Origin of the sequence: Herbaspirillum sp. GCM10030257, assembly GCF_042666555.1 — a bacterium.
GTDB lineage: Bacteria > Pseudomonadota > Gammaproteobacteria > Burkholderiales > Burkholderiaceae_D > Noviherbaspirillum.
In genome coordinates, this window is sequence record NZ_JBHTDH010000022.1 from 1 (window position 1) to 56,191 (window position 56,191).

Annotated in this window: 57 protein-coding genes (1 of these 57 cut by a window edge); 39 read left to right on the top strand and 18 right to left on the bottom strand. The window is 54.5% G+C overall.

Translation table 11 applies throughout. The features are described 5' to 3' along the window. The 4 genes from ACFQUU_RS22935 to ACFQUU_RS22950 all read right to left on the bottom strand — a co-directional run. Positions 1 to 250: acyl-CoA dehydrogenase family protein (locus ACFQUU_RS22935; protein WP_382250439.1), on the bottom strand; the 250-nt coding region annotated here is incomplete at its 3' end. A gap of 25 nt (positions 251 to 275) precedes the next feature. Further along, positions 276 to 1,397 (bottom strand): CaiB/BaiF CoA transferase family protein, encoded by a 1,122-nt coding sequence (locus ACFQUU_RS22940; RefSeq protein ID WP_382250440.1) that lies wholly within the window; start codon positions 1,395 to 1,397, stop codon positions 276 to 278. Between the two features lie 6 nt (positions 1,398 to 1,403). Continuing rightward, a complete protein-coding gene (locus ACFQUU_RS22945; RefSeq protein WP_382250441.1) occupies positions 1,404 to 2,378 on the bottom strand; it encodes a Bug family tripartite tricarboxylate transporter substrate binding protein in 975 nt (324 codons plus the stop codon). 35 nt (positions 2,379 to 2,413) lie between these two features. After that, on the bottom strand, positions 2,414 to 4,135 hold the full coding sequence (locus ACFQUU_RS22950; RefSeq protein WP_382250442.1) for an acyl-CoA dehydrogenase family protein: 1,722 nt from the start codon (positions 4,133 to 4,135) through the stop codon (positions 2,414 to 2,416). Positions 4,136 to 4,240: 105 nt separating this feature from the next. Here ACFQUU_RS22950 and ACFQUU_RS22955 point away from each other — a divergent pair, with 105 nt between their 5' ends. Together ACFQUU_RS22955 and ACFQUU_RS22960 are read left to right on the top strand one after the other, a co-directional pair. After that, entirely contained in the window at positions 4,241 to 5,116 is an 876-nt protein-coding gene (locus tag ACFQUU_RS22955; protein WP_382250443.1) for a LysR family transcriptional regulator, read from the top strand. 344 nt (positions 5,117 to 5,460) lie between these two features. Beyond that, on the top strand, positions 5,461 to 6,756 hold the full coding sequence (locus ACFQUU_RS22960; RefSeq protein ID WP_382250444.1) for an MFS transporter: 1,296 nt from the start codon (positions 5,461 to 5,463) through the stop codon (positions 6,754 to 6,756). A gap of 59 nt (positions 6,757 to 6,815) precedes the next feature. On the opposite strand, the gene ACFQUU_RS22965 is transcribed toward ACFQUU_RS22960, so the two are convergent. Both ACFQUU_RS22965 and ACFQUU_RS22970 read right to left on the bottom strand, forming a co-directional pair. Further along, positions 6,816 to 7,979, bottom strand: coding sequence for a M20 aminoacylase family protein (locus ACFQUU_RS22965; RefSeq protein ID WP_382250445.1), 1,164 nt, complete (start codon positions 7,977 to 7,979; stop codon positions 6,816 to 6,818). A gap of 22 nt (positions 7,980 to 8,001) precedes the next feature. After that, a complete protein-coding gene (locus ACFQUU_RS22970; protein ID WP_382250446.1) occupies positions 8,002 to 9,231 on the bottom strand; it encodes a diaminopropionate ammonia-lyase in 1,230 nt (409 codons plus the stop codon). Positions 9,232 to 9,381: 150 nt separating this feature from the next. On the opposite strand from ACFQUU_RS22970, the gene ACFQUU_RS22975 reads away from it, so the two are divergent. Next, positions 9,382 to 9,849 (top strand): Lrp/AsnC family transcriptional regulator, encoded by a 468-nt coding sequence (locus ACFQUU_RS22975; protein ID WP_382250447.1) that lies wholly within the window; start codon positions 9,382 to 9,384, stop codon positions 9,847 to 9,849. Positions 9,850 to 10,008: 159 nt separating this feature from the next. Here ACFQUU_RS22975 and ACFQUU_RS22980 read toward each other — a convergent pair whose 3' ends face one another. Next, on the bottom strand, positions 10,009 to 11,352 hold the full coding sequence (locus ACFQUU_RS22980) for a type II toxin-antitoxin system HipA family toxin (protein WP_382250448.1): 1,344 nt from the start codon (positions 11,350 to 11,352) through the stop codon (positions 10,009 to 10,011). Further along, entirely contained in the window at positions 11,349 to 11,609 is a 261-nt protein-coding gene (locus tag ACFQUU_RS22985; RefSeq protein WP_382250449.1) for a helix-turn-helix domain-containing protein, read from the bottom strand. Before ACFQUU_RS22985 ends, ACFQUU_RS22980 begins: the two co-directional genes overlap by 4 nt. 307 nt (positions 11,610 to 11,916) lie before the next feature. Here ACFQUU_RS22985 and ACFQUU_RS22990 point away from each other — a divergent pair, with 307 nt between their 5' ends. The 11 genes from ACFQUU_RS22990 to ACFQUU_RS23040 all read left to right on the top strand — a co-directional run bounded on the left by ACFQUU_RS22990 (position 11,917) and on the right by ACFQUU_RS23040 (position 26,209). Continuing rightward, on the top strand, positions 11,917 to 12,300 hold the full coding sequence (locus ACFQUU_RS22990; protein ID WP_382250450.1) for a DUF6394 family protein: 384 nt from the start codon (positions 11,917 to 11,919) through the stop codon (positions 12,298 to 12,300). A gap of 2 nt (positions 12,301 to 12,302) precedes the next feature. Next, positions 12,303 to 13,994, top strand: a complete 1,692-nt coding sequence (locus ACFQUU_RS22995) for a potassium channel family protein (protein WP_382250451.1) — start codon at positions 12,303 to 12,305, stop codon at positions 13,992 to 13,994. A gap of 382 nt (positions 13,995 to 14,376) precedes the next feature. After that, positions 14,377 to 15,336, top strand: a complete 960-nt coding sequence (locus ACFQUU_RS23000; protein WP_382250452.1) for a LysR family transcriptional regulator — start codon at positions 14,377 to 14,379, stop codon at positions 15,334 to 15,336. Between the two features lie 94 nt (positions 15,337 to 15,430). Further along, a complete protein-coding gene (locus tag ACFQUU_RS23005) occupies positions 15,431 to 16,078 on the top strand; it encodes a hypothetical protein (RefSeq protein WP_382250453.1) in 648 nt (215 codons plus the stop codon). 20 nt (positions 16,079 to 16,098) lie between these two features. Next, on the top strand, positions 16,099 to 17,076 hold the full coding sequence (locus ACFQUU_RS23010) for a TRAP transporter substrate-binding protein (protein WP_382250454.1): 978 nt from the start codon (positions 16,099 to 16,101) through the stop codon (positions 17,074 to 17,076). Positions 17,077 to 17,079: 3 nt separating this feature from the next. Then, positions 17,080 to 17,583: a TRAP transporter small permease gene (locus tag ACFQUU_RS23015; RefSeq protein ID WP_382250455.1), complete on the top strand. Its 504-nt coding sequence runs from the start codon at positions 17,080 to 17,082 to the stop codon at positions 17,581 to 17,583. Then, positions 17,583 to 18,887, top strand: coding sequence for a TRAP transporter large permease (locus ACFQUU_RS23020; protein WP_382250456.1), 1,305 nt, complete (start codon positions 17,583 to 17,585; stop codon positions 18,885 to 18,887). Before ACFQUU_RS23015 ends, ACFQUU_RS23020 begins: the two co-directional genes overlap by 1 nt. Before the next feature lie 21 nt (positions 18,888 to 18,908). Next, a complete protein-coding gene (locus tag ACFQUU_RS23025) occupies positions 18,909 to 20,261 on the top strand; it encodes an amidase (RefSeq protein WP_382250457.1) in 1,353 nt (450 codons plus the stop codon). Between the two features lie 70 nt (positions 20,262 to 20,331). Then, positions 20,332 to 21,381 (top strand): SDR family oxidoreductase, encoded by a 1,050-nt coding sequence (locus ACFQUU_RS23030; protein ID WP_382250458.1) that lies wholly within the window; start codon positions 20,332 to 20,334, stop codon positions 21,379 to 21,381. 116 nt (positions 21,382 to 21,497) lie between these two features. Further along, complete coding sequence (locus ACFQUU_RS23035) at positions 21,498 to 25,169, top strand: hydantoinase B/oxoprolinase family protein (protein ID WP_382250459.1); 3,672 nt, start codon at positions 21,498 to 21,500, stop codon at positions 25,167 to 25,169. Between the two features lie 164 nt (positions 25,170 to 25,333). Next, positions 25,334 to 26,209, top strand: a complete 876-nt coding sequence (locus ACFQUU_RS23040; RefSeq protein WP_382250460.1) for a DMT family transporter — start codon at positions 25,334 to 25,336, stop codon at positions 26,207 to 26,209. Between the two features lie 92 nt (positions 26,210 to 26,301). On the opposite strand, the gene gdhA is transcribed toward ACFQUU_RS23040, so the two are convergent. After that, the gene (gene gdhA / locus ACFQUU_RS23045) at positions 26,302 to 27,645 is read right to left on the bottom strand and encodes an NADP-specific glutamate dehydrogenase (protein ID WP_382250461.1); all 1,344 of its coding nucleotides are present in this window, start codon (positions 27,643 to 27,645) and stop codon (positions 26,302 to 26,304) included. Between the two features lie 328 nt (positions 27,646 to 27,973). Between gdhA and ACFQUU_RS23050 the strand changes: the two genes are divergently transcribed. Then, complete coding sequence (locus tag ACFQUU_RS23050) at positions 27,974 to 28,249, top strand: SWIB/MDM2 domain-containing protein (RefSeq protein WP_382250462.1); 276 nt, start codon at positions 27,974 to 27,976, stop codon at positions 28,247 to 28,249. A gap of 139 nt (positions 28,250 to 28,388) precedes the next feature. Next, entirely contained in the window at positions 28,389 to 28,898 is a 510-nt protein-coding gene (locus ACFQUU_RS23055) for a DUF1993 family protein (protein ID WP_382250463.1), read from the top strand. 131 nt (positions 28,899 to 29,029) lie between these two features. On the opposite strand, the gene ACFQUU_RS23060 is transcribed toward ACFQUU_RS23055, so the two are convergent. Next, positions 29,030 to 29,281, bottom strand: coding sequence for a hypothetical protein (locus tag ACFQUU_RS23060; RefSeq protein ID WP_382250464.1), 252 nt, complete (start codon positions 29,279 to 29,281; stop codon positions 29,030 to 29,032). A gap of 30 nt (positions 29,282 to 29,311) precedes the next feature. Continuing rightward, positions 29,312 to 29,518: a YcaO-like family protein gene (locus ACFQUU_RS23065; RefSeq protein WP_382250502.1), complete on the bottom strand. Its 207-nt coding sequence runs from the start codon at positions 29,516 to 29,518 to the stop codon at positions 29,312 to 29,314. A 646-nt stretch (positions 29,519 to 30,164) separates the two neighbouring features. On the opposite strand from ACFQUU_RS23065, the gene ACFQUU_RS23070 reads away from it, so the two are divergent. Continuing rightward, positions 30,165 to 30,335, top strand: a complete 171-nt coding sequence (locus ACFQUU_RS23070) for a hypothetical protein (RefSeq protein WP_382250465.1) — start codon at positions 30,165 to 30,167, stop codon at positions 30,333 to 30,335. 125 nt (positions 30,336 to 30,460) lie between these two features. Here the strand turns inward: ACFQUU_RS23070 and ACFQUU_RS23075 are convergent, their stop codons facing one another. Continuing rightward, positions 30,461 to 30,778: a DUF1330 domain-containing protein gene (locus tag ACFQUU_RS23075; RefSeq protein ID WP_382250466.1), complete on the bottom strand. Its 318-nt coding sequence runs from the start codon at positions 30,776 to 30,778 to the stop codon at positions 30,461 to 30,463. A 102-nt stretch (positions 30,779 to 30,880) separates the two neighbouring features. Here ACFQUU_RS23075 and ACFQUU_RS23080 point away from each other — a divergent pair, with 102 nt between their 5' ends. Beyond that, positions 30,881 to 31,306 carry a MarR family winged helix-turn-helix transcriptional regulator gene (locus ACFQUU_RS23080; protein WP_382250467.1) on the top strand — a complete coding sequence of 142 codons (426 nt, stop codon included), beginning with the start codon at positions 30,881 to 30,883 and terminating at the stop codon, positions 31,304 to 31,306. Between the two features lie 33 nt (positions 31,307 to 31,339). Here ACFQUU_RS23080 and ACFQUU_RS23085 read toward each other — a convergent pair whose 3' ends face one another. Together ACFQUU_RS23085 and ACFQUU_RS23090 are read right to left on the bottom strand one after the other, a co-directional pair. Beyond that, a complete protein-coding gene (locus ACFQUU_RS23085) occupies positions 31,340 to 31,837 on the bottom strand; it encodes a C40 family peptidase (protein WP_382250468.1) in 498 nt (165 codons plus the stop codon). Between the two features lie 162 nt (positions 31,838 to 31,999). Beyond that, a complete protein-coding gene (locus tag ACFQUU_RS23090) occupies positions 32,000 to 32,461 on the bottom strand; it encodes a cache domain-containing protein (protein WP_382250469.1) in 462 nt (153 codons plus the stop codon). A 500-nt stretch (positions 32,462 to 32,961) separates the two neighbouring features. Between ACFQUU_RS23090 and ACFQUU_RS23095 the strand changes: the two genes are divergently transcribed. From ACFQUU_RS23095 to ACFQUU_RS23125, 7 genes are read left to right on the top strand one after another with little or no spacing between them, the layout of a single operon-like run. Further along, a complete protein-coding gene (locus tag ACFQUU_RS23095) occupies positions 32,962 to 33,819 on the top strand; it encodes an ABC transporter ATP-binding protein (protein ID WP_382250470.1) in 858 nt (285 codons plus the stop codon). After that, the gene (locus ACFQUU_RS23100) at positions 33,819 to 34,700 is read left to right on the top strand and encodes a branched-chain amino acid ABC transporter permease (protein WP_382250471.1); all 882 of its coding nucleotides are present in this window, start codon (positions 33,819 to 33,821) and stop codon (positions 34,698 to 34,700) included. The genes ACFQUU_RS23095 and ACFQUU_RS23100 overlap by 1 nt, the downstream gene beginning before the upstream one ends. After that, a complete protein-coding gene (locus ACFQUU_RS23105; protein ID WP_382250472.1) occupies positions 34,700 to 35,740 on the top strand; it encodes a branched-chain amino acid ABC transporter permease in 1,041 nt (346 codons plus the stop codon). The genes ACFQUU_RS23100 and ACFQUU_RS23105 overlap by 1 nt, the downstream gene beginning before the upstream one ends. A 23-nt stretch (positions 35,741 to 35,763) precedes the next feature. After that, complete coding sequence (locus ACFQUU_RS23110; RefSeq protein WP_382250473.1) at positions 35,764 to 36,951, top strand: ABC transporter substrate-binding protein; 1,188 nt, start codon at positions 35,764 to 35,766, stop codon at positions 36,949 to 36,951. A gap of 33 nt (positions 36,952 to 36,984) precedes the next feature. Next, the gene (locus ACFQUU_RS23115; RefSeq protein ID WP_382250503.1) at positions 36,985 to 37,776 is read left to right on the top strand and encodes an ABC transporter ATP-binding protein; all 792 of its coding nucleotides are present in this window, start codon (positions 36,985 to 36,987) and stop codon (positions 37,774 to 37,776) included. A gap of 2 nt (positions 37,777 to 37,778) precedes the next feature. Then, positions 37,779 to 39,590 (top strand): AMP-dependent synthetase/ligase, encoded by a 1,812-nt coding sequence (locus ACFQUU_RS23120; protein ID WP_382250474.1) that lies wholly within the window; start codon positions 37,779 to 37,781, stop codon positions 39,588 to 39,590. Positions 39,591 to 39,615: 25 nt separating this feature from the next. Then, the gene (locus tag ACFQUU_RS23125) at positions 39,616 to 40,368 is read left to right on the top strand and encodes a TetR/AcrR family transcriptional regulator (RefSeq protein WP_382250475.1); all 753 of its coding nucleotides are present in this window, start codon (positions 39,616 to 39,618) and stop codon (positions 40,366 to 40,368) included. Positions 40,369 to 40,470: 102 nt separating this feature from the next. On the opposite strand, the gene ACFQUU_RS23130 is transcribed toward ACFQUU_RS23125, so the two are convergent. Continuing rightward, the gene (locus ACFQUU_RS23130) at positions 40,471 to 42,123 is read right to left on the bottom strand and encodes a diguanylate cyclase domain-containing protein (protein ID WP_382250476.1); all 1,653 of its coding nucleotides are present in this window, start codon (positions 42,121 to 42,123) and stop codon (positions 40,471 to 40,473) included. 993 nt (positions 42,124 to 43,116) lie between these two features. Between ACFQUU_RS23130 and ACFQUU_RS23135 the strand changes: the two genes are divergently transcribed. From ACFQUU_RS23135 to ACFQUU_RS23195, 13 genes are all read left to right on the top strand, one after another. Beyond that, positions 43,117 to 43,731: a prepilin peptidase gene (locus ACFQUU_RS23135; RefSeq protein WP_382250477.1), complete on the top strand. Its 615-nt coding sequence runs from the start codon at positions 43,117 to 43,119 to the stop codon at positions 43,729 to 43,731. 30 nt (positions 43,732 to 43,761) lie between these two features. Beyond that, a complete protein-coding gene (cpaB, locus tag ACFQUU_RS23140; RefSeq protein WP_382250478.1) occupies positions 43,762 to 44,607 on the top strand; it encodes a Flp pilus assembly protein CpaB in 846 nt (281 codons plus the stop codon). A 20-nt stretch (positions 44,608 to 44,627) separates the two neighbouring features. Beyond that, positions 44,628 to 46,154, top strand: a complete 1,527-nt coding sequence (locus tag ACFQUU_RS23145) for a type II and III secretion system protein family protein (RefSeq protein ID WP_382250479.1) — start codon at positions 44,628 to 44,630, stop codon at positions 46,152 to 46,154. Positions 46,155 to 46,166: 12 nt separating this feature from the next. Continuing rightward, a complete protein-coding gene (locus tag ACFQUU_RS23150; RefSeq protein WP_382250480.1) occupies positions 46,167 to 46,436 on the top strand; it encodes a hypothetical protein in 270 nt (89 codons plus the stop codon). A 165-nt stretch (positions 46,437 to 46,601) separates the two neighbouring features. Then, entirely contained in the window at positions 46,602 to 46,814 is a 213-nt protein-coding gene (locus ACFQUU_RS23155) for a Flp family type IVb pilin (protein WP_382250481.1), read from the top strand. A gap of 180 nt (positions 46,815 to 46,994) precedes the next feature. After that, positions 46,995 to 47,204, top strand: a complete 210-nt coding sequence (locus tag ACFQUU_RS23160) for a Flp family type IVb pilin (RefSeq protein WP_382250482.1) — start codon at positions 46,995 to 46,997, stop codon at positions 47,202 to 47,204. Between the two features lie 376 nt (positions 47,205 to 47,580). Beyond that, on the top strand, positions 47,581 to 48,846 hold the full coding sequence (locus ACFQUU_RS23165) for a pilus assembly protein TadG-related protein (RefSeq protein ID WP_382250483.1): 1,266 nt from the start codon (positions 47,581 to 47,583) through the stop codon (positions 48,844 to 48,846). An 8-nt stretch (positions 48,847 to 48,854) separates the two neighbouring features. Continuing rightward, on the top strand, positions 48,855 to 49,283 hold the full coding sequence (locus tag ACFQUU_RS23170; protein ID WP_382250484.1) for a TadE/TadG family type IV pilus assembly protein: 429 nt from the start codon (positions 48,855 to 48,857) through the stop codon (positions 49,281 to 49,283). Further along, positions 49,280 to 49,711 carry a TadE/TadG family type IV pilus assembly protein gene (locus ACFQUU_RS23175; protein ID WP_382250485.1) on the top strand — a complete coding sequence of 144 codons (432 nt, stop codon included), beginning with the start codon at positions 49,280 to 49,282 and terminating at the stop codon, positions 49,709 to 49,711. The genes ACFQUU_RS23170 and ACFQUU_RS23175 overlap by 4 nt, the downstream gene beginning before the upstream one ends. 16 nt (positions 49,712 to 49,727) lie before the next feature. After that, complete coding sequence (locus ACFQUU_RS23180; protein ID WP_382250486.1) at positions 49,728 to 50,879, top strand: CpaE family protein; 1,152 nt, start codon at positions 49,728 to 49,730, stop codon at positions 50,877 to 50,879. A 69-nt stretch (positions 50,880 to 50,948) separates the two neighbouring features. Further along, complete coding sequence (locus ACFQUU_RS23185; RefSeq protein ID WP_382250487.1) at positions 50,949 to 52,295, top strand: CpaF family protein; 1,347 nt, start codon at positions 50,949 to 50,951, stop codon at positions 52,293 to 52,295. An 8-nt stretch (positions 52,296 to 52,303) separates the two neighbouring features. Further along, positions 52,304 to 53,296 carry a type II secretion system F family protein gene (locus ACFQUU_RS23190; RefSeq protein WP_382250488.1) on the top strand — a complete coding sequence of 331 codons (993 nt, stop codon included), beginning with the start codon at positions 52,304 to 52,306 and terminating at the stop codon, positions 53,294 to 53,296. A gap of 15 nt (positions 53,297 to 53,311) precedes the next feature. Further along, the gene (locus ACFQUU_RS23195) at positions 53,312 to 54,223 is read left to right on the top strand and encodes a type II secretion system F family protein (RefSeq protein WP_382250489.1); all 912 of its coding nucleotides are present in this window, start codon (positions 53,312 to 53,314) and stop codon (positions 54,221 to 54,223) included. Between the two features lie 18 nt (positions 54,224 to 54,241). Here ACFQUU_RS23195 and ACFQUU_RS23200 read toward each other — a convergent pair whose 3' ends face one another. Further along, positions 54,242 to 54,457 carry a transposase gene (locus tag ACFQUU_RS23200; protein ID WP_382250490.1) on the bottom strand — a complete coding sequence of 72 codons (216 nt, stop codon included), beginning with the start codon at positions 54,455 to 54,457 and terminating at the stop codon, positions 54,242 to 54,244. A 414-nt stretch (positions 54,458 to 54,871) separates the two neighbouring features. On the opposite strand from ACFQUU_RS23200, the gene ACFQUU_RS23205 reads away from it, so the two are divergent. Continuing rightward, a complete protein-coding gene (locus tag ACFQUU_RS23205; RefSeq protein ID WP_382250491.1) occupies positions 54,872 to 55,183 on the top strand; it encodes a hypothetical protein in 312 nt (103 codons plus the stop codon). A 96-nt stretch (positions 55,184 to 55,279) separates the two neighbouring features. On the opposite strand, the gene ACFQUU_RS23210 is transcribed toward ACFQUU_RS23205, so the two are convergent. Beyond that, positions 55,280 to 55,855 carry a hypothetical protein gene (locus ACFQUU_RS23210; protein ID WP_382250492.1) on the bottom strand — a complete coding sequence of 192 codons (576 nt, stop codon included), beginning with the start codon at positions 55,853 to 55,855 and terminating at the stop codon, positions 55,280 to 55,282. 31 nt (positions 55,856 to 55,886) lie between these two features. Continuing rightward, positions 55,887 to 56,191, bottom strand: the 3' portion of a protein-coding gene (locus tag ACFQUU_RS23215) for a DUF899 domain-containing protein (RefSeq protein WP_382250493.1). Its footprint extends 484 nt past the window's final position; 305 of the gene's 789 nt are visible here — the last part of the coding sequence; its start codon lies beyond the right edge, outside the window — the gene reads right to left on this strand; its stop codon occupies positions 55,887 to 55,889.

Below are 56,191 nucleotides of genomic sequence, written 5' to 3' on the forward strand. Positions count from 1 at the left end.
CATAGTTGAGGCCGGGGCCGCCGTATTGCTCGGGGATGGTGGGGCCGAGCAGGCCGAGTTCGCCCATTTCGCGGAAGATCGCCGGATCGGTTTTTTCATGGCGGAAGGCTTCCAGCACGCGGGGTTGTAGCTTGTCCTGGCAATACGCATTGGCGGCGTCGCGCACCATGCGTTCGTCGTTGGTCAGCTGCTGGTCCAGCAGCAGCGGATCGTCCCAGTGAAATTGCACTTTCTGGTCGAGAGGCCTCAAGTTAGCTCCTTGTTCGGTTGAAGTATCAGATTTCTAATTCGCCACTATCATCCGGTGGCGGTAGTCGATAGGTTGCTGGCGTACGGCTTAACTTGATGGGCGAGCCTATGCCTCTATAGCCATTCGGCATACTGACTAGCATTTCGCGGTGCGCAGTGTGCGGGTGCTCAAGTGCGCTCTTGACATCAAGGATTGGAGCGCAGGGAACACCTTCTTTCATCAGCCGCTCGGTCAGCGTCTCGCCCTCGAATTCTTGCAGTAGTGCAGTTAGTTGGTCTCGCAACAGGCTGCGATTGGCCGAACGGGAACCGGCGTCATGGAATTCTTTCTCATAGGCGAGGGTAGGCGCGCCCAACACTTTGCAAAGAATCTGAAACTGGCGATCGTTCCCGACTGCCAGGTAGATCGGAGAGGTGCGAGTCGGAAAGCTGTCGTAGGGATAGATGTTGGGGTGCGCATTCCCGGTGCGCACTGGGGTCTTGTCATTCAAGAACCAGTTTGCTGCATGCGGATGGAGCAGTGAGAGTCCGCTATCGTAAAGAGCCGCCTCGACGAACTGTCCCTTTCCGCTGCGCTCGCGTTCGTTGACGGCCAGTAGTATTCCGATCACCGCGTTCAGCCCTGTGACCATATCAACGACCGGCAAGCCGACGCGTAGAGGCTCGCTACCCGCTTCGCCATTGACGCTCATGATGCCACTCATCGCCTGAATTGCGGCGTCGTAACCAGGCAAACCGCCGAGCGGCCCGTCGGCGCCGAATCCACTTACTCGACAGTGGATCAGGCGGGGAAAACGCTCGGACAAAGTCTCGTAGCCTATCCCCCACTTTTCCAGTGTGCCGGTCTTGAAGTTTTCAAGCAGAACGTCCGCATCCGACAAAAGCTCAAGCAAGGTTGCACGACCGGCAGGCTCGCTTAAATCGAGTCGCATGCCGCGCTTGTTGCGATTCAGGCCGAGATAATAAGAAGCGACTCCGTTAAGAAACGGTGGCCCCCATGTGCGGGTATCGTCGCCCTGGGGCGGTTCAATTTTGAGCACGTCCGCGCCATGGTCGCCGAGAATTTGACCGCAATAGGGTCCACCGAGGATACGCGAAACATCGATTACTTTGAGCCCCTGAAGGGCTCCTGTCGCTGTGGTTGTCATAGTTCTTTAGTCCAGTTGTGCACCCGAGCTTTTAACGACATCCTTCCAGCGCGTGACTTCGCTCGCCATAAACGTACGAAGACTTTCGGGATCGGTGCTAGGAGCCATTTCCAGCCCTTGCTTCTCCAGCGACTTTGCCAGCTCCGGCCGTTTCAACGCCGTAGCGAATGCCCGGTTCAAGTTGGCAACAACATCCGGAGGTGTGCCGGCCGGGGCGACGATGCCGAAGAAGACGCTGACGTCGAAGCCTTTGACTCCCTGTTCAGCGACGGTCGGTACGTCAGGCAGGGCGCGTGAAGGACCGCTTGTCGTTACGCCAAGCACGTGCAGCTTTCCGGTTTTGATATACGGCAGTGCGGTAAGCACATCCGTAAAAGCCATGGAAACATGTCCGGCGATGAGATCATTCAGCGCGGGCCCTGTGCCCTTGTAGGGAACGTGCATAAAGTCGGTCCCTGCGAGCTTGTTGAACATAACGCCGGCAAGATGGGACGATGCGCCATTCCCTGACGAGGCATAACTTAGTTTGCCGGGATTCGCCTTGCCGTAGCTTATCAATTCCTTGACATTCTTCGCCGGAATGCCGGGATGTACTACCAGAACGTTCGGCAGGTAACCCAGATTGATAATAGGCGTGAAGCTGCGCAACGGGTCGTAGCTGATTTTCTTGTAAAGGCTTGCATTGATGGCGAGCGGGCCAGACGTGCCAAACAGGATGGTTTGTCCATTCGCCGGCGCCCTGGCAACAAAATCGGCACCGATGTTACCGCCAGCACCGGCGCGGTTGTCGACGATGACCGTTTGTCCAAGAATGTCCTTGAGCTCGTGGGCAATGGCACGTGCCATTGCATCCGTCGGGCCGCCCGGTGCAAACGGAACCACCAGCGTAATTGGCTTGCCCGATGCTGCGTCCTGCGCCAGGATGGCGGGACTGTTAACGATGCCAAGTAAGCCTGCAAGAACGATGGATGCGATTTTCACTGTTGTCTCCTTTATTGCCCTGAGTAGGCGTCGTTTTACTGCTCAAGTAGGTTTAGTGTTGCCGGATCCGCATTTGCATCATCATCAAAGAGCAGCTGTGCTCCTGCGTCACTGTCGGGTTTGAACGGATCCCGCGGCGAGAGGCGGTGCAGAACAACCAGCTGTGCCAACGCCATGCGTTTTAGCGAACCGGTCTTGCTTGCTTCCCATGCCATCGCAATAGCAGAGCTTAGGTGATACAGCGCTGATGCAGCCTGGCGCGCATGGCGGTCGCCTCCCGTTGCGGCGGCCACTTCGGCAAAGCTGGAGGCTTGGGCAACCAGTGCTGAAAACCGCGCACGTACGGCAGGGTGCATGGTCGTCTGTTCCACCAGAGCCGATAGATGGTCCTGAAGTACTGTCAGAGAGCCTTCGCGATTAATTGCCCGAATCACATCCTGCGCGACGATATTGCTTGTGCCTTCCCAGATTGACCCAAGATGGGAATCCCGGAGCAGTCGCGGATCGCTCCACTCTTCAATGTATCCGCAGCCGCCACGTACCTCCATCGCATCGCCCGTCACGCGACGCGCATCGCGACAGGCACGGAATTTCAGCATGGGAGTAAGAATGCGTACTAATGCATATGCATTGCTGTCGCCACCGTCGGCGCGTCGCAGGGCATCCGCAGCCTGGAACATCATGGTACGGGCTTGTTCACCGGGCAGCATTATTTTGGCAAGCTGGCGCTGCATCAGCGGCATGTCAATCAAACGTTTGCCAAACGCCTTGCGGTGGCGCGCAATGTATTGCGCTTCAGCCGCCGCCCGGCGCATCATGCCGGCGGCACGCACACCATTTGAAAGGCGAGAGTTATTCACCATGTCTGCCATCTGCACAAATCCTCGCCCGAGTTCGCCGACAAGGTAGGCAGTAGCGCCTTCAAGACGGATTTCTCCGCTTGCCATAGAGCGGGTTCCGAGCTTGTCCTTGAGCCGGATGATGCGGTAGGCATTGGGAGAGCCGTCTTCAAGTCGGCGTGGTAGCAGGAACAGAGATACACCCCGCATGCCTTCAGGAGCACCTTCCACCCGGGCCAGCACCATCGCAAGCGCGGCGTCCGGATTGGAACAGAACCACTTGTCGCCGCTTAGTTTCCAGATTGCCCCGTCACGCTTTGCCACGGTCGCGGTTGCGGCAATGTCGGACCCTGCACCTTGTTCGGTCATAAACATGGCGCCCTGTGCAAGCGCGTCCAGATCCTGCGATGTCAGCGCCGGGAGATAACGCTCCACCAGCGCGGGATCGCCAAACTTGCGTAAGGTCCTGGTCAGCGAATCGGTCATGGACACCGGACAGCAAAGCCCGAATTCAGCTTGCACGAACAGGAATGTCAGCGCGTATTTGACAGCAGCGGGCATTGGCTCGGACCAGTCGAGCACACCGCCGCGATGTGACATGGCGGCCAGGCCAAACTCGGAATAGGCGATTCTTTCCATTTCCACGTAGGCCGGATGCTTGACGATGCGCTGCAAGTCCTTTCCGGTACGGGTGCGATGTTCCAACGTTGGCGGATTGCGATCGGAGGTCTGGGCCAGGGCGTCGAGGACGCCGCCGGCGAGTTCGCCAAGACGGTGAAGATGGGGCTTGAGATGATCGACGAGCTGTTCAGGGAGATAGAGCCGTAATAGCGATTCCAGCTCGCGGTCTTCGACAAAAGAATTGGTACCAAAGCGGTCCGGAATGGCTTCTTCATGCATAGCGTCGCGGGCAGTCATCGATCGTCTCCGATTACAAAGGTTGTGATTCATTGTGCGATCGGGTTCGATATGCGTCAAATATTGAATTAGAATGATTCAATATTAATTTTTAATCGATGATCGATGGAATTCCGACACCTTAAGTACTTCGTTGTGCTGGCTGACGAGTTGCATTTCGGCAGGGCGGCAAAGCGCCTTGCAATTTCCCAGCCGCCTCTCAGCCTTAACATCCAGCAACTGGAAGCATCGCTCGGTGCGACGCTTTTCGAGCGTAACAGCAAGTCGGTGAAACTGACTCCGGCGGGTGTAGCGTTTCGTGAAATTGCATTCCGGTTGCTAGCCGAAGCAGAGGAGGGCAAGGAAAGGGTGCGGCAAATTGCGAAGGGTGCCGGCAGCCGTGTACGCATCGGCATTGTCGGATCGATGCTGTTTCGCGGCTTGCCTGAGCGGCTGTCCGCCTTCCAAAAAGCACATCCTCGGGTGGATATCGTTCTCTCTGAGGGCAATTCCAGCGAGCAGGTGGATTCCCTGATCCGCGGCCAAATCGATCTTGGCTTTGTCCACACCGCACGAATCCCGCGAGAACTTAGCAGGACGCTTTATGCGTCCGAGCCATTTGTATGCTGTTTGCCGAGCTACCATCCTGCGGCGGAAGGAGAAGCGGTCGATCTAAGCATGCTTTCGGCCGAACCGCTCATCATGTTTTCTCGTGGCGCTTCACCGGATTACTACCAGCGTATTTTGGCGTTATGCGAAGAACAAGGCTTGCAGCCGACTGTCCGGCATGAGGTTCGCCATTGGCTAAGTGTGGTTTCGCTTGTTTCCAAAGGAATGGGCATTGCATTGGTGCCCAGCGCACTTGCCGATGCGGGAATTGGGGGCGTACGGTTTCTTTCAATCGGAGCGTCCAGATACCGGTCCGAGGTCTACGCGGTATGGGACGAGCGACAAATGCCGGCTGTCTTGCCGACATTGATTGAGGCACTCAAGAAAGACTGAAGTACTGCGGATAAGCGCCAGACTTTTCTGCGCTGTGAATGCGGAAGGTGGCAGTGGATGGCGATATTTTTCTGTATATCCTGTCATGTGCACTGATCATTGCCAAGCAGCATGAAACATCTTTCATTGCGTCCTGAGTGATGTCGAAGAATGCCAAAACCGGGTTTTCAACTGCATTTCACACTACTTTCCCACTTCCGTTAAAGTGTTGTCTGATGTGTGAAGGTAAATGCGACATCGGAGCGTGATGAAGTTCCACACCCTGCGTTTGCTTTTATCCCGGCGATGCTGCGAAAGCCTGCTTGCGCCCGGATTTCAAATAATCCCGACCGTGGACAAGGAATATGGATAAGAACGGCAAGGTGCGATCCGAACAGCAGCCGCCAACTGCGAAGCGCGAAGAAGTGTGGTACTTCGGATGGAATATTGTTGGGGCGGCGACTTTACTGACCTTGCTGACCGTGGGTATGCGCCTCGGAATTGGCCCATTCTTCCTTCCAATGTCCCAAGACCTTGGCTTTAGTCGGAGTCTGCTTTCCGGGATCATTGCGATTGGCATGCTTTTTTATGGCTTGGCCATGCCTTTGGCCGGCTATATGGTAGGACGTTACGGAACCAGGTTGGTATTGTTGCTGGGCACAGGGATTGTTACTGCATCTGTCATCTGGTCGGTATCAGCGCGTTCGCCGGTTACCTTTCTTTTAGCGTTTGGTGTACTGCTGTCTGTTGGTCTCGCCTTTACCAGTCCGGTGGCACTTACGCCTGTCATCAGTCGATGGTTCACACGTCAGCGCGGGATGGCGCTGTTTTTCCTGTCAACGGGCTCCATGGCAGGCATGGCTGTCATGACGCCCTTGCTGACATTCGCGATTGAAGCATTTGGCTGGCGAACCACGCTTCTGGGTTTTGCCGCCGTCTTTATTGCAGTCACAGTTCCTACAGCGCTATTTATCATCCGAGACAGTGCTCCGCTCAATACGGATCTTCTGCCAGATCAGATTCCCGTTCAAAATGCGCCGCAACCTGAAGCAGTAGCTGCTTTGAAATTTAGTGAAGCGGTCCGGACGTCTCCATTCTGGAAAATATTTTTAGGTTTGTTTGCCTGTGGTTTCAGCATGAATCTACTAGGTACCCATGGCATGCCGATGCTGATGGACCATGGTTTTGATGCGATGACCAGCTCCATGGGTATCGGGGTGATTGGTTTTGTCGCCATTTTTGGCACGTTGATCCTTGGGCGTTTGTCCGATCGCCTGCCACGCCGGAATATTCTGGCCGCTATCTATTTCATCCGTGGTATCGGGTTCTTTGCATTGCTTCTCGTAGGCACACACTGGGAGCTATATATCGCAGCGACCATAGGCGGTCTTGTATGGGCCGGCAGTATCGCCACCTCGTCAGCGATCCTGGCCGACGTCTATGGAGTCCGTCTGGTCGGTGTCATGTATGGCTGGGCATACCTGGGCCATCAGATCGGTGCGATGATAAGTTCATGGTTGGGCGGATGGGGTTTCGAGGCGTTCGGTACGCACTGGATTGCTTTCGGTACCGCTGGACTTTTGCTCCTGATTGCCGCCACGGTTTCTATGCAATTGCCTGACAAGAGTAAACCCCTAACGGCACGCGGACTCGCAATGTAGTTCCGCGTTCCATATTGTCTCTCGTAGAATCGGGGCGGGCTGGAGCAGAGCTGTTCGGCTTAGGCGAGCGGCAGGGCGAGCCGGGTTAGTTCGGAAAAATACCTCGCGCCTGTCTCAAGTATGCGGTCGTTGAAATCGTAAGTAGCGTTATGCAATGGGATACCGCCGTTCTCGCCGGTAGCGCCATTCCCGATAAATATAAAGTTGCCGGGAACGACACGCAGGAATGCACCGAAATCCTCGGAGATCATCATGGGTTTGACGTTGGCGTCGACGCGCGATGTGCCAACGATGCGCGCCGCCGCGTCGACCGCCAGCTGAACATATTCAGGTGAATTGATCGTTGGCGCGAATTCATGGGTGTACTCAAAATCACAATCAACGCCATGGGCCTGGCAAACGCCCATGCAAATCTCCCGCATACGTCGTTCCAGCAGGGCTTGGACTTCTACGTCGTAGCTGCGGGTGTCTCCCTTGATGACCACATTGGAGGGAATCACATTTCGGATGCCGTCAGTGACGAACTCGGTGCATGAGACCACGGCCTGCAGGCCGGGATCCACGTTGCGTGAAACCACCGTTTGCAGTGCCAGTACGATTTGTGCGCCGGCGACGATGGGGTCTGCTCCCATATGAGGTCTGGCTGCGTGGGTGCCGCGTCCCCTGATCCTGATCACGAAGTTGTCCTCGCTAGCCATGATGCCTTCGGGGCGAGTCGCGAAATCACCTGCAGGAATGCCGGGCATGTTGTGGGTGCCGAATATTGCGTCGACGGGAAACCGCTCGAACAACCCATCACTGATCATTGCCTTCGCTCCGCGGCCATGCTCTTCCGCCGGTTGGAAGATGAAGCGCACAGTCCCGTTGAAGTTTCGCGTTTCCGCAAGAATCCTCGCTGCTCCGAGAACCATTGCCATATGCCCATCGTGGCCGCAGGCGTGCATTTTCCCCGTATGGCATGAGGCATAAGGACGCTTGGCCGCGTTTTCGGAAATGTTGAGGGCGTCCATGTCCGCGCGCAGACCGATCACCCGGTCGCTCGTGCCGACTTTTAGGTTGGCCACCAGCCCTGTGCCGCCAATACCGCGGTGGACTTCCATTCCCAAACCGCTGAGCACAGCTGCAACATAGTCGGAAGTCTGGAATTCCTCAAAGCCGGTTTCCGGGTGCTGATGAAGATGGTGGCGCCATGTGATGAGCTCGTCTTGCAATGCATGTTCCATGGTTGTTCCTCTTGGGTGCGGGTTAGGCAACTGGGTATGATAGATAGTCCGCCTGGCGCTTCAGGACCTGGGCGGCTGAAACGCCTGTCAAATCGGCATAAACCGACGGTGCGGTCGCTCCTTCCGTGTTGATGAGAAGAATCCGAGCGTCGCTGTTCAAGCCGATCATTTCCGCACTCTTCTTATCCTTGAGAAGGGCAACAAGTCCGGCCAAGCCCGCTGCTCCTGATTCGCCCGCGACTATCGGAACATCGCCGTCGCATCCCGACGCCAGCCACTGCATTGCATTCACGGCGTCACTATCCTGAATGGTCTGGAAGGCATCGATGCGCGGCTGAAGAATTTTCCAGGCTAGCGGGGAAGCCTCGCCGCAGGCTAACCCGGCCATTACAGAATCCACCGTTCCGGTGGCCTTCGAGGCGGCATTCCGGATCGCGCTCTGCATCAGGCAATCTGCCTGCTCCGGTTCCACGACCACGAACCTGGGACAGTGCTCGCCGTGATACTCCCAGAAATAGCTGGCCAGCCCGGCTGCCAGGCCGCCGACTCCGCCTTGCAGGAACACATGGGTGAACGCCGGATCTGCCCGGCCGCCAGTGGTTTGCTCGATCACCTCTGCCACGATGGTTCCATACCCTTGCATGACATCGCGCGGGATGTCCTCGTAGCCGTCATACGACGTGTCCGAAACAACGAACCACTTATTTTTCGCAGCAAGCCGCGCGGCCTTATTGACGGATTCGTCATAGTTGCCCGAGATGCGAATGATCCTGGCGCCATATGCCGCGATGGCTTGCTCCCGCTCCGCGCTGACGTGGGCGTGCAGCACGATGACGCATCGGCAGCCGAGAGAGCGTGCCGCTGCCGCGAGTGCCCGACCGTGATTGCCGTCGGTTGCACTGATGACGGTCAAGTCTTGCAGAAGCGCGTGATGCTGCCCCCGAAAGAGGTCGGCTGCCCTCAGATTTTCGGCCGGCCACAGGCGGCGGACCAGCCTGATCAGTGCAATCGGTGCACCCAGTGCCTTGAAGCTGCCCAGCGTTGACCGGACGGATTCGTCCTTGACAGCGACTTCCGCGACGCCGAGTCGCTTTGCTGCAGAACGAAGTGACCAGAGGGGCGTCTCGCCTTGCCGTAACTGATCCCACTGCCGAAGCCATGCGCGGCTCTCCTCTGCTGCCTCAACGTTCAGGATTCTCGCCAATTCAGGCGGGTAGGTTTCGCGAGTGACGTTTTGATTCAATACCAACATAAGCTTATTCCCCACTTTTTCATAACGGCCACCTCGTCGTAAGGCCAAGGGTAGGGTGAAATTTTATTTACATTGAGGTGTAAAACAGACTTAATATTGGACATCACAGCGCAATTTCATTGCAACTTTGCACGTTACGACGGAAGAATTATGCTCACCGAACTTGATGCCTACGACAGGAAGATTCTTGCTGAAATGCAAAAGGACGCGACCCTACCGCAAAACGAGTTGGGTGCCCGCGTCAACCTCTCGGCTGCTGCGGTAAATCGCAGGCTTCGGCGGCTTATGGAAACAGGTGCGATCACTCAATGCACGGCGATGGTCGCACCCGGTGCGGTCGGATACGGGCTATCAATCATTGCGACCGTAGAGGTTGAGAGCGAGCAGATCGATCTGCTCGACGACATGAAACGCACCTTCGCTAAATGCCCGCAGGTCCAGCAGTGTTATTACGTGGCAGGGGAGTGGGATTTTGTGTTAGTGCTTGCCGTGAAGGACATGGATCAGTACAACAACCTCACGCGCAGCCTGTTTTTCGGTAACAACAACGTCAGACGCTTTAAGACGCTCGTGGCGATGGATCGCGTGAAAGTTGGGCTGACGGTGCCTATCGACTAGGCAAAGCTTAGTTCAAGCAAATAAGATAAAAGATACTGCACGGCCTTTGGCAGGACTGATACGCCGTATATCGTGCCTGGACATCGTTGGCAATTCCGGTGTAAGTCGTACCATCAACGCATTCAATCTTTTAACTAAACCAGTTCAGGTAAACGGCCTTTACTGCTCATCTTCATCTTCATCTTCTCGGTCAGGTTCAACGGCGTTTCCGTTACCCACTGGCGCGATCCTGCTTCGCATTTTTCGGACAAGGCTGCCGATCTTTTGCTGCAATCGCTCTGCCATTGCCTTTTCTGCTGGGCCGAGGAGGGGCTCTATTTCCCTTACCGCCATTGGGATCGCAGTTTCGACTTGTACCGCCATCTCGCGTGCGATTTTTTCAACATACTTAGGTCCCACACGGACCGACTCGGCCAACGCACGGATCTGTGGCGGGCCAATCTTGCCAGGCTCTGTCTCCCCGCCGACGGTGAATGCAAAGTTCTGTCCAAGTCCTGGATATACGCGAGTGCTCATGAGGTCGTAGAAAGGAGCGAGGCGTAATCCTTCGTCCGTGGCGATCATCGACAAGTTCTTGGCATGCGAGTCATTGTTGCCCACATAGAGATTGAAGAACAGCCATCTCAGCAAATTGCGTTGATCGACGGCCGGACGTGCGGAGTCCTTGACGATCTCAAAACAGTCCCGGAACGATGGACCGCCGTCTGCCTCGTATTTCACGTCAGAGGGTTTTCCGGCAATTTGGCAAAAGTCAGCCTGCCAAAGCCGCCTTAACAATCCGTCTTCCCGTAGCACCCGATCATACCGCTCAACCAGGCATGCTTTAACAACGGGTTGGTACGTGACCTTCGCCGTTGGTAGTTCGCAGAGCTGTGCTGCGCGCATGACGATCGTCTCGTTGACAGCAGAAGCGAAAATTTTGATATCTGGCCGCACCATGTCAGGCTTCAGGATATGCGTCGACGGCGCCGAGCCCATTGGTCGCAAGGGGTGTCCGTCTTCAGTGAGGGATACCGGCATTTTGAACTGCGCGCCTGAGATCGAGATGCGTGGTTTTGGTAGATCTGCAGCTGCTTTCTCGACAGCGGCGCGCTCTCCGGCGAGCTCTCCATCAGCGTGGATCAATGCGTTGACCTGTTCCCAGGTTAGACGTTGATAGATCGGGTGCTGTGGCGCCTGCCCTTCGGGAAGGAGCACAACTGAGCCGGCGGTATCTCCGCCAACCATCGACAGCATCCCAAAAACGCTGGAGACGTGATGGCGCAGGCTAATGATTTTCCGCTGGTCGCCTTCCGGGAGCAAGTTTTCGAAAAATGCATAGACCTGCGCAGAATCATTTGAACCCGGCACGAGCGGCAATGTTGCATGTAATGCCGTAGCCCCGGCCCGTTCGAGCCAGCTGTTTGCGTAGCTAAAGCTCAGAGGGTCCGTACGATGCAACGTACCGACCAGTTCATCCTCCATGTAGACCGAAAGAGCAGTTGGCACGGCTTTATCGCTCATGACTTACCTTTTTTTCTGATCACAATTTCAAGGCCTAGAAGAGCAAGAATATCCATCGCTTTTTGCATTTGAACCGTCTTTTTCCCTTTCTCAAGGTCCACAATAAAGCGGTTACCCACACCACCAAGCCCAGCAATGTCCAATTGCGTCATGCCTTGGCTTTTACGCACTTGTTGGACGACGAACCCTATATCCTCCATCCTTGAAACAGTAATGGGAAAGTCGGCCTCATTCCCGATCGGTAATTTCTCTTCCATTTTATGCCCTATTCTTGGTTTAAAATGACCGCTCGGTAATTTTAATGCTGGTGAGCTGTTCTTTCAATTTAAAAATGACTGATCGGTAATTTTGATGGCTAACAGCCTCTTGTGGTTCCATATCGTTACCGATCGGTCATTTTTAGGGGCGTGCCCATGATGAACCAGCCGTTGGCTGGAACCACAATGGAAGCACATTTGGCACAGTTCGAATAAAGCGCCAACTTTAAACAAATAGCAATTCCTGAAAAGCGGGCCACAGGTATAACGGTGTAAAGGCTTTTCCAATCGCGTGTAAAGGCGGCTTATGAACCTCGAAAAGGTGATATTTGCGTTTTTTATCGTTTTTGCAGCAACGCTCAACTTTGGTTTTTTCATTGGCGATATTGATCGCCCAGAGTTGCACAATGTTTATGAACTGTTCGCCGCCATTATCGTCAATTTAATCGCGACAATACTGAAATTTGGTGACCGTACGCAGATCGGCGCAGTGCTTTTATCCACTAGCCTGGTTGCGGATATTCAACTGATTGCGGCGGCGGTTATCTGGACCGTTGTCGTGCATGTGACCGGCGCCGGCATGACACCCGAACATACGGCCAGTGTCGTTTCCTTATCCGGCGGAGCGCTTTTAGCCAATATCGTCTCGCTCATCATGCTCATTGTTGAAACAGTCATGATGCGGCGTTAATCGTGAATAGTGTATTTTTCCTGATTCTGCGGCGCATGAGGGCGCCACTCATCGTGCTTGTCGTCCTCTACGCAGTGGGAGTACTGGGATTGACCCTCGTTCCCGGTGAGAACGAGGATGGGACGGCGGCACCGCCCCTTGGTTTTTTCCACGCCTTCTATTTCATCAGTTACACCGCCACAACAATTGGTTTTGGTGAGATCCCCAAGGCCTTCTCCGATGCGCAACGGCTGTGGGTCACGGTATGTATCTACATGACGGTCATTGCATGGACCTACTCGATCTTCACCGTACTGGCACTGCTAAAGGACACCGCGTTTCTACAAACCTTGGTCGCTTCCCGTTTTGCCCGGCGTGTAAAACGTATACAAACACCTTTCTATCTGATTTGCGGATGTGGCGAGACCGGCAGTCTTATCTGTCGCGCTTTTGATGTGTTGGGTTATGACTTTGTCATTCTGGAGAAAAATGAACTGCGGGTTGAAGAACTGGATATGGAGGACTTCATCACGAATGATCCGGTTCTTGCAGCTGACGCCCGCATGTCGGACTATTTGCTGATGGCGGGCCTGCGCCATCAGAAATGTCGCGGAGTGCTGGCTGTGACCAACGATGAACAAGCCAATCTTGCGATCGCCATCAATGTACGCCTTCTCAACCCCGACATCACTGTTCTCGCCCGGGTACGGAGCCCATTGGTCGCTGCCAACATGGCCACATTCGGCACTCACCATATCGTGGATGCCTATGAGAGGTTTGCCGAATACCTGGCGATGGCAATTTCCTCCCCAGAGCGATTTCGTCTTATTGAAATACTGACCGCGCTGCCAGGGACACCGCTGCCGCAAGTGCACCGTCCGCCGCGCGGGCATTGGATCCTTTGTGGTTACGGTCAATTTGGAAGCGCGATTACCCGCTTTTTTGCATTACCCGGCGTTAAGCTGTCTATTATTGATCCGAAGGGAGAGGCCCCTGAGAATTTTCAGATTCTGCGGGGGACCGGAACGGAAGCAAGCGTCCTGAAAGAAGCAGGCATCATGGAAGCCCGCGGTATTGTGGCCGGCAGTGACAACGATATCAGCAATCTCTCCATCGCCATGATGGCCAAGAAGCTCAATCCGAACATATTTATTGTGGCGCGCCAGAACCAGGCCGCCAACGATGTACTGTTCAATATATTCCGGCCCGATTTCAGCATGGTGCATACGCGCGTCGTGGCGCAGGAATGCATTTCGATCCTTACCACGCCGTTCCTTGCACGTTTTCTCGGCGCAGTGCGAGGCGCTGACGAAAGCTGGTGCAAGAAAGTCTCCTCCCGTCTGGAATCCCTCTGTGACGGCCTCGTACCGGAAGTCTGGGACGTGAAGATTGAGGAGCACATTGCGCCGCCGGTACACAAGGCACTGATGGACCACCAGCCTATCTGTGTCGGCGAGTTAATGCGGGACAATGCGGACTGGAAGGCGGTCTTGCCAGCCATCGTCTTGATGATCGTGCGGCAAGGGGAGCATCTTCTCCTTCCGGACGATGACGTCAAGTTGAAGGCAGGCGATGCACTGTTGATTGTCGGCCGGCACGCTGCTCGTTCTGCGCTACATCTGACACTGCAAAATGCGAATGCTTTAGATTACGTTCTTACCGGTCGGGACAGGCGCGGAGGCTGGTTGTGGCAATTCCTTTTCGCTAAACGCTAGCGGTGCTGTCCACTCTTCCACTGATGATCCGGCTGTCCAGATCAATGACGTGGCACGAGAGCGGGTTTCATATTGATGTACTGTCGCCTCGGGCCGCCTTGCCGCGCCGGGCGGCGTTGCTTGTCGCTTGTTTGGCCCGCTACACGGCGCTCCGCGCGCCTTGCCCTGCACGCCAAAATCGACCCGCTTCTCCGCACACCAATATGAAACCCGCTCTTGGGGATAGTGGCGCATCTGCTTGCAACCACTGCCTTGACGCGTCACCGCTTCTCGCCCAATATTGCCAATTGGAAAACATAACTGCTTCGACAAACACAGGCTTTAGGGGGACGGATGGTGACTGGCGCCGCTCCTGTGTAAACCAGCGGCATGAAGGAATACGATGAACCTACGCTTTCTGGAAACATTCGTCTGGCTCGCTCGAATTCGTAATTTCCGGCTGACTGCAGAGAAGCTTCACACGACGCAGGCGGCCGTGTCCAGCCGGATCGCGACCCTTGAACAGGAACTTGGCGTGCGCCTCTTCAACCGTGCCGACCGCGAAGTGACGCTGACGTTGGAAGGAACCAAGGCACTGATCTATGCCGAGCGTCTGGTGAATACTACCCAGGAGATGCTGGAGAACATGAAAGACCCGGCACTGTACACCGGGGTGGTACGCATCGGCGTGATCGAATCCATTATCCACTCCTGGTTTCCCGACCTGATGACGCGCATACATCGCACCTATCCTCATCTGGAAGTGGAGCTGGCAGGGGATACAACCATACGGTTGATCGAGCAATTCAACAAAGGGCATCTCGATGTCATCCTGCAGACCGACCCCGTGTTCGAGACTAATGTACAGAATTTGCCCCTATGCGATTTCCCGATGCGCTGGTTTGGCGCAACCGGATTGAATCTCCAGGGTGATGTACTGACCCTGGCCGATATCGCGACGTTTCCGATCCTGAGCTTTTCGCGTAATTCAGGTCCGCATCGGTATCTGGAACGGCTGTTCAAGGACAAAACCGAGAAGCCGGTCAGGATCAATTGCATGACGTCGGTGTCTGCGATGGTGCGGCTCGTCGTCGACGGCTTCGGCCTCGCCATGCTCCCGCCTGCCATCGTGCAGAAAGAGTTGGCCAGTGGGAGTGTGTCTGTCCTGCGCATAGATAGCGACATGCCAAACATGTCCCTTATTTGCTCTTACCGGTCGCGATCGGAAACGCGGCTGTTTCAGCAGATCGCCATTGCTGCGCAGCAAAGTGCACAGGATTTTGCGCGTGGGCTACCGAGAGAAGTAGCACGCATGCCCTCGACAGAAGTGCCGGGTGATCCATGGGCACTGGCAAGGCCATAAATTTATTTGATCGGAAATGGAAAAAATTTCTTGTTTGCTTTGACAATTCGTCGGAGTCAGAATAGATAATTGTTAATACAACCATCTGGCTCCTATGAACGCTGACAAGGAACGCGGCTTACTCTGCATCTGGACCGATGTTGATCGTGAGCACGAACTCGATTTTAATCGCTGGTATGACCGTGAGCATATGCAAGAACGTGTCGCAATTCCCGGCTTTCAAAGCGCACGACGTTTTGCCGCAGTCAGTGCCTGTCCAAGGCCGTATCTGGCGCTTTACTATACGGACAGTCTTGATACTTTCCAATCCGAAGCCTATCGGACCGCATTTGCAAACCAGACCGCCTGGTCGCTTGAGAACTTCAAACGCATGCGCGGCACACAGCGGCGTGTCGGTCGTTTGAGTGTGGAGTATGGTGAAGGAGAGGGTGGAGCGCTCGCCTTGTTTGTGGTGCCGGAAGACATCCTCGGGCAAGCAAACACCAGGAATCAGTTGCGGCAGAGACTACGGGATCTGACCAGCGAAGATCACATCATACGCACGACATTGCTCGAGACCGATGCGGCCTTGTCCACGCCGGTAACGGCGGACGCAAAGCCGGCACCAGCGGATGCCCTTGTGATGATCGAAGCTACCCGCCCGGAAATTGCACAGCAACATGCGCAGGCGTTATCAGAATCCGTCGGACTGCCCTCGGAAGAAGTCTATTCGTTTCAGTCGCTCTGGCGGCTTGCTTCCTAAAATAACTTGGAGAGAGACTCATGACCCTGAACCGCCGCTACTTCCTCACCGGCATCGCCGCCTTGTGCCTAAGCCTGTCATCAGCCCATGCTGCTGAACGCTGGAACATGTCCGCCGAGCAGCCCGATGGTAACTACATTACCTCTGTCGCGCGTGACTTTGCGGCTGACGTAGCCAAGGCTACCAATGGCGAACTCGACATCAAGATTCATTCCAATTCGGTGCTGTTCAAGCGCGCCGATCTCAAGCGTGCAGTCCAGACCGGTCAGGTGCCGCTCGGCGACGTGCTGGTTTCAGTGCTGGGCAACGAGGATGCCATCTTTGAAGTTGATGCGGTTCCTCTGCTGGCACGCGACTTCGACAGCGCCTGGAAGTTGTGGCAGGCAAGCCGCGCACAGATGGAGGCGCGCTTGCAGAAGCAAGGCATCAAGCTGCTCTATAGCGTGCCATGGCCACCGCAGGGTATCTACACCAAGGTGCCTGTCAAGCAGATGTCCGACTTCAAGGGTATGAAGTTTCGCGCTTACAATGCCGCTACTTCGCGCCTGGTTGAACTGATGGGCGCCTCGCCGACCACGGTCAACTCCGGCGACGTTCCGCAAGCGTTTGGAACCGGCCTTATCGAAGCAATGATCACGTCGCCGGCTACCGGCGTCGACTCCCAGGCGTGGGACTTCGCCAAGTATTACTACGACGTGCAGGCTTTCATCCCGAAGAACGTGGTCATGGTCAATGCACGTGCGTTCGCACGGTTGCCCCAGGCTTCTCAGAAGGCAGTACTGGCGGCTGCCGAACGTGCTGAAAAGAAAGGATGGGAAGTGGCACGCACCAAGACCAGTGAGTTGACTCAGACTCTGGCCAAGAACGGCATGGTTGTCGGCCCGACGCCTGAAGCAATGCAACCGGAACTGGCCAAGATCGGTGCAGTAATGGCTGAAGAATGGCTGAAGAAAGCCGGTCCCGAAGGCAAGGCGATACTTGACCAGGCTAAGCGTTAAGCAATGACGTTCCTGCATCGGTTATACCGGCTCTCCGGGCTATTGTCAGCGACAGCGCTGGTACTGATCTGCGTGTTGATCATGGCGCAGGTCGTCGCTCGGAATTTTGGCTCGACAGTGCGTGACGCGGAAGAGTTCGCCGCCTGGGCGATGGCCGCAGCGGGCTTTCTCGGCTTGCCTTATGCGTTGCACTGTGGGTCTCATATCCGGGTGGAGGTGGTAATGCGCTTTCTTCCGCAGCGCCTCCATCAGCCGATGGAAGTTCTGGTATCGGTTATCGGCCTGCTGCTGGCAGCTTACCTGGCTTGGTATTGCACTGCGTTTGTGATTGAAAGCTATCAATTCAATGAGGTGTCGCAGGGCTTGATTGCGGTACCGCTGTGGCTGCCTCAGTTACCAATGGCGATTGGCACGATCCTGCTGATGGTGGCGTTTGGAGAGCGGCTGGTGCGAGTGCTGCGGCATGAAAATTTTGAAATCGGTGCTGGCGAAGCGAGGAGCGAGTAATGGAAATGATGTGGCTCGCAATAGTGCTCACTGGCGCATTAATCGTGCTTTTAAGCATGGGCGTATGGATTGCGCTGGCGCTGATCGCCGTCGGTATCATTGGCATGGAGGTCTTCGCCGGGGCTCCCGGCGGATCCATCCTCGCGACAAACAGCTGGGCGTCAAGCGCCAGCTGGACCATGACGGCCCTGCCATTGTTCATCTGGATGGGCGAAATTCTGTTTCGCACCAAGCTGTCGGAAGACATGTTTACGGGGCTGGCACCATGGGTGGACAAGCTGCCGGGTCGTCTGCTGCATGTCAATGTCCTTGGGTGCGGTATCTTTGCTGCGGTCAGCGGATCGTCCGCGGCGACAGCCGCCACCATAGGTCGTATTTCCCTGCCTGAGCTCAAGTCGCGTGGTTATCCGGAAAGTATCTCCATCGGATCGCTGGCAGGATCGGGTACGCTGGGGCTCCTGATTCCACCTTCAATTATCATGATTGTGTATGGCGTCGCAGCCCAGATCTCAGTAGCCCGGCTGTTCATCGCCGGGGTGTTGCCAGGGCTGCTCCTGATGGCCCTGTTCTCTGGATACATCCTTCTTTGGGCCGGCCTGAACAAGGAGAAGATTCCTGCTGCAACGTTGAAGATGAGTTTCGTCGAGAAACTTAACGCTTCAAGAAGCCTGATTCCAGTAGTGCTTTTGATCATCGGCGTCATCGGCTCCATCTATGCGGGATATGCAACAGCCACTGAGGCCGCTGCTATCGGCGTGGTCGGCGCACTGTTGATCGCAGCGTTGTCGGGGATGCTGACGCGTGTCACTTTTGTGGAAAGCCTGCTCGGCGCGGTGCGAACTTCGACGATGATCTTCTTCATTCTGTTGGGCGCGGCCTACCTGACTTCGGCGATGAGTTTTACCGGTCTACCTGCAGCGCTTGCGAACTGGATTGCCGGCGTGGGCATGCCAGCCTGGGCGCTGCTGGCGGCGTTAACCTTGTTCTTCATCGTACTAGGCTGCTTTCTTGATGGTATTTCGATCGTGTTGCTGACGACTTCGGTGATTTTGCCGGCGGTCCAGGCTGCGGGAATCGATCTGCTCTGGTTCGGTATCTTTATTGTTCTTGTCGTCGAGATGGCACAGATCACGCCGCCTGTCGGCTTCAATCTATTCGTCGTGCAGAGCATGAGTGGAAAGGACATCTTCACGATAGCAAAGGCTTCGTTTCCATTTTTTGTTCTGATGATCGTTGCCGTCGCGGTGATCACAATATTCCCGCAGATTGTGTTGAGCCTGCCGAGTGCCATGGTGGCACGTTGAACATGTTGACGAAAGCGATTCATGTCCCTTCCTCCTAATACCCTGGATTACTGGCGCGGTGAACTGCACAGCGGACGTGTTAGCAGTCGAGAACTTACTGAACTTGCGCTGCAGGCCGCATTGAACTCGGGTGAAGCACAGGCAACCTTCATTGCAGTGCACGCCGCCACCGCGAGAGCCACGGCCGACGCAATGGACACATTACGTGCGGCCGGGGTGCCATTGCATCCACTGGCAGGCATTCCCATCTCGATCAAAGATCTCTTCGATGAAGCCGGGCAAATCACGCGTGCAGGTTCGGTGGTTCGAAATGACGCTTTGCCGGCTTCACGCGACAGCACCGTCGTCGAACGCCTGCGGCAGGCGGGTGCGGTGATCATCGGACGCACCAATATGACTGAATTCGCGTATTCGGGCCTGGGTCTGAATCCGCACTACGGCACGCCACGCAATCCCTGGGATCGTGAAACAGGAAGGATTCCCGGTGGTTCATCATCGGGCGCCGCCATATCGATCACTGAGGGTGCCGCCGTCGCTGCGATTGGTACCGACACCGGGGGGTCTGTGCGCATTCCTTCCGCACTCTGCGGGCTGACCGGATTCAAGCCAACTGCGAGGCGTGTGCCCGACACTGGCGTATTGCCGCTATCGACCAGTCTTGACTCGATCGGTCCCCTTGCCCGCAGCGTATCCTGCTGTGCCCAGCTCGACGCGATACTGTCTGGAATTTCCCGTTCGGATCTGCGGCTGACATCGCTCGCTAACCATCGTTTCGCCATACCGCGCACCCTTGTGTTTGACGGCATTGATGCGACGGTGAGCGCAGCGTTCGAAGCGGCATGCGGCACGTTGTCGAAGGCGGGAGCAACACTAGTCGAGATTGAGGTTCCTGAGTTTGCTGAACTTGCACATATCAACCGGCACGGAGGCTTCATTGCCGCCGAATCCTGGACCTGGCATGCCGATATGATCGGGAAACGTGAAGCGGAATATGATCCTCGAGTGGCGGTACGGATTCGTAGAGGCGCTGCAATGAGTGCCTCGGATTACATTACGCTACTCAAGGATCGCAGGCGCTGGAGCGCGGGTGTGCATCAGCGCCTTACGGATGCGGGTTGCGATGCGTTTTTGATGCCGACCGTACCGGTGATCGCGCCGCCGATCGCCGCACTGCGTGATAGCGACGAACTGTACACCTCCACCAACCTGCTCATACTGCGCAATCCAACACTATTCAACTTCGTTGATGGCTGTGCGCTGAGCCTTCCTTGCCATAAACCCGGTGATGCGCCGGTTGGTCTGATGCTCGGGGGCATGCAGGGGCAAGATGAGCAAATATTAATGCTTGGCGCGGCCATTGAGGCAGCGCTCTAGCAAGCCACCTGAATCTTTAAGGCAGGATTCTGGCGCATGCCTGTCTGCCGTTACACGATAAGGAGATGCAATGGCAGACAGGATTGCTGTCATTCTTGGCGGCACCGGCATGGTCGGTGCCAATATGGCGCAACTGCTGGACAAGGTGGGAGGATGGGACGTGACCATCGTGTCGCGCCGTCCGCCCCAGTTTGAAACCCGGGCCCGTCATGTCGAGTGTGACATGAGCGACCCGGCCGATTGTGCAGTGGCACTAGGCCAGTTGACGCAGGTCACGCACATCTTCTGGACGGGGCACGCGACCGGTACGCGCTGGGTGGACAAGGCTTCCAGGGATACAGACCTGTTCCGAAATGCCATGACGTCGATCTTGCCAGGTGCCAGTCGCCTGGAGCACGTTTCGCTGTTGCAGGGTTCGAAATATTACGGTCGCCACCTGGGCCCATTCAAGACACCGGCCAAGGAGAGCGATGCGCGCCACTTTCCGCCGAACTTCTATTACACGCAGGAAGACCTGCTCAAAGAGCTTACACGCGGCAAGCCATGGACTTATTCGCTGATGCGGCCGCATATCGTCTGTGGCTACGCACGCACGGACATCAATCTGCCCAAGCCGATCGCCGTCTACGCAACCCTATGCAAGAAATTGGGATTGCCGTTGCGCTTTCCAGGACCGGAAGCCGCATTTCGTGCCATCCATTGCGCAAGTGATGTCGAGTTGCTGAACAAAGGCATGCTCTGGGCGGCCACCACGCCTGCGGCCGCGAACGAGGCTTTCAACATGGTCAATGGCGACCATTTCCGGTGGCAATATCTATGGCCGCGGATCGCGGAATACTTTGAACTCGAGAACGGTGGGGTACAGCAGATCGATCTCGAACTCATGATGGCGGACAAGGAAGACCTATGGAATGAAATCGTGCAGGAGCATGGCTTGCTGCCGACGCCATTTTCCGAGGCCGCCAACTGGGCGTTCGCCAATTATGCATTTGCCCCGACCTGGGACATCATGCTCGACAACACGAAAGCAAGAAAATACGGATTCCAGGAGTTTGTCGATTCGGAAGACATGTTCATCCGCATCTTTGACAGCTTCAGGCAACAACGCTTCATTCCCTGAGTTCGGGCGGGTATGCGCAACTGCCGCCATCGCACCGCATGCAACCGCGGTCCACACCATCATTCGCACCCGTTTCCGATGCCGGGACGGTGCAACACCGTAATAGAGCCAATATCATGATCACCGATGCATCACATTTCAACCTGCAAGACAGTCGTCGCTGGCAATTCTGGATTGATCGTGGCGGCACCTTCACCGATATCGTTGCCCGCCGGCCGGACGGCTTGCTGGTGACGCACAAGCTGCTCTCCGAAAACCCCGGCCAGTATGACGACGCTGCATTAGCGGGTATCCGCGCATTGCTGGGATTGAAGGCAGGCGACCCGATCCCGGCTGACCAGGTGGAAGCGGTCAAGATGGGAACCACGGTGGCGACCAATGCCTTGCTTGAACGCCAGGGCGAACCCACGCTACTGCTCACCACCAAGGGATTTCGGGATGCGTTGCGCATTGGATATCAGGCACGTCCGCGGATATTCGATCGTCGCATCACGCTGCCAGAGCTTCTGTATAGCCGCGTTGAAGAAATCAACGAACGTATCACCGCGCAAGGTGACGTGTTGCAGGAAATGCAGCACGATGATTTACGGACGAAGCTGCAGGCGGCGCTCGACGTCGGGATACGTTCGGTCGCGATTGTCTTCATGCACGCATACCGGTATCCGCAGCACGAGCAGGCAGCTGCGAAGATGGCAAATGATATGGGCTTTACCCAGGTATCGGCTTCCCACCAGATCAGCCCGATGATGAAACTGGTCGGACGCGGCGATACCACCGTCGTTGATGCCTATTTGTCACCGCTGTTGCGGCGATACGTGGACAGGATCGCGCAGGAGCTTTCCGGTATCAAGCTGATGTTCATGCAGTCCAGTGGTGGACTCACCGCAGCCGATCAGTTCCAGGGGAAGGATTCCATTCTGTCAGGCCCCGCCGGTGGCATTGTCGGCATGGTGCGTGTAGCGGAGGCAGCCGGGGCGAATCAGATCATAGGATTCGACATGGGTGGCACATCGACCGACGTCTCTCATTACAACGGCGAGTTTGAACGCGCATTCGAGACCCAGGTTGCCGGTGTGCGGATGCGCGCGCCGATGATGAACATCCATACGGTGGCCGCAGGCGGCGGCTCGATCCTGCAATTCGATGGTGCGCGGATGCGGGTCGGGCCGGATTCGGCGGGTGCCAACCCAGGACCTGCCGCTTACGGCAATGGCGGACCGCTCGCCGTTACCGACTGCAATGTCTTGCTGGGCAAGGTTCAACCCGCGTTCTTTCCGCAGATCTTCGGGCCGCAGGCCAACCAGCCGCTCGATACTGGGACAGTGCAGCAAAAATTCAACGCCCTAGCGGCGCAGATTACCAAAGATACCGGGCGTGCCAGCACGCCGGAATCGGTTGCCGAAGGCTACATCAGCATCGCCGTGTCCAACATGGCAAATGCGATCAAGAAAATTTCCGTGGAGCGCGGCTATGACGTGACCAAATACACGCTGGTCAGCTTTGGAGGCGCCGGTGGTCAACATGCCTGCCTGGTGGCTGACGCGCTCGGGATGAATCGTGCCTTGATTCATCCACTGGCCGGTGTACTGTCCGCCTATGGCATGGGGCTCGCGGATATCACAGCCATGCGCGAAACCAGCATTGAACTGCCGTTGCACCAGGACAGCCTGTCGCAATGCGAAGCGGTACTGGCAGAGATGGCTGTCAGGGCAACGCAGCAGGTCACGGCACAGGGCATCGCGCAGGAGCGCATCAGTGTCGTCCGGCGGGCACATCTTCGTTATGAAGGCACGGACGCTGCATTGGTGGTCGATTACGGGAACGTGTCCGGAATGCAGGCGGCGTTCGAGGCTGCCTACCGGCAGCGCTATAGCTTTCTGATGTCGGACAAGCCGCTCATCATTGAAGCTCTATCGGTGGAAGCGATTGGCCGGAGCGGCGAGCAGGCAAGGGCACCTGAGGTTACGCAAGCCGTTGGAGGTACATTGCCCGCAGCTACCGCGACTGTCCGCATGTACTCGGGCGGCAGATACCATGACACGCCAGTTTACCGGCGGGAGAACCTGGGTGCCGGACTCCGTATCACCGGGCCCGCTATCGTTTCCGATGCCAATGCGACGACGGTGGTGGAACCAGAGTGGCAGTTGGAAACCCTGCCGGGTGGCGAATTCCTGCTCACGCGTGCAGCACAGCGCGCGCAGCGTTTCGCGATCGGCACCGCGGTCGATCCGGTGATGCTCGAAATCTTCAACAACCTGTTCATGTCGATCGCGGAACAGATGGGCGCAACACTTGCGAACACCGCCTTCTCGGTCAACATCAAGGAACGACTCGACTTCTCGTGTGCACTGTTCGACGTCGACGGTAGCCTTATTGCGAATGCGCCGCACATGCCGGTTCATCTCGGTTCGATGGGGGAGAGTATCAAGACCGTCATCAGAAAAAACGCCGGGCGCATACGGCCAGGGGATGCCTATGTGCTGAATGACCCCTACAACGGTGGCACGCACCTGCCCGACGTCACGGTCGTCACTCCGGTATTTGACGAAGCGGAAAAGGAACTGCTGTTTTTCGTTGCGTCGCGCGGCCATCATGCGGACATTGGCGGCATCACGCCTGGGTCAATGCCGCCGAACAGCAGGTCAGTCGAAGAAGAAGGTGTGTTGCTCGACAATTTCAAGCTTGTCGAGAGCGGGCAACTGCGAGAGCGTGAGTTACGTGAACTGCTTAGCGGAGGTCGCTATCCCGCCCGGAATCCGGATCAGAACGTGGCCGACCTGCGCGCGCAGATCGCCGCCAACGAGAAGGGCGTCGCCGAACTGCGTCGCATGGTACGGGAATTTGGCCTGGATGTGGTAAGGGCTTACATGAAGCATGTGCAGGACAATGCGGAAGAGGCGGTGCGTCGCGTCATCGGCGTGCTGAAAGACGGCGAATTCGCCTATGAGATGGACAACGGCGCAATCATTCGGGTAACGGTCAAAGTCAACAGCGAAGCGCGTAGCGCAGTCATCGACTTCACCGGCACGTCAGATCAGTTGCCGAACAATTTTAATGCTCCGTCAGCCGTCTGCATGGCAGCGGTACTGTATGTGTTCCGCACACTGGTCGACGACGAGATCCCGATGAATGCCGGCTGCCTGAAGCCGCTGCAGGTCATCATTCCTGAGGGCTCGATGCTCAATCCACACTTTCCCGCCGCTACCGTCGCGGGCAACGTCGAGACGTCGCAATGCATTACCGATGCGTTGTATGGCGCGCTCGGCGTCATGGCAGCGGCACAGGGAACCATGAACAATTTCACGTTTGGTAACGCCCGGTACCAGTACTACGAGACCATCTCGGGCGGTTCCGGTGCGGGGCTGCTTGGCACAGACGAGCGGGGCGAGCCGCTTTGCTTCGACGGCACCGACGTGGTTCAGACGCACATGACCAATTCGCGTCTTACCGATCCCGAAGTACTGGAATGGCGCTTCCCCGTCCTGCTGGAGAGCTTCGAAATCCGGGCTGAAACTGGTGGTGCCGGGCGAGGCACCGGTGGAAATGGCGCGATCCGTCGTATCCGCTTCCTTGAGCCAATGACGGCATCCATCCTGTCGAACCGACGACGTATCCCGCCTTTCGGACTCGCGGGGGGAGAGCCGGGAGCCAGCGGCCTTAACTATGTGGAACGGCAGGACGGCACGCGCATTAATCTTGGCGCAACCGATTCGATCGAAATGCGGCCCGGCGATGTGTTCGTCGTCGAAACCCCGGGCGGCGGCGGATTCGGTGCGCCGCAAAAATAATAGCCGCTATTTCTACCAGATCATTACACCGGCACTCCTGCGATGGTCGTCACGTCGGGCGCCCTGTGTCACACGGGGTGTAACAGGCGGCGCGACAACCATGCCCCGTAATCCGGAGCACCTGCGTACAGCCAAAGCTGGAAGTCGTTGAGTCAGTAAATAAATTGAACAAGAACGCAATATTTATTCATGTCGCCGGTTTATGGACACTCTCCACGCTGGATGCATCGGCAAAGTGGTTAGTCCTAGCAGGTGTGCCGGTGCTCATGGTGACATGGGTGCGCTATGTGATGCACATTGCCTTGATGACCGCGGTTGTATTGCCATCGCGGCGCAGCGCGCTCTTCAAGACCCGGTCCCTGTCGCGCCAGCTGATCCGCGGTTTGCTGATGGTGCTCTCGACGGTGCTGTTCTTCTCGGTTCTCAGGCGTCTGCCGCTTGCAGAGGCAACCTCGCTCAATTTCATGGCCCCGTTGTTCCTGATGGCCATGGCGCCTTGGCTGCTTGATGAGACGCACCGATGGCATCGCTGGGTCGGCGTGGTGATGGGTTTTGCTGGCGTGCTGATCATCGTGCGCCCGGGATCGTCGCTTGATCCAGTTGGCGTCGCGCTTGGTCTGTTGACCGCACTCACGTTTGCCTTCTTCCAGATCGCGACGCGTCGCGTAGCGCATGACGACCCGTTAACGACAAACTACTATGGCGGTCTGTTCGGCTCGGTTGCGTTGACGCTGGCACTGCCTTGGTTCTGGAAAACGCCGGAGCTGTCGCCTGAACAGTGGTTGCTGTTGATGTCTACCGGCGTTACCGGGTTTGTTGGGCACTTGATGCAGATTATGGCGTACAGCAAAGCGCAGGCGACACTGCTTGCACCGTTCAGCTACTTGCAGATCATTGCGGCGGTCGCGCTCGGCTGGCTGGTGTTCGGTCAGTTGCCGGATCTGACCACGGTGTTTGGCATTGCGTTGATTGGTCTGGCAGGACTTGCCGTGGTGTTATGGGAGACGCGAATGTCGATCTCCCGGACGTTGAAGCAATAATAGTCAGTATCAGACTCGAAGTGGGCCGATTCGGGCCGGATTCTTCCTGTACTTGGCCGGTACAGGAAGAAACAGGCAGATATGCTTGATACTTAAATCACGCCCTGGGCCAGCATTGCGTCCGCCACTTTGACGAAACCGGCGATGTTTGCCCCGTCCACATAACTAAGGCTGCCATCTGCACGTTTGCCGTACTGCAGGCAGGCTGCGTGGATGGCTTGCATAATCTGCAGCAGGCGGCCATCTACCTCTTCACGCGGCCAGGAAATGCGCTCCGCGTTCTGGCTCATCTCCAGGCCGGAAGTGGCAACACCTCCGGCATTGCTGGCCTTGCCTGGCGCATAGAGAACACCGGCTGCTTCGAATGCTTTTGCAGCATCAATGGTCGACGGCATGTTGGCACCTTCAGCCACGCACAGCACGCCGTTCCTGATGAGAGTTGCCGCGTCATTGGCATCCAGTTCGTTTTGGGTCGCGCATGGCAGCGCCACATCTACCGGAACATGCCATGGACGTACACCGGGCTCAAAGCGCGTGCCGGTACGTTCGGCGTAATCGTTGACACGGCCGTAAAGATGATTCTTCACTTCCATCAAAATGGCGAGCTTTTCGGGGGTGAAGCCGTCTTCATCGATGATGGTGCCACTCGAGTCGGACACCGTAACGACCTTGGCGCCAAGGGCCATGGCTTTTTCCACCGCGTATTGCGCGACATTGCCTGAACCGGAGACACTAACGCGCAGACCGTCAAACGATCGGCCACGCGTCTTGAGCATTTCATCGGCAAAATAGACGGTGCCGTAACCCGTTGCCTCGGGGCGGATCAGCGAGCCGCCGAAGCTCAAGCCCTTTCCGGTGAATACACAGTCGGCACGGTTGGTAAGTTTCTTCATCATGCCAGTCATGTAACCCACTTCGCGACCGCCCACGCCAATGTCACCAGCAGGAACGTCGGTATCGGCGCCGACATGGCGAAACAGTTCGCTTACGAAGGCTTGGCAGAAGCGCATGACCTCGCCCGGGCTCTTGCCCTTCGGATCAAAATCCGATCCTCCTTTGCCGCCACCCATGGGCAGCGTGGTCAACGCGTTCTTGAAGGTTTGCTCGAAGGCGAGGAATTTCAGTACGGACAGGTTGACAGTCGGGTGGAAGCGCAGCCCTCCTTTATAAGGGCCGATCGCCATGCTGTGCTGGATGCGATAGCCGCGATTGACCTGCACCTGACCGTGATCATCTACCCAGGAAACACGAAACATCACGACCCGCTCAGGCTCCACCAAACGGTCAAGTAGACCTTGATCTGCATACTTGGGCTGCTTCTCAATGTAAGGCCACAAGCTTTCCATTACTTCCGTGACTGCCTGAAGAAATTCAGGTTGACCGGGATTGCGGTCAGCCACATGTTGCAAGAACTGGTGCACTGAAGCGTACTTCATATCGGATTCCAAAAAAGAATAGGCTTAAAACCGGTATTTTCGCATGATTAATGCACAAATACAGTGCACTGCTGCTATCTTTATCGATAATTCCTATGTCAACTCGGACTCTTGATTCTTCTTATTGCCTATGCATGTAATTTATTCAAGGGAATTAAGTCGTGTAAATAAAGTATTCATTTTGCAAGTCTGCGCCCGTCCACTTACTGAAGTCGGTTAGAATCGACATTACGTTCCGGATTTTCCGGCGTCCATAGCATGAGCCCCGCCGGGAAGTCGCACGCGGGGTTTTGTGTTTTTGGAATTTAGTGCATTTTTGGAGTATGTCATGGCTACAGCAGCGAAGAAGGAAAGCAAACCAAATGCCGGTTTCATGAAACCCGTGACGCCTTCCGCCGTACTCGCGGACGTGGTCGGCTCAGCGCCTATGCCACGAACCGAGGTAACGAAAAAAGTCTGGGATTACATCAAGGAGCATAATCTGCAAGACCCGGCCAACCGTCGCATGATCAATGCTGACGCAAAACTGGAAGCGGTATTCGAAGGAAAAAAACAGGTATCCATGTTTGAAATGACCAAGCTGATTTCAAACCATTTGAAATAGCAGCCAGTTGGCAGTAACACTGACTGCGCCAAGCTTGTCGCATCGCCGCGTCATCAATAACGAAGACGCGGGAGAAGCGGTGCAGGCCTGGGTAACATTCATTTCCCTTATCACTACGTTCCATTTCTGAAGGAATCGCATGACCATTGCCCTGTACTCCGCGTCCATTCCAGTTTTCAGGCAGATGCTGAACAGTCTCAGCGCAATTCTGGATAAGGCGGAACTGCATGCCACTGCAAAGAACATCGATCCCAATGTGTTGCTGCAAGCACGCCTTTTCCCTGACATGTTTCCGTTAATTCGTCAGGTGCAGATAGCCGCTGACTTTGCCAGAGGCGTATCCGCACGACTTTCTGGCGTAGATGTACCCACGTACGAAGACAACGAAGTAACGTTCGCAGACCTGCGATCGCTCCTCAGTAAAACCCTGGCTTTCATTGATAGTTTCGCGCCGGAACAAATCAATGGCAACGAAGACCGTGAAATCATTACGCGCCCTGGCACGCCAAAAGAGAAGAGATTCAATGGTCAGTCGTATTTGCTGAACTACGGTCTTCCGCAGTTTTTCTTCCATGTCACCACGGCCTACGCGATTCTGCGCCACAACGGTGTGGAAGTCGGTAAACGTGATTATATGGGTACGTACTAAAAGATTTTCCGGGTCCGTAAAACCTCGCGCAGAGCACTGCTTCACTGATGCGTCCATGTAAGCCTGCATCGGGCGCATGGCATGGAAGCACGGTGAAGTTGCCCATATTATGGTTATTGGTAAAGCCTTGCTTAGCGGTCAGCTGCAAATAACTTGTCGTGCGCAGCCAGCAGTTTGGCTGCTTCCTCTCCACTCAGCTCGGACAGGCGCAACAGCGCAGGACGAATCCCATTACCGACTTTGTTGTTGTCCCATTCAAGATATTCCACCGGATAAATCTCGGACATTCCCGGGACCAGGATACGACAGCTATAGGCGCCTTGCTCGCTGAAGTCGGCCTCATAGTATCCTTGCCTTCTCCGTGTATGCAGTTGATCGGCCACTGATACTCTTCTAATGTGACATTCGAAAATCTACGACAAGACCTGACTGCAGGCTTCCATCACGGAATTGCCGGTTGCCATGCCGTTGCTGACGTACCGGTTGCCGATGATGTTGACTGGAACGAGGGCCTGAGCGCCGTCGCGGAGACGGGCGTAGGGTAGCGTACACGCGCCCCGCGCGATATTGCCTGAGTCAAGGGAGGCGTTTTTGCCCCGGATAAAGCTTTCGGTTTTTATATGGTTTTTTTATATAGGAATGGCGAGTAGGCGCAAGTTGTCTCGTTAGTGTTGTTAGCCAGGAAGGCATCGTGGAATGAGGCTTACCGGGTCGAATTGAAGGTGTTTGTAATGTCTTTCCGACGGAATCCGCATTAAAACTCAGCCGAAGCATACTTGGATCGAGCGGAGCCGAAAAAATTAGCTGCCCAACGCAGGAGATCACGAGATGCAATGTGGAGAAAGAGGCGGAACGATATTGTGCCAAGCCCCTTGAATTTTTCTGGGGGATCTCCATCTCAAAGATGTCTCCTCCACCTCCTCTTGGTGGATTTCGCCCGGGGCCTATGTACCCGGGCTTTTTTGAGTCTGCAACCTCGTAGTCATCAAGAGGGTAGCCGCCCTCTCGCGATAAAAATTTAAACGGCAGCAGTGGCAAAGCGAGGATCATCCGCTTTGGATCGAGGCTTGAGAAAGGCAATTACATCGCTACGATGCTGGACTGGGTACCCGTGTGCCGGTCTGGCATGCTTGAGTTGGGAACCTTCCTCCACCGATTCCCGGGTTTTTGGGAATAGGATTATATTTCCGGTTCGTCAGTCAATTGTCAGGTTCAGGGCGCAAGCTCAAGTGCGATACATCCATTGAAAACTATTCGGAGACAAGCATGGCAATTGCACAAACACTGGTAGCACCCGCTAAAACATGGGCAACCATGGACAACCGCGCAAAAGCGATTTTTCTTGCGAAGCTCACGCTGATGCTTTGTAGCTTTGGTTTTGTCTTTGGCGGCGTCCTTGTCGAAGGAATGGTTTATGACAAGCTTCCCGACGCATAAGGGACGACCTGATTAGGTAAAAAGTTGAACAACGTCGAGGTAATTCTCGAGTAAGCGTCTCAGATATGTTGGGCGTAAGCAGTGGTCGCTATTGATCAAACTGGCGCCTGCATTGAGCGTACTCCTTATGCTTTACCTTGTTGCGGGATGGCCACTCCGATTCCTTTCACCATTAGCACAACGGCGTCGGCACCTGCTTTTCGATCAGCAGCAATCGCCTGATACTCCGGATCTTCGCTAAATCTCCGCGCTTCATCTTCGTCAGGAAATGACATCACAACAATCTTGTCGTGTGGCCAATTCCCCTCGAGCACGGTCGGCGTCTCGTCTGCCGCCAGCAATTTCGCATTAAAGCGCGCAAACACTGAACGGAAAGCCTTCTGGTAACGGCGATAAGATGCAATGTCCGTAAACTTCAATTGCGCAATCGTATAGACGGTCATGGCATAGGCTCCTTGTCATATGAAATCCTTCAGCATTGAAGTATAATCAAAGTAGCTTCCTTGTCAATTTTCCTTGTCAGCTTAGACAAACCCCTGTACTGAATGTCCGCTTCTACTCATCGCCTCTATCACAGACTGCAACTTGCGGCACATCACCTGCGCAAGACGGCTGATCGCGCAATGGGAGAAGCAGTCGGACTGACAGTTGCGCAAACGTCGGTCTTGTCCGTAATTGCGCAGGAGGGGCAATCCTCGCAGCGAGCAGTAGCACGACAATTAGGGTTGAACGAATCTGCAGTGACGCCGATGGTCGCGCGACTTATCGGTCTTGATCTCGTCATTCGCACGCAAGACGAAGTCGATGCGCGTGCATGGAAGCTGGAGCTAAGCGAAAAGGGGCGAGACGTCCTGAAGCGCGCCAAGCGGGCTTTCGCTCCCGTAAATGCAGTTGTCGATGGCGAGTTGAGCGACGCCGAGATACATGCACTGGTCGGCTATCTTGACCGGCTGAGCAATGCACTTGAATGAGACGTCAAAGCGCGCTCAGGCAGGAGCCATGCGTTAATCCAGAAGTGTCCGGGCCATCTCAAACCGCTCGGACCAATATCGATTGGTGAGCTTGTCTACGCGCACTTGGCCGCGGGAGTTAGGCGCATGAATGAACTCGCCTTTGCCAAGGTAAATCCCCACATGAGAGAACGGGCGGCCCAGGGTATTGAAGAACACCAGGTCGCCAGCCCGAAGCTGGTCGAATCCCGTATCGCGCCCCTGGCGCGCAAGCGAAGCTGCATTACCCGTCAGCGGCAATCCGGCGGCCTCACGGTACACGTAGGCGACCATCCCGGAGCAGTCAAGCCCCGCGTCCGGATTTTTTCCGCCAAAGCGATATCCTGTACGCAGGAGCATCAATGCGTACATGGCTACTTCCTGTGCGGCGGGCGAGGCTTGTCGTTCGTTCTGAAATGTTTCAACGGTGACGCGACCCTTCGAAATGGGCGGAGCGCTACCGCAACCGACGAGGCTGAGAAGGAGAAGGGCAGCAGGAATGGTTCGTCTCATGCAGGTCCACGTAAGTTTTTGGCTGTCGTATAGTATCAGGCGCCGGACTTATCCTCTTTTCGAGTGCCACAGAACGTGAAAACAAAACCTTTGATAACGGTCACCCTTGAAGCGACCGTTATCATCGATGCACTTTCTTTAAAGTGCCTTTAATCCTAACGATTACTTTTTGTAATAGCCGCTGGAAAAAACGAGATCATCTGCCTTCTCGAAGTAGACCGTCTTCGCTTCAATCGCTTTCGATACAGGGTTCGGCCACTTGTAATCGGCATTACCTTTACCAGACGATTTTGCCTTACCCAGAATCTCCTTGATGAATTCCTTGCCGTCCGCATCCTTCAAAGCAGAGACATCTTTGCCAATCAGTTTGGCATTCGTCCCGTGTGCAAGCACATTACCGTTCAGATCATAAACCGACAGATAGAGGTCCCGGTCGACAAACTGGCCTTTGCTGTTCGATACTTCTGCAAGGGTTTTATCCTTACCATTCACCTTCATGTACGCGACAGCCTTTTTTACCATGGCGGTCGCCTCATCGGCCGTTCCTTGATCAGCTGCGAATACCGGAGCAGCTATCACAAAGGAGGCCGTGCAAAAGGCCAAAGCTGTCATTAGCTTTTTCATACTATTCATTTCTTCAAAAAGAGAGGGAGTTAGTGGATGGCGATATTTCCGTGCGGAAAATATTATCCTTTCTTTCCTGAAGAACAGTCTTGTGGATATTCCGTATGGACAGGTTGCGCAACGGTGTTGACTGAACCGCATATCTAGCCTTTGCGACCGGACTTCGAACGTGAACTTCAGTTGGAAAATCACGGACCTCCTTCCTAAAGCCACGAGAGAGTTCGGTTCTACAGCAAATTGCTACCGTTACTTGCAAGTAACCAGGTCAGATTTCGCTTTGTATTCTTATCAATTTCGTAGAATTGTCGACGTAAGGCACCAAAATCCCGAAAATCCGCCATTTTTCTCCATCCATACGTGCTTCCGAGATAAATTTTTCGAGCTTGTTGCATGAGTAATTTCCTATGCTAGTATTGTCGACGTTACTCGCAAGTAGATAAAAACAGACGCGGGTGACGCGGAATAAAAATCGAATGCACTGCACAAAAAAGGAGACAACCTTGCAGGCAATAGCGAGTCATTCCATTCTCGACGTCCGTGGCGTCACGCTACAGTTTGGCGGCGTCAAGGCGCTCGACAATGTTACCTTCAGCGTTGCTGACGGTAGTATCACCTCCGTTATCGGACCGAACGGTGCGGGAAAAACGTCGGTTTTCAACACAATTTCGGGTTTCTACAAACCGACCTCAGGCGACATCTTTTTGCATCAGAAAAGCCTGTCCGGTATCGCCCCGCCGCGGCGTGCCGCCCTCGGGCTCGCGCGCAGCTTTCAGAATATCGCGCTGTTTCGCGGAATGACGGTCCTCGACAACATCAAGCTGGGACGTCATTGTCACCTGAAGACGGGTCCGCTTGCCGGGCTCTTTTTTACTCCTGCTGCGCGTCGGGAAGAAGAACAACTGCGGCAGGAAATCGAAGAGCGCATTATCGACTTCCTGGAAATTGACCATATCCGCAAGGCACCGGTCAGCTCCTTGTCATACGGTTTACAGAAACGGGTCGAACTGGCACGCGCGCTTGCCATGAAACCAAAGATACTGCTTCTGGACGAGCCGGTCGCGGGCATGAATCGTGAAGAGACCGAGGACATGGCACGCTTCATCCTTGAAGTACGAAGGGAATGGGGCATTACGATCCTGATGGTCGAGCATGACATGGGCATGGTGATGGATCTGTCCGACCATGTGGTAGTGCTCAACTTCGGTCAGGTCATCGCGAGCGGCCTTCCCTCCGAAGTGCAAGCCAATCCAGAAGTTATCCGCGCCTACTTGGGATCCGGCGATATTCAAGCGCTGCGTGCGCAATACAAGGACGCCGCGACGCGGACTGCACGAAGCGGGATGAGGAGCGCCGCCTGATGTTCGACTGGCTGTTCTTCATGGAGATATCGCTGGCGGGTCTTGGCACCGGTGGACTATATGCGCTGACTGGCCTGGCTTTCGTCATCATCTACAAAGCGACACGTGTCGTAAATCTGGCAATTGGCGATATGCTGATGGCGGGTGCATATTTGTTCTTTGCCTTCTCCGTCGGTGCGGGATTGCCGTTGTGGATTGCCATACCGGCAGCGCTGCTGGCCATGGGCGTGCTTGGTATGGCAGTAGAACGCGTCGTGATACGCCCCATGCTGGGGGAATCGCCAATCGCGTCCTTTATGGTGACAGTCGGCCTGTCATCGATACTAGTGGGCCTGGTGGAGCTGATCTGGACCGCTGATCAGCGCCGGCTTCCGGAATTTATTCCTTCCACACCGATACGGATAGGCGAGGCATTTCTGGCGCCGAAGATTTTCTACGGGTTCTGGGTTGCGGTTGCGCTGATCGCCATCGTCCTGGTGACCTTCCGATACTGGCGTGGTGGTGTGGCCTTGCGTGCCACCGCATCGGATCAGGCGGCCGCTTATTCAATGGGAATCAATGTGCCGCGCGTCTTTTCCCTTGCATGGAGCTTCGCAGCCGTCATTGCCGGGGTCGCCGGCATCGTCGTCGGTGCAATTGGCGGCATATCGTCCTCCATGGGCGTGTTCGGGCTATCGGTGCTGGTGGTGGTGATTTTCGGCGGCCTGGACAGTGTTGCCGGGGCACTGGTCGCCGGTCTTGTGATCGGTCTGGTAGAGGCGTGGGCAGGGTCGTATCTGGGCGGCGAATACAAATTGCTGGCGACATTCATCCTGCTGGTGGTCATCCTGTTGATACGGCCGTACGGACTGTTCGGCACTCATGAGATAGAGAGGCTGTAATGCGTATTGGCTCCGCCAAGGAAAGCTACGCCGACGACGAGTCCTTGTTCGACAGCGTAACTCAGCGCGCATGGTTCGCGATCCTACTCGTCACCCTGGCGACTTTTCCCTTCATTGCGGGTGAATACTGGTTGTATCTGGCGTGCCTGGTGGCGATCAATATCGCGAGCACGACAGGACTTAATCTGTTGACCGGCTATACCGGCCTGGTCAGCCTTGGGCAGGCCGCTTTCATGGGGCTCGGTGCCTATACGGTTGCCATACTGCAGATCCGCTTCGGTTCTCCCTTCCTGATCAATCTGCTCGCCGGCGGCACTGTGGCAATGATTGGCGGCATCTTCGTCGGCTTGCCATCGCTACGCGTGAAAGGCCTTTACCTTGCGATCGCCACCATCGCGGCTGGCTTCATTTCCCATTTCGCATTCTCCCATTGGGCAAGTCTGACCGGCGGCACCGGCGGCTTGGCCGTACCGCCCGCGCAACTATTCGGGCTCGCGCTCGATACCTCGTTCCGGTTGTACTGGGTCATCATGCCGATCACCATACTGATGTTGTTTGGTGCGGCCAATCTTTTTCGCACGCGTATCGGACGCGCCTTCATTGCCATCCGCGACCGCGATATTTCAGCGGGTGTCCTCGGCATTCCGTTGTTGCGCTACAAGTTGATGTCTTTCGCCATATCCTCTTTTTACGCTGGCGTGGCCGGTGGCATGTTCGCGTACTTCTTTCGGATCGTTACGCCTGAAAGTTTCCCGCTGATCATGTCGATTTTCTTTCTGGCCGCTGTCATCGTCGGCGGCATGGGCACGATACGCGGCGGCATCTTTGGCGCTGTATTCATGACCATGGTGCCCGAATTGCTCAAGCTGGTGGTCGGCTGGCTGCCGCTGACCAGTAACGCGACGCTGATACTGTCACCAGTCCGTACTATCGTATTCGGCCTGCTGATTGTGCTGTTCCTGATCTTCGAGCCGCACGGACTGGCGGAGATATGGCGCCGTGTTCGCCGCACTTTTCACCTATGGCCATTCCGGACATAGGACATAACAAGAGGAGACGACAGATGTTTGGCAATCAATGGAAGAAGTTGCTTGCAACACTCGCCGCAGCCGGCATTCTCGGCCTTGCCGGCAATGCATCGGCGCAGCAAAACGCATCGCAAAACGACATCGTACTAGGTGGCTCCATCCCCATGACCGGCGTGTTTGCCTTCGCCGGCATCGGCATTGACGCCGGTATCAAGGACTATCTCAAGATCGTCAATGATGCAGGTGGTATCAAAGGACGCAAGGTATTGTACGTACCCGAGGATACGGGCTATAAGGTCGATGCCTCGATGGCGGCCTTCAAGAAAATCACCAGCCAGCACAAGGTCAATCTTTATTACGCCGATTCGACCGGTTTTTCCAAAACGGTCAATCCCGAACTGGAGCGTGCCGGATCGATGCTGATGACGGGTGCGTCATTTGCAAAAGAACTCAACGACCCGCAGAAATATCCGCTGCAGTTCATGGTTGGACCCGACTACACGGAAATGGTCGGCATTCTGCTGAATTACATCGCCAAGACCAAGCCGGGCGCAAAGGTTGCGCTGGTGTATTCCGACACGGAGTTCGGCCGTGACCCGGTAGAAGGAACCCGTGCCGCCGCCAAAAAGCTCAATCTGAATCTCGTCAGCGAAATCGTGACGCCGCCAAGCAGTGTTGACGTGAGCGCCGAAGTGATCAAGCTCAGGCGTGCCGACCCCGACTATACGATTTTCCATGGTTACGTCCTGGCGCCCATTCCTGAATTTATCAATCAGGCCAAGGCGATGGGGATGAAATCCGCTTTCATGGGCACATTCTGGACCATGGACAATTCCACTGTGATGCGCATGGGTGAAGCGGCTGACGGCTTCATGGGAGTGATGCCCTATCGGTATTACTACGACACCGAAGGCAAGTCGCCGATGCTGGAAAAAATTCGGCAAATGCGTCCCGAATACCAGAGCACCGCTTACACACAAGGATTCCTGGCGGCGATGCTTCTGACGGAAGCCGTCAAGCGCACGCTTGATGCAGGCAAACCGCTCGACGGCAAAAACCTGAAAGCGGCGTTGAATTCGATTCAGAACTTCGACACTGGCGGTCTCATCGGGACGCCGATTTCCATCAAGGGCAATTCCATTCCGGTGGGGCGCATCTACAAGGCCGACATGAAGCAAAAGAAAATGCTGCCGGCATCGGACTGGATCACACTGAGCCAGTAAGGAACCGACGTGAGCGATAGTGAGAGCGAAGGCATGGTCCTCGAGGTGAATAACATCGAGGTTGTCTACAACAAATCTGTGCAGGTTCTGCGCGGCCTGTCGCTCGCGGTCCCGCGCGGCCAAATTGTGGCACTGCTTGGCAGCAATGGCGCTGGTAAGTCGACCATGCTGAAGGCGATATCCAATCTGCTGCCATTAGACGATGGCGCTGTGACGCGGGGTGAAGTTCGTTTCCAGGGTTATGCGGCAACCAGCAAGGCGCCGCATGAACTGGTGCGTGCCGGTCTATTTCATGTCATGGAGGGGCGGCGTGTATTTGAAGACTTGAGTGTTGAAGAAAATCTTGTCGCCGCCAGCTATGCGCTGGCAGATGGAAAGAAACCCGACTTCAATCTGGTCTACGAGTATTTCCCCAGGCTCTATGAACGACGGAGCGGTCTCGCCGGTTATCTATCCGGCGGCGAGCAGCAGATGCTGGCAATCGGCAGGGCACTCATCGCTGAACCGGTCCTGATGCTGCTCGATGAACCTTCCCTCGGTTTGTCGCCTGTCATGGTGGAAGCAATCTTTACCATCATTGCACGCATCAATGCGGAGCGGGGCGTATCCATGCTGCTGGTGGAGCAGAACGCGTCGGTGGCTCTGGCCGTGGCAGATTACGGCTATATCATGGAAACAGGTAAGGTCGTGACTGACGGAAGCGCTGAAAAGCTGGCATCGGATCCCGACGTGCGCGAATTCTATCTGGGCGTCGGCAGTGAAGGGGCAAACAAGGGCTTCCGCGAACTCAAACATTACAAGCGTCGCAAGCGCTGGCTGTCCTGAAAATGGAACCAATCGTCTATACCAAAACCCAGCCGCAGATGTTGCGCGAACAGGCAAGGCTGCATCCGCACAGCGTTGCAATACGGCAGAAGGAATTCGGCATCTGGCGCCCGCTAACCTGGGCCACCTACTACCGGCGGGCCCGCCATGTAGGCCTGGGCTATCGCGCTTTGGGCCTGCAACCGGGTGCACACATCGCCGTGATTTCAGAAAATCGCACGGAATGGGTACTCGCTCAGCTTGGTGCTGCGGTAGCGGGACTTGTGACGGTCGGTGTGTATCCTACTAGTCCGGTCAACGAAGTTGCTTACGTTCTTCATCACTCGGATGCGCAGCTCGTCATTTGTGAAGACCAGGAGCAAGCCGACAAAGTGCTTGATGCCATCGATCAGCTTCCGCGCCTCAAGAAGATTATTGTCATTGAAAGAAAGGGCTTCCTCGATATCCAGTCCAGGGACGCGGAAAAGGTAATTGCTTTTGTCGATCTCGAAACAACCGGTGCGGAATATGAGCGGGCACGCCCCGACCTTATTGATGTTTGCCTCGACAGCCAGACCATGGAGGATACAGCGCTCATCATCTATACCTCAGGCTCGACCGGCAAGCCCAAGGGTGCGATGATCAGCTATGCCAATATCGCGGCCATGGCCCCGGGCGTCATTGAGCGACTTGGGCTTCAGCCCGGCACCACGCATCTTTCCTACCTGCCGCTCTGCCATGTTGCAGAACAGATGCTCACGGCTTTCGTTCCGCTTTACCTTGGGTCGCGTGTCGATTTCGGCGAATCGATCCGGACAGTTCAGGAAGACCTGCGTGAAGTTGCACCCAGCATGTTTCTCGGTGTACCGCGTATCTGGGAAAAGCTTCACTCGGCGATCTCGATCAAGATGCAGGAGTCGGGAGCATTGCAGCAGTACCTATTCGCCAGTGCCATGCGACATTGCCAGCCGTTTTCCGAAAAGGCGGCGCACCAGCGGAGTGTCGTCGAACGCCTTACCTTTTTCATCTACTACCTATTAATTTTCCGTGCCCTGCAAAACTTTATCGGTCTGCGACGCGCACGTATTGCGCTTACCGGCGCAGCGCCGATAGCGCCTGCCATTGTGAAATTCTTTCGTACCATGGGTGTTCCCCTCATCGAGGTGTACGGAATGACAGAGTCGAGCGGCATGGTACTGGGCCAGAAGGCGGATTCAGTGCGCATCGGTAACGTCGGCGTGCCAACCGTTGGCGTCGAATACCGGTTATCCGAGGTGGGCGAACTGCAGATACGCGGACCCATGGTCTTCAAAGGCTACTACAAGAACCCCGAGGCAACCTCCTCGTCGATCGTGGACGGTTGGCTGCATACCGGTGATGTGGTGCGCGAGGAGGGCGGTGTACTGAAGATAGTCGACCGGCTCAAGGACATCATGATTACTGCAGGTGGCAAGAACCTGACGCCATCTGAAATCGAGAACACGATGAAAGCCAGCCGCTTCATCAAGGAATGCATCGTTATCGCCGATGGACGCAAGTACGTCTCCGCGTTGATCCAGATCGACTATGATGCGGTTGCCCAGTGGGCCGAGGCACGTAATATTCCATTTACCCACTTCCGCTCGCTGGCCGAATCGCCTGAAGTGCGCGACCTGATCCAGGCCGAAATCGATAGCGGCAATGCGCGTCTCGCGCAGGTGTCGCGGATTCGCAAGTTTCATTTGTTGACCAAAGAACTTGACCATGACGATGGCGAGGTCACGGCGACCATGAAGGTGCGGCGCGCGAGCATCTATAAGACTTATACGGCAGAGATTGAAGAAATGTATTCCTGACCTCTCTGCTCAACGAAACACATTGATGACTTCAAGGAAAACACCGATTTCAAAGGCCGTCACGCCATCGGAAGCGGCGGCCGCCGCCGCGGCTTCTCCATGGAAGAAGACCCGTGACATCGAGAAGGAACGCGAGGCAAAGCGAGACGCCGTACTTCGAACAGCGGCACAGATGTTTAATGAGAAGGGATTCCATGCAACGTCGCTGGATGAAGTGGCCGAGCGCCTGCATATAACGAAGCCGACGCTTTATTACTATGTGAAGAACAAGGACGATATTCTGTTCCAGTGTGTCAGTCGTGGACTGGCTCTGCTTCAGGATGCGATCCATGTGGTCGGACAGTCCGGCGGTTCTGCGGAAGACAAGTTGTTTGCGGCAATGCGCCAGTACGTGGAAATCGTCACGATGGATTTTGGCATGTGCGTGATCCGTGTGGGCGAAGATCCCTTGCCACTGGAAAGCCGCAAAAAGCTGCGCAGCATGAAGGGAGCGATCGACATGGAATTTCGGCAGTTGATCGAACAAGGTATTGCCGAAGGCTCAATGGCGCCATGCGATCCGAAAATGGCGGCGTTCACCATTGCCGGCGCATTGAGCTGGATAGGGCGGTGGTATTCGCCTGACGGACCGATGCACCCGGATGATATCGCTACCCAAGTGATCAACTTGCTGTCGTTCGGTATTTCCCGCCGTCGCGCGGAAGAGCATGGGGTGGTCGTTAACCCAACCAAATCTGCATCCGTACGCAAACGTCCGAGGAAAACCGGCACGACCTGAGCCTATAAAATCCGTACAACTCCAACCCGGAGCACTCTATAGCAGATTCAGGCAAACCAGAATTACTGAAGCGAGAAGGCGGCGTAACCTGTATCGTATTGGCTACGCGCCCGTATCCATAGCGGGTTGCTCCTTCGGACCGGAGGCGTGGATGCTTCCCATAAAAAAGAGACCTTCCTTCCCTCTGCGCTTGGCCTGATACATTGCTATATCGGCTTGGGCGATGAGATAGGATGATGTAACGGCAGATCCTGCGTGGGTCGCAATGCCGATGGACATGCCGAGCTCGAAAATTTTCCCATCGATCTCGAACGGTTCACTGATGGCGGTCAGGCATTGCTCAGCTATTAAGTTTGCCGCAGTGCGCGCATCGCTTAGCCCCGTAACAAGGATGACGAATTCGTCACCACCTAAGCGCGCCACCGTGTCGACCCGGCGGCGGCCCTCGGTTAACCGGCGCGCAACTTCGCGCAGCACCGCATCGCCAGTAGTATGCCCATAATTATCGTTAATTCCCTTAAAGTCATCCAGATCGCAAAACAGCAATGCGATCTGCGATCCGTCGCGTCGCATGGCCCCCAGCGCCAGCTCCAAGTGCTCTTCCAACATCGTCCGATTGTATAAACCGGTTAGCGAGTCATGGTGAGCCAGGAACTTCAGGCGTTCCTCGGTGGCCTCGCGTGCCGATTCTTCGGCACGCAGTCTATGTACAAGAAAATTAAAGCCTTGTAACAACTGACCCACTTCGTCGTCGCGCACCACCGGCAAGGGTGTGAGCCTTACTTTGCCATCCGCCATGTCACGTATCGCCCGCGCGGCATCAGTGAGAGGGCGCAGGATACGCGGTAGAGCAATGAGCAACACCGTCATTATTAAAACCAGAAAAATTGCGCTCGTTTTGAACATGAACTTGCGCAATTCTTCAACCGGACGAAAAGCCTCCTTCGTCGGTATGTGTGCAACCATGAACCAGCCTGTGCTAGGCACCGTCACAATCGCTGACAACTCCTCCCTACCTTTGGCATTTATCGTGACGCCGGTGCCCCGATAGCCGGCCATTGCGCGATCATGCAGGTGATTCACCCCCGGAGGCGGTGTTGGCGCCAGAATCATCGCCGGGTCGCTTGACGCGATAAACAACTGATCTGCCGGTGAAATCAACAGAAATCCACCGGTTGCGCCTAACTGGGATTCTTGCATCAGATCTAAAAATCCCGGTGTATTGAGTAGTGCCACACCTGCCAGCACCGCAACCACACTCCCGCCAGTATCGCGTACCGGTGCCGCGAAAATGATAATCGGGTCGCCGCTTGCACGGCCGCGCGTTGGCCTTCCAATGACCGGTTTGCTGCTCCGAAGTGCGGACATAAACCAGTCTGATGTCGCATAGTCGAGCTGGCTGCGGCCGGTAACGCGTGGATATTCTGCGTACAGGCCCCGCCCGTCCGGTCGTACCACGACCAGACCGCCGTTAAACAATGGATTGATTTGCTGCCTATCCTTGACCCATGTTTGTAATGCGTCGGGTTGAGACGCGAGCTCCGAGGGTAATTCACTCGCAAATTGATTGATTAATTCCAGGCGTGACGTAATGCTGTGGTCTATATCCCGCGCTACATAAGATGCAATAGACAATTGTTGTGTGGCGACCAGCTCCTGTACGTTTGCCTGAAACATCGGTAGTGCGATGAAGAAGCGGACAATGACACCAATCATAACAAGCCCGGCGCCAAGCGCCACAAGCCGGAATTTCATGTTATGAGTGCAAAGTTTAAATCGCATCGATTATTCGCTTTTAGCTGTCATACGCCTTTGCACCCTCGGTACCAGAATAACGTTCATATACTACCATCGGAATAATTGATAAGTGCACATCAGATTCACCGCATTCCACTAACGGCTACCAGCCTATTACCAATATGAGAGCGCTTTCGCCTCGGCTGTACCGTCAATGTCGGGTGCTTTGCCTACGGCATGGCGTTACTTCTCTCTTGTGATGGCTTGCCATGTCTCGCTGGCCCATCTTCGCTAGGTTCGCTTTGTCGCTATTTGCTAATTAGGTTTTGCCTGAAGCTCGTTCACTGCTTGTTGGCTGAATCCAATACCTGCTGCCGTCCCTTTTGATAGTCAGCTTATGATTTGTCGGCGCCATTTCGAGAGAGCTTGAATATCTAAACTTCTTCGGTGAAAAGCATGGGTCTGTATCGCGCATAAATTGTTCCGCAGCGCCTAGACTTACCCGGCCATGGCCGCAACAGACACGAGCAGCGAAGCCGCCGCATTGATAGCGCTGGCCATTATCTGTACTTTGCGTACTCAGTGCTGGCTAGCCCGGTCGGACCGGTATATCAAGTTCCTAGCCTTTTTCATCGACTGCAGCTTCTGTTCCCGGATTAGTGCCCACACCACTGAACCAGCTATTGACCTCTACTCCGCCTTTTCCGAACGCTTAGGCACAAACGCGTGGAGAACAACTTACAACGTTTGATCAGCATCATGGCTGTTGTAACCAAGTTTAACTCGCCTCAAGTTATTTTTGGTTTTTGAAAAATACAAGACCGTTAACAAAAAAAACAGTTCCGAGCGACTCAATAAAGTTTGTGGTTGGTCAATAGGCATGAGGTTCGGCAGTTATTTAATGATTAACAATTAATGCAATTTAATCAATAAAAAATTAAGAATAATTGGCTTAACCGCTACCGACGTCGCTTGATTAAGCGTACGACGGTGTGGCACAGGGAGAAAACATTGCAAACCGAATCCGGTATTTTCGCGGCTCTCGCCTCGCTATCTGCAGGCATGGATCTCCTGGTCATGCTCGGTACCGATCCGCGCAAGGTAGTCTTATTTAGCCTGCTGCTCTGTGCTGGAGTCATCGATTATCACACACAAAAAATTCCCAACTGGCTCACTTTAAGCGGTACTTCCTTTGCGCTTATCTATGCTGCTTTTGTTCCTTTCACACCCATCCACGGTTTTCTATGGGCCTGTGGGGGATTGGCAGTCGGCTTCATCCTTTTGGTCCCGCTTTATGTGTTGAGGGTGATGGGAGCGGGAGACGTGAAGCTAATGGCAATGATTGGTGCATTTTTGGGTGTAAGCGACACATTCAACGCTGTCATTGCTAGCTTCATTGTCGGTGGTGTTGCAGCCTTATTTTTCGCCGTGTACCACCGCGTCTTTGGCCGAATGATAAGCAATGTAAAAGCCGTTACCGAACTCATGCTGATCTCGGCCGCAACCGGCGTCAAGGCAGGTAGCCCTACCCAGGCGGTGCAATCGGTAGGGAAGCTGCCCTACGGCGTAAGCATCGGAATAGGCACCATTGGCTATGTCATAGCAACACAGCTCGGCATTGTTTGAGCCACTTCACACATCAACTCAGGGCAAAAAATGAAAAACATCAAGGCATTGGGGTTGTTGTTCCTTGCGGTTGTCGCGGGTCTTGCAGCAGCGGTATACGCAGCGGGATGGGTATCGCATCAGGGAAACATCCCATCAAATAAGGTAGTGGTGGCAGCTGTCGATATCCAGCTCGGTACCAAAATTAATCAACAGATGCTTGCGACGATAGATTGGCCCAGCGGCTCCATGCCTACTGGATCGTTCAATGAAATCAAAGACCTGCAGGATCGAGTACCGAAAGTCAGTGTACTACGTGGTGAACCTGTCTTGGACGGAAAGCTGGCGCCGATAGGAACACGAGGTGGCTTATCTGCTGTCATCGCCGAAGGAAAACGGGCCATGACTGTGCGTGTGAACGATGTCGTTGGCGTCGCGGGCTTTGCTCTCCCGGGCAATTATGTTGACGTCATGCTTAATACGCAGCGCGATAAGGAAGGCCGATCGGAAGAAAGCAAACAGATTAGCAAAGTAGTGCTTGAGCAGGTGCTAGTTCTCGCGGTTGCGCAGGAAGCCGGGCGCGACGATACCACGCCAAAGGTGGTCAGCGCCGTCACCTTGGAGCTAAGTCCGGAAGACGCTGAAAAACTTGATCTTGCCCGCAGCGTTGGCACGCTATCACTTGTCCTGCGCAACCAGGTAGACAAAGCGCTTATCTCCACGGCAGGTGTAACCAAGAAGCAGCTCTTTGGTGAGAAAGAAACACGTCCGACCACAGTCGCCCAGGCGATCAAGCCGGTGTCATCAAAGCCTGCGCCGGCGAAAAAGCAACACCCAACACAGTGCGTTGAGGTTATTCAAAACGGCGCACATTCACTCAGCTGCTTCCAACAATAAAACGACCAGGAGCATTCCTCGTGCGCAAACGTTATATACAGACCGCTGTAGTTATCGCACTGGCTTCCACCAGCCAGACATTCGCTGCAAGTCAAACGCCGTCCAGTAATACGTCGTCTGCCGGGGGATTGAAGCCATGTTCATCTGTCGCCGTCGATCCGCCTACATACGTGACTCTGGGGAAATCAACAGTCGTGAAACTTGGTTTTCCTGCCGCGCGCATGGTCGTCGGAGGTCAGTCCACCAGTCGCACGGTTTCGCCGACAACGCCGACAAGCAAGGATGAGAAACCCACTTTATCACCTGTGCCGCAGACAACTTCCGACGGTGTCGCCGATGTCGATATCACCCTTCTCAGTCCAACCGATCTATTTTTCCTTGGCAAGAAATCGGGGTCCATGAATCTTGTTCTGCAAGGCACGGACGGACGCTGCTCAATTAAGGACGTCATCGTAACGCTCGACCCAAACACCTTGCAAGCCAAGCTGACCGAACTTATGCCCGAAGAAACCGGTATCAAAATTCGAGGCGCTGAAAATGCCGTAGTTCTGACCGGTTTAGTCAGCGACGCCGTCAAGCTCGACCAGATCATCAATCTCGCGACATCCTATGGCGACGGGAAGAAGGTAGTCAACATGCTACGCGTGTCTGATCCGCAGCAGGTCATGCTGGAGGTGAAGATCGCAGAAGTAAGCAAAAGCCTATTGGATCGGTTCGGATTTGACTTCAGTAGACTCGCCACGTCGGCTGACGGTTCCAAGTCAAAAATCATTTCCGGGATTGTTGGCGGTGGACCAGCGGTCTTTGAGCGTTATCGACCCGGACTGACCTTTGATCTTGAACGAACGGTTCCCTTCGATGCACGGGTTACTGGTGTCAATCAAGCGTCTCTGTTTGGGATGGACGCAGAAAAGAAAGACGGTTTGGTACGCGTACTCGCCGAACCAAACATTATGGCAATCAGCGGCCAGCAGGCGAGCTTCCTCTCAGGGGGAAAGATCTTCATACCGGTTGCGCAGAACAACATGGGGGGTGGCACGACCATTACGCTTGAAGAGAAAGAGTTCGGCGTCGGTTTAAAATTTACTCCGACAGTTCTGGACCGGTCCCGCGTAAATCTGAAATTGACATCGGAAGTTTCCGAACTCTCTCAAACGGGCTCTCCCTTTACTACGATCAACGGCGCGACGTCTATTCTTCCATCAATGGCTACGCGCCGCGCAGATACAACTGTGCAGCTGGGTGACGGACAAAGCTTTGTCGTCGCAGGGCTTATTCGCAATAACGTTTCGGAGACCATCAGTCGTTTCCCTGGCGTGGGAGAGGTGCCGATTCTGGGCGCACTATTCCGCTCAACCGAGTTCCAGAACGATAAAACAGAATTGGTCTTTGTCGTTACGCCGCGATTGGTAAAGCCGATTACTACGGACGTTGTTCTGCCAACCGATAACCACGTCGTGCCGAATCGGGCCGAAGTCCTATTTCTAGGAAAAGCTGAAGGCGTGGCCAAAGAAACGACGTCAGAGCCAAGCGCTCCGACCAAGTAACCGGAGATAGATATGAAAATTTCTGTAGCAGTATTCTGTGTCGGCGTCCTAGGCGCCTGTTCGACCACGCCTAACTACGACGCCAAGTTCGGGGACGCCGTACGGCAATCTCGAATACAGATGACGATTAATCCGGATGCCGGGAAAAACCTTGATTCGGTCGCAGGTATGGACGGTAAATCCGCCAAGGAGGCGGTTGGCCGTTATCAGGGAAGTTTCAAAGAGCCACCGCCGGTGACTAATGTAATCAACATCGGCGGTAGTGTTGGAAGCGGAAGGTAGCTATGGAAGTTGCGCACTTGAACTGCGCGTCACGGTTAAAAAGTTAGTTGCATTTCGAGTGTCAGTATCGGTATGAACCGTTTGATGTGTGTAGTAGCTGTTCGTAATGTAGTACCGCTTGATAGTAAAAAAGTCCATTTACAACCTATGCCAAAGGAATCACAAATGACCAAATTGATCTCAGCATTCACGCAGTCAATACACAACTTTTTCAGGGACGATGAAGGAGCCCAAGTTGTCGAATATGCGCTTATTATCGCGGTCGTTTCAATTGCCCTGGTATTGGCGCTTCAAGCCTTGACCAACAATGGTGGCGGTTTCGCGACCTTCATAACACGCGTCACAACGTGTTTGACCGGTACGGCAGCTTGCGTTTGATTGTGTGGTCAGGTTCTTTGTATTACTGAACCTAGATCGTGCAGCCGTACTGACAAGGAGAGCTAGCTCTTGCCAGTACTGGCCTTTACCGATTTTTAGCAGCATCGTAGTAGTAGTTCGTTAGGTAGCAACGTGTCATGTCAGTAAACATCCATTCACCACTTATGCCAAGGGAAAAAAATGAACCAACTGATCACAGCATTTAACAACTTCATCCACTCATTCGCCCGAGAGGAAGAAGGTGCGCAAGTTGTCGAGTATGCGTTAATTATCGCCGTCGTCTCAATTGCCCTGGTAATCGCGTTGCGCGCCCTAACGACCGGCGGCGGATTTGCCGCTTTTATTACGCGAGTTACCACGTGCTTGACAGGTACTGCAGCTTGCGTCTGATCGAACTGATCGACTGCAGATAACAAAGTTTGGGAGGCTACTACGGTCTCCTAAACTGCGTTAGCTGTATGGTTCAAAAGGTCTTGCCTAGTTATTGCACTTTATGAAAGCCGAACTCGTTTTTCAGAAGTGTACTTATGTGCTTGTCCTCTTAACGGCAGCTTATTAAGCAAACCCTGCAAATACGAACTCACATTCGCGGTTTAAGGGAATCAATATCACACCGAATGTAGTGATCGATGGCGGCAACATGCAGAAAATGACGCGCTTTGGCCTATGGGCTCCGATGTTTATCCGAGATACTGCTTCTCTAGATTCTTTTGCTGCAAAGGGTGCCGGAAAGCCCGGCTTGTCACGTCCAGTCTAAGGTACCGTTATGAGTAAGGTCGATCGCAATCAACGAGGTGCCGTTCTTGTTACGTCCATCCTGGTCCTGCTTTTCTTAATGGGATTCATGGGCATCGCGTTGGACTTTGGCCGACTGTTTATCGTGAAAACCGAGTTGCAGACTGCAATGGATAGCTGTGCTCTGGCCGCTGCCCACGAGCTTGATAAAAAATCTGATTCTTTGGTTAGAGCACGCAGCAGCGGCATCACTGCGGGAAATTTGAATCGTGTTGACCTGCAATCCGGTAATTGGAGAAACCGCGGCCAGATTATTGACGCCGACATCACATTTAAAAACGCAAACTATATCGATACAACCGATCCACTGGTTGCAATCTATGCGCAATGTCGACACACCCATGCCGGGATTCCAATGTGGCTTCTGCAAGCGATGGGAGCATTCTCCGGCGCGTCCACGACGTTCCCAAATACGCAAAACGTTTTTGCATCAGCCGTTGCGACAAGGTCCAGCGCCCAGACGACCTGCCCTGTACCTGTCGCCCTGAAACCGAAGCCTGGTGGGACGGCGCCGAACTATGGATTTGTGGTTGGTGATTGGATTACGCTCATCATGGCTCAGAATGCAGCAGCGGGGGGCCAAATCGGCTGGGCAAACCTGGATGGTTCCAATAATGCATCTCAGACCGTAGCGGAAATGGAGGGATCCTGCGGCACTGAAATCGGTGACACACTGGGCACACCTGGCGTACAAGCATCAGTTGCCGACGTATGGAATTTTCGATTTGGAATATACAAAAATAGCGGAGATCCGAGCATACATCGGCCGGACCTCACCGGCTACGCCTACACTTCTGCCAATTGGCCCAGTCGACGTAACGCATACGATGGACCAGTCCCTCCCGGAGCACATTCTTCCGCGGAAAATTTTGTCACAAAGCGGCTTTCTTTTGCTTCTTGCGCCGATACCGGTACGAGGGTGCGTGGTGCGAATAGCTGTGAATCCATTACCGGCTTAAGTCTGAATAGTTTCCAGAACCTTGCCGCTCCAGGCAATGTGCCCGGCGGACATCGCCAATATGGCAGCAACCGTCGACTTGTGGTTGTCCCCGTCGTAAACGATGCAATGGGAGTCGTTGATTATGCATGCATGTTCTTGTTGCAGCCACTCAGTATCCCGATGACCGATGTACAGCTTGAGTACAGAGGAAATGCGGGAGATGCAAACAGTCCTTGCACCACCAGCGGCTTGCCTGGTGGATCGGCGGGTCCTCTGGTTCCAGTGTTAGTCCAATGAGGTACGCCATGAAAAAAAATGAACAGGGAGCAGCCGTGATAGAGCTTGCCTTGATTCTGCCCATACTCTTGCTTCTAACGTTTATCGTGACTGAATTCGGACGGGCAGTATATCAGTACAACTCGATTACCAAATCAATTCGCGATGCCGTACGCTATCTTGCAGTCCAGACTCCAGGCACTCACATTGCAGAAGCGCGCAGTCTGGTCGTCTATGGGAACACGACAGGCGTTGGGACACCGCTTGCTCCCGGGCTCACGTTAGCACACGTCGCGACTCCCACTTGGCAGTCGGCGGGCGCTACCCCGGTGATCAACACCGTCACCATTACCGTGACAGGCTACACGTTCCAGTCTCTATTCGGCAGCGCGTTCGGCGTTAACCTTGGCAACTTTAATTACAGCGATATCAGTGCAACCATGCGAGCCCCATCATGAAAGTCCGTCAATCCGGTGCGACGATCATCGAGTTTGCACTCTCTCTAACCATCTTCCTTACCTTCTTGTTAGGCATAACCGATTTTAGCCGGATGCTATTTACATGGAGTGCGGCCAATGAAGCAACGCGAATGGGAGCAAGATACGCTGTCGTTTGTGATAACACGTTCAACCAGGATGTAGTGCTAGCGAAGATGCAGCGCTTGCTTCCGCAAATCACGAGCATTGATGTCGCTTGGGAGCCAGCTGGCTGCAATGCGTCCAACTGCGCCGGTGTAACAGTCAGCATCACCAATATCGACTATCAGTGGATATCGCCGATTGCGGGTTTATCACGAATGGCGCCAATCAACATGCCCACGTTCTCGACCTATCTCCCCAGGGAGATGATGGGGCAGGATCCAAATAACGCAACAATCTGTTCTTAATAACCAGGATAGAAACATGAAAATCGTATTGATTTCCGCAAATAAAAACAATACAGATGAAGTGAACAAGGCAGTCCAATCGGGATTGCACACGCTGGTACCGATAGACCACGGCTTTTCCTCAATGCGCACTATCGTTGAACAGGAACAACCCGACCTGCTTCTGATAGATGACGCCTGCACCGGCACCGAGGTTTTCGATCAAATCGAATACATCTCAATGCAACGTCCGAACACGGCGATCATCCTGATTTCGGCGAACCACACGCGCGACTACTTATTGAACGCCATGCGTGCCGGGATACGTGAAGTACTTCTCTCTCCGGTCTCTGCACAGTTACTCGAAATAGCAGTCAGCCGCGTCTCCGCAAAACTACCAGGTGTCCATAACACCGCGGCGGGTAAGGTCCTTGCATTCATGTCATGCAAGGGCGGCAGTGGCGCCACATTCCTCGCCACCAATCTTGGTTATCAGTTGGCGGAAGATCGCAAGGTGCTTCTGATTGACCTTAACCTTCAATTTGGCGACGCTCTTTCGTTCTTGCATGATGGCAAGCCTGCTTCCACCCTCGCAAGCATTGCACGTGATATCCGCCGGCTGGACGGGTCGTTTCTTGCCGCAAGTAGTGTTCGAATCACGGAAAATTACAGTATTCTCGCCGCGCCGGAAGACCTGTCAGAAGCCGTCGATATAAAACCGGCACATATTGATGCGATCCTTAACCTCGCAGTCACACAGTACGACTTTGTACTGCTTGACGTAGGACGCACCGTCGACCCGGTGTCCATCAAGGCCCTTGATCATGCATACCGTATTTTTCCTGTGCTGCAAGCTGGCCTGCCATATCTTCGTAACACGAAAAAGTTGCTGGATACTTTTAACGCATTAGGTTATCCCGCCGAAAAGGCGGAACTGATAGTCAACCGTTTTGACAAGCGGGGAGATATTGGAGTCGATGATATCCGTCGGCTTGCCGGCTCGACGCGGCTGCATACAGTTCCCAATTCCTACAAGGACGTGAGTACTTCGATCAACCAGGGTAACCCATTGATTAAAACGGCAAGCAGTAACACGGTTTCGCGGATTCTGGCGGATATTACCGCCGCGCTGAATCCACGTCCGGAAGCATCGCGTGGCTTTTTTGGTCGAATTCTCAAACGCGCATGAACTGGTAACCGGTGCCGGGACCCCTGGTTATTTTTCCTTTAACAGGCATATCTACGGAGTACGCACACAATGTCATTTCGAGAAAAACTGAATGCAAGCGTTACCAACCAGGATTTACGAACTGAATCAAGGGTGCCCAGGGACGCATACCAGGCATTGAAGAGTCGGATTCATCTGAAGATGCTGGATAAATTTGATTTGTCTGCCCTAGAGACGCTTTCTCCGCAGGCATTACGCCAGGAAATCGCCGGGATGGCGGAACGCCTGCTGCAGGAAGAGCAGGCACCGATCAACGACATTGAGCGCCACCTCCTTGTTCGTGATATTCAGCATGAGATGCTTGGATTCGGGCCGCTGGAGCTGCTCATGGCGGACCCTGAAGTTTCCGATATTCTCATCAATTCTTATAGGCAGGTATATGTTGAACGTAAGGGGAAACTTGAGCTGACGCAGATTACGTTCACCGACGAAAAGCATCTATTGCGTATTATCGACAAGATCGTTTCGCTGGTCGGTCGCCGAATCGACGAGTCCAGTCCGATGGTGGATGCTCGCTTGCCAGATGGCTCACGCGTTAACGCCGTGATTCCGCCCATAGCGCTCGACGGCCCAATGATGTCGATCCGCCGGTTTGCCCACATTCCCCTCAAGATGGACAACTTGGTTGAAGACCTCAAGAGTCTGACACCGGAGATGGCCCGCATGCTCGAAGGCCTATGCAAGGCGAAGGTCAACATTTTGATTTCCGGTGGCACTGGGGCAGGAAAAACCACGTTACTCAATATCCTATCCGGCTACATCCCGGAATCGGAACGTATAGTAACTATTGAAGACGCAGCGGAACTACAACTGCAACAACCGCACGTCGTACGTCTGGAAACGCGCCCAATGAATATCGAGGGGAGCGGTGAAATCACACAGCGTGCGCTTGTGCGAAATGCGCTCCGCATGCGCCCGGACCGAATCGTCATCGGTGAGGTACGTGGCGCCGAGGCAGTAGATATGCTGCAGGCCATGAATACGGGGCATGAAGGATCACTGACAACTATCCATGCGAATACACCTCGGGATGCTCTGGCACGTTTGGAAAACATGATTGGCATGGCGAATCTCAACTTGCCGCACCGCGCCGCGCGGCAGCAAATTGCTTCTGCGATTACGGTCGTTCTCCAAGCACTCCGTCTTCCGGACGGAAAGCGAAAGATCACGAGTATCCAGGAGATCACTGGCATGGAAGGCGATATGATCACCATGCAGGAAATTTTTGCATTCAAACAAACTGGTATAAGCAGCGACGGTGCGGTCCAAGGCTATTTCCAGGCAACCGGAATCCGGCCAAAATTTACCGAACGCTTGCGGTCCTTTGGTGTTGCTCTGTCAGAGACGATGTTCGACCCAACAAGGAACTACCAATAAGGTAACTTATGCCACAATCAATTGAGAGCAATTCAGCCTTAATCATTTCGATACTAGTTTTTCTAGCGGTTGTCTTACTGCTGGAAGGCCTATATCTCCTATGGAGAAATTACAGAGGGCCGAGGGCGAAAAAAATCGAACTGCGGCTCAATGCATTGTCCGCATCATCGAAACGCGTACAGTCGATCTCGATATTAAAGCAACAGACGCTTAGCGAGGTTCCTGCCCTTGAGCGGCTTCTATCTTCGATGCCGCGAGCGCTTGGCTTACAAGGATTTATCGACCAGTCAGGATTGCAATGGACCGTTTCCCGGTTATTGCTCTCCTGTGCCACTACCGGAATCCTTGCTTATCTGGTGGTCACTGTACTGGCGCACCAAGCGATGCTTACTGCGGCGCTGACGTCGATCTTCGGTTCTGCTATGCCTTTACTTTATGTGTACGCAAAACGTAGCTCTCGGCTAAAAAAGCTTGAGCAACAGCTCCCCGACGCAATCGATCTCATCATCCGGGCATTGCGCGCCGGGCACGCATTTTCTTCGGGCCTGCAAATGGTAGGTGAAGAAATGTCTGAACCGATCGCAGGCGAGTTCAGAATTGTTCACGACGAGATCAGTTTTGGTGTCTCACTGCAACATGCGCTGACAGGCTTAAGCAAAAGGGTGCCAATCACCGATCTGCGTTACTTTGTCGTGGCGGTGCTGATCCAGCGAGAGTCCGGTGGCAACCTTACCGAAGTCCTCGGAAACTTGAGCCGGCTTATTCGTGACCGCCTGAAACTGTTTGCCAAGGTGCGTGTGCTGTCATCCGAAGGGCGATTGTCCGCATGGGTGCTTGGAGTAATGCCCTTCGTCCTGGCAGCCGTAATGAATCTGGTAAATCCGGACTTTATGTCGCTGTTATGGACTGATCCGATTGGCACGGCCATCATTAAGTATATGTTGACCCTGATGGTCATCGGTGTCCTGATACTACGGCATATCATCAAGATTCGGGTATAACAAAGGGCGGACATCATGATACTACCTGCATTAATCTTCATTGCCGTAACGCTGGGATTGGCCGGCATCTTTCTGCTGCTCACACCGACAAGAACTCAGCAGCGGCTGCGCACGTTGGCTGAACCGATGAAGCATGCGAACTGGGTCGAGAACGCGGCCAGTGTCGTGAAGCCTTTTGCCAAGTTGTCGACCCCGGAAGACAATTGGGAGAGTTCGCTGCTCAGGATTAATTTTATCAATGCCGGCATTCGACACCCTGATGCACGGATAGTCTATTTCGGAATCAAGACATTATTGCCCATAGTATTCGCCACAATTGCCTACATCGCAGTTCGTGCGATCCCTCAACTCGATGGGCTGGTGCTAACCATGTGGTTAATGTTATCAGCGCTTCTTGGCTGTTATCTACCAAACCTGTATCTCTACCTGCGGGTAAAAAACCGCAAACGGGAGATTTTTGAAAATTTTGCAGATGCAGCTGACCTCATGCTTGTATGTGTGGAAGCCGGCCTCGGTTTAGACGCCGCACTCACCAGAGTGGCAGACGAAATGAATGCCAAATCCATTGCATTGGCAGAAGAAATTCATCTCACTAATCTCGAGATGCGGGCTGGCGGTTCCCGTGAAAAATCACTGCGCAATCTAGCGCTCCGTACCGGCATCGAGGAAGTCAGTACATTTGCAACGATGCTTACTCAGGCTGACAAGTTCGGTACCAGTATTGGCGAATCACTTCGAGTTTTCTCGGACGATCTGCGTCACAAACGGCAAACACGTGCTGAAGAACTCGCTGCAAAGATCCCGACAAAAATGCTGTTTCCGCTCGTTGTGTGCATTTTCCCCTCAATAATTATGGTGATCATGGGACCTGCAGCTATCCAGGTCGTCAGAACCATATTGCCGATGATTGGCAAAGGGTCCATTTGAGAATTATGCATTCCGTACTCATGTCGACGTGCCATGAAAGACATACCGGTTTTCCATGAGATTGAGGTAGTGTGGATGGCTGTTTATAATGCCGGCTTCGCGGGCGACCAAGGATACCGATATGCCTGATTCCATGGTCTTCTTCACCCATTCCAATTTCTGTTCCGAGGTCCAGCGTCTGCGTCGCTGGACCTCGGTGGTGACCTCTACTTCGTTCTGTCTTCCCGAAAGCATAGGCACATCCATAGCAATATTCCCAGTTAGTATTTTTGAAAATATCTCCGGTCCTGCAATTTACGGGGGGCTAATTCAGAAACAGACCAAACACATTCCGATTCGTTTTCGATGCTATGAGGCATCTATTTCGCAAGAAGACCCGCAGGACCGGAATGGGAGATGAACAAAGACCGTCCGCCTACGCGATCAAAATGCGATTGGGGGTATTGCCATGATAGGGCGATGGGCAGTGTGTCCTGGCAGTGCTTTGAAACGCAAAATTGCCCGACCCACGAATTTTGATAGCAATTTCAGACCAACTTGGAGAGCTGTTGAGAAAGATGAAATTGCAAAACTTGCAATGGCTTACAGTGTATTGATGAGAGCTTAAGGAAATCAGCTTTACCGCCTCAAGACGTTGAAGGAGGTTATATGTATGACCTGGACGCTATAGAAAATGCGGCTTTCGCGCTTCTCCATACTGATCAAAAGAGCGCTACATGGCCTGGCGTTGAAGACGAGTTTCGGCGTATCGCTGCCGATCCGCATGTCATTCTGTACTTGGTGAAAGCGGTAAAAGCGTTGGGTGACGGCCAGGCTGCTGGGCGTGAGACGAAAATGCTGGCCAACTTGGTACGCGACTTTTCCGACTATGTCAGGAACACCCCGGAAAGCACGCCGGATCCAGCGCGTGCTTACTTGCTCTTGCAGGCTGATAAGGTGATCGCGCGGCACCATTTATAGCCAATATTCCCTATGCTCAATGCTGAAACCTTGGTTTGGCATGTGCAGGCGGCCGTATTTGCCATTCCAGCTCTGGTTACTCAGGACAAAATCCCTCTAAAGGCGTCTTTCTTTGCGCCCTCGAAGCAAACGTGCGCCGGCATCAAAGCCGCGGCAAACCCCAGTGGCGATCACGCCGGTGACTGCGAGCATCGCTACAGTGTGAACCCCCACAGCCGCGAGCGCCAGCGTCAGTGAGCCGGATGCAGTGATCTCCCGAGCCGGTGTACCACTTATGCAAAGTGGAATCAGTGCCGGCACCAGCATCAATCCGGCGCCATGCATGGTTGACATCATGAATGACCAAAGCACCAGCCAAGTATGCCCTGCGGGTGCACGGGTCACCTTGGGTATGCACCCTGACAGGTAAACCGCCGCGAAGACGACAAGTAATCCGCCCACCGAGATCTGCAACACGACGCGATTCACCGACAGGCCATACACCACTGCCGCCGCCACGATGGCAACCGATGCGGCATGTCCGATTGCGATTGGCAGCAAGGCCCGAATTGACTGCGACCGGTCACGCGACCGCAAGCCACAAGCAGCGGCAAACATCCATCCCGTGGCAGGGTTGAGCCCATGAAGGGCACCCATCCCGGCCACCGCTAGCCATGGCCAAATACTTGTCATGATGCATGTGCCAGTTCAGAGCGTTCGCCCTTCAGGCGTGCGCCTGGCAGCACGAGTTTGCCATAGGCGCCGATTTCGGAACCGGTGCCGGCTCGTAGCGGTCGTGGTGGCGCACCCACTCCATGGTGTAACTGAGTTGGTCCTCGTTGCGGCCCATGGGTGTCAGGTCCAGCAGATGGTAGGTTCCCATCATGACTTCCACGCCACGACCATACGACGAATAGGTATGGAAGACCTCACCAGCATCGTCCTTGTAAAACACACTGATACCCGGCGCTTCCTCTTGCGGAAAAGACTGCATCGCGTAGTTGTAGTAGACGTCACCCTTGGCCATTT

Excerpts from the sequence above, each read along its gene's own strand:
- ACFQUU_RS22940 (WP_382250440.1), bottom strand. The coding sequence starts at position 1,397 with ATGACAACCACAGCGACAGGAGCCCTTCAGGGGCTCAAAGTAATCGAT.
- ACFQUU_RS22950 (WP_382250442.1), bottom strand. The coding sequence starts at position 4,135 with ATGACTGCCCGCGACGCTATGCATGAAGAAGCCATTCCGGACCGCTTT.
- ACFQUU_RS22955 (WP_382250443.1), top strand. The coding sequence starts at position 4,241 with ATGGAATTCCGACACCTTAAGTACTTCGTTGTGCTGGCTGACGAGTTG.
- ACFQUU_RS22960 (WP_382250444.1), top strand. The coding sequence starts at position 5,461 with ATGGATAAGAACGGCAAGGTGCGATCCGAACAGCAGCCGCCAACTGCG.
- ACFQUU_RS22965 (WP_382250445.1), bottom strand. The coding sequence starts at position 7,979 with ATGGAACATGCATTGCAAGACGAGCTCATCACATGGCGCCACCATCTT.
- ACFQUU_RS22970 (WP_382250446.1), bottom strand. The coding sequence starts at position 9,231 with ATGTTGGTATTGAATCAAAACGTCACTCGCGAAACCTACCCGCCTGAA.
- ACFQUU_RS22975 (WP_382250447.1), top strand. The coding sequence starts at position 9,382 with ATGCTCACCGAACTTGATGCCTACGACAGGAAGATTCTTGCTGAAATG.
- ACFQUU_RS22980 (WP_382250448.1), bottom strand. The coding sequence starts at position 11,352 with ATGAGCGATAAAGCCGTGCCAACTGCTCTTTCGGTCTACATGGAGGAT.
- ACFQUU_RS22985 (WP_382250449.1), bottom strand. The coding sequence starts at position 11,609 with ATGGAAGAGAAATTACCGATCGGGAATGAGGCCGACTTTCCCATTACT.
- ACFQUU_RS22990 (WP_382250450.1), top strand. The coding sequence starts at position 11,917 with ATGAACCTCGAAAAGGTGATATTTGCGTTTTTTATCGTTTTTGCAGCA.
- ACFQUU_RS23000 (WP_382250452.1), top strand. The coding sequence starts at position 14,377 with ATGAACCTACGCTTTCTGGAAACATTCGTCTGGCTCGCTCGAATTCGT.
- ACFQUU_RS23005 (WP_382250453.1), top strand. The coding sequence starts at position 15,431 with ATGAACGCTGACAAGGAACGCGGCTTACTCTGCATCTGGACCGATGTT.
- ACFQUU_RS23010 (WP_382250454.1), top strand. The coding sequence starts at position 16,099 with ATGACCCTGAACCGCCGCTACTTCCTCACCGGCATCGCCGCCTTGTGC.
- ACFQUU_RS23015 (WP_382250455.1), top strand. The coding sequence starts at position 17,080 with ATGACGTTCCTGCATCGGTTATACCGGCTCTCCGGGCTATTGTCAGCG.
- ACFQUU_RS23020 (WP_382250456.1), top strand. The coding sequence starts at position 17,583 with ATGGAAATGATGTGGCTCGCAATAGTGCTCACTGGCGCATTAATCGTG.
- ACFQUU_RS23025 (WP_382250457.1), top strand. The coding sequence starts at position 18,909 with ATGTCCCTTCCTCCTAATACCCTGGATTACTGGCGCGGTGAACTGCAC.
- ACFQUU_RS23030 (WP_382250458.1), top strand. The coding sequence starts at position 20,332 with ATGGCAGACAGGATTGCTGTCATTCTTGGCGGCACCGGCATGGTCGGT.
- ACFQUU_RS23035 (WP_382250459.1), top strand. The coding sequence starts at position 21,498 with ATGATCACCGATGCATCACATTTCAACCTGCAAGACAGTCGTCGCTGG.
- gdhA (WP_382250461.1), bottom strand. The coding sequence starts at position 27,645 with ATGAAGTACGCTTCAGTGCACCAGTTCTTGCAACATGTGGCTGACCGC.
- ACFQUU_RS23050 (WP_382250462.1), top strand. The coding sequence starts at position 27,974 with ATGGCTACAGCAGCGAAGAAGGAAAGCAAACCAAATGCCGGTTTCATG.
- ACFQUU_RS23055 (WP_382250463.1), top strand. The coding sequence starts at position 28,389 with ATGACCATTGCCCTGTACTCCGCGTCCATTCCAGTTTTCAGGCAGATG.
- ACFQUU_RS23070 (WP_382250465.1), top strand. The coding sequence starts at position 30,165 with ATGGCAATTGCACAAACACTGGTAGCACCCGCTAAAACATGGGCAACC.
- ACFQUU_RS23075 (WP_382250466.1), bottom strand. The coding sequence starts at position 30,778 with ATGACCGTCTATACGATTGCGCAATTGAAGTTTACGGACATTGCATCT.
- ACFQUU_RS23080 (WP_382250467.1), top strand. The coding sequence starts at position 30,881 with ATGTCCGCTTCTACTCATCGCCTCTATCACAGACTGCAACTTGCGGCA.
- ACFQUU_RS23085 (WP_382250468.1), bottom strand. The coding sequence starts at position 31,837 with ATGAGACGAACCATTCCTGCTGCCCTTCTCCTTCTCAGCCTCGTCGGT.
- ACFQUU_RS23090 (WP_382250469.1), bottom strand. The coding sequence starts at position 32,461 with ATGAAAAAGCTAATGACAGCTTTGGCCTTTTGCACGGCCTCCTTTGTG.
- ACFQUU_RS23100 (WP_382250471.1), top strand. The coding sequence starts at position 33,819 with ATGTTCGACTGGCTGTTCTTCATGGAGATATCGCTGGCGGGTCTTGGC.
- ACFQUU_RS23105 (WP_382250472.1), top strand. The coding sequence starts at position 34,700 with ATGCGTATTGGCTCCGCCAAGGAAAGCTACGCCGACGACGAGTCCTTG.
- ACFQUU_RS23110 (WP_382250473.1), top strand. The coding sequence starts at position 35,764 with ATGTTTGGCAATCAATGGAAGAAGTTGCTTGCAACACTCGCCGCAGCC.
- ACFQUU_RS23115 (WP_382250503.1), top strand. The coding sequence starts at position 36,985 with ATGGTCCTCGAGGTGAATAACATCGAGGTTGTCTACAACAAATCTGTG.
- ACFQUU_RS23120 (WP_382250474.1), top strand. The coding sequence starts at position 37,779 with ATGGAACCAATCGTCTATACCAAAACCCAGCCGCAGATGTTGCGCGAA.
- ACFQUU_RS23125 (WP_382250475.1), top strand. The coding sequence starts at position 39,616 with ATGACTTCAAGGAAAACACCGATTTCAAAGGCCGTCACGCCATCGGAA.
- ACFQUU_RS23130 (WP_382250476.1), bottom strand. The coding sequence starts at position 42,123 with ATGAAATTCCGGCTTGTGGCGCTTGGCGCCGGGCTTGTTATGATTGGT.
- cpaB (WP_382250478.1), top strand. The coding sequence starts at position 43,762 with ATGAAAAACATCAAGGCATTGGGGTTGTTGTTCCTTGCGGTTGTCGCG.
- ACFQUU_RS23150 (WP_382250480.1), top strand. The coding sequence starts at position 46,167 with ATGAAAATTTCTGTAGCAGTATTCTGTGTCGGCGTCCTAGGCGCCTGT.
- ACFQUU_RS23155 (WP_382250481.1), top strand. The coding sequence starts at position 46,602 with ATGACCAAATTGATCTCAGCATTCACGCAGTCAATACACAACTTTTTC.
- ACFQUU_RS23160 (WP_382250482.1), top strand. The coding sequence starts at position 46,995 with ATGAACCAACTGATCACAGCATTTAACAACTTCATCCACTCATTCGCC.
- ACFQUU_RS23165 (WP_382250483.1), top strand. The coding sequence starts at position 47,581 with ATGAGTAAGGTCGATCGCAATCAACGAGGTGCCGTTCTTGTTACGTCC.
- ACFQUU_RS23170 (WP_382250484.1), top strand. The coding sequence starts at position 48,855 with ATGAAAAAAAATGAACAGGGAGCAGCCGTGATAGAGCTTGCCTTGATT.
- ACFQUU_RS23175 (WP_382250485.1), top strand. The coding sequence starts at position 49,280 with ATGAAAGTCCGTCAATCCGGTGCGACGATCATCGAGTTTGCACTCTCT.
- ACFQUU_RS23180 (WP_382250486.1), top strand. The coding sequence starts at position 49,728 with ATGAAAATCGTATTGATTTCCGCAAATAAAAACAATACAGATGAAGTG.
- ACFQUU_RS23185 (WP_382250487.1), top strand. The coding sequence starts at position 50,949 with ATGTCATTTCGAGAAAAACTGAATGCAAGCGTTACCAACCAGGATTTA.
- ACFQUU_RS23190 (WP_382250488.1), top strand. The coding sequence starts at position 52,304 with ATGCCACAATCAATTGAGAGCAATTCAGCCTTAATCATTTCGATACTA.
- ACFQUU_RS23195 (WP_382250489.1), top strand. The coding sequence starts at position 53,312 with ATGATACTACCTGCATTAATCTTCATTGCCGTAACGCTGGGATTGGCC.
- ACFQUU_RS23200 (WP_382250490.1), bottom strand. The coding sequence starts at position 54,457 with ATGCTTTCGGGAAGACAGAACGAAGTAGAGGTCACCACCGAGGTCCAG.
- ACFQUU_RS23205 (WP_382250491.1), top strand. The coding sequence starts at position 54,872 with ATGTATGACCTGGACGCTATAGAAAATGCGGCTTTCGCGCTTCTCCAT.
- ACFQUU_RS23210 (WP_382250492.1), bottom strand. The coding sequence starts at position 55,855 with ATGACAAGTATTTGGCCATGGCTAGCGGTGGCCGGGATGGGTGCCCTT.